Origin of the sequence: Enterobacter sp. MGH 37 (assembly GCF_000534515.1) — a bacterium.
In the GTDB taxonomy this organism is placed as follows: Bacteria; Pseudomonadota; Gammaproteobacteria; order Enterobacterales; family Enterobacteriaceae; genus Enterobacter; species Enterobacter kobei.
Map to the genome: position 1 here is coordinate 228,956 of NZ_KI973205.1, position 57,671 is coordinate 286,626.

Below are 57,671 nucleotides of genomic sequence, written 5' to 3' on the forward strand. Positions count from 1 at the left end.
GGCTGGCATACCAGCAGACCGTAGAGCAGGTGCTGGCTCATACGCAGAGCCAGGTGAGCGGTCTGGACCGCGCAGAGGCGCAGGCGCGTCTGCAAAAACATGGCCCGAATGCATTGCCGGAGAAAAAAGGCAAGCCGGGCTGGTTGCGCTTTCTCGCGCATTTTAACGATGTACTGATTTACGTCCTGCTTGCCGCCGCGGTATTAACGGCGGTCATGGGGCATTGGGTTGATACGCTGGTTATTTTAGGCGTGGCGGTTATCAATGCCTTAATTGGTCATATTCAGGAAAGCAACGCGGAAAAATCCCTGAAGAGTATTCGTAACATGCTCTCCAGCGAAGCGCGCGTCATTCGTAATGGCAATCATGAAACGCTCCCCACAACTGAAATAGTCCCGGGCGATATTATTGTATTACGCGCCGGGGATCGTATTCCGGCGGATATGCGTTTAATTGAGGCGCATAATTTACGCGTGGAAGAGGCGATTCTGACCGGTGAATCCACCGTGGTGGATAAACATACTCAGCCGCTGAACGGTGAGCTGCCGCTGGGCGATCGCACCAACCTGGTCTTCTCCGGCACTACCGTGAGCGCGGGCGGTGGCGTGGGCGTGGTTATTGCCACCGGGCAGGAGACCGAGCTTGGCCATATCAATCAGATGATGGCGGGCATTGAAAAACACCGCACGCCGCTGCTGGTGCAGATGGACAAGCTGGGTAAGGCGATCTTCGCCATTATTCTGGCGATGATGGCCGCGCTGTTTGTCTTCAGCCTGGCATTCCGCGAGATCCCAATGGGCGAGCTGCTGCTCTCCCTCATCAGCCTGGCGGTCGCCTCCGTACCGGAAGGTCTGCCTGCAATTATCTCCATTATCCTCTCCCTGGGCGTGCAGGCGATGGCGCGCAAGCGGGCGATCATCCGCAAGCTGCCGACGGTTGAAACCCTGGGCGCGATGACCGTGGTCTGCTCGGATAAAACCGGCACCCTGACCATGAACGAGATGACGGTCAAAGCCATCATCACCGCCGACACCTGCTACCGCGTGGACGGCAACAGCTATGAGCCGGTGGGCAACATTTACCTGGAAGGCAGCGATGAGCCAGTGCAGATCCAGCCGGGCACCGTGCTGGAGCAGTACCTGCGCACTATTGACCTCTGTAACGACAGCCAGCTGATTCAGGACGAGCGCGGCCTGTGGGGCATCACCGGGGGGCCAACCGAGGGCGCGCTGAAGGTGCTGGCGGCGAAAGCCAACCTCGCGCCGGTAACAACGACGCTGGTTAACAAGATCCCGTTTGACTCGCAGTACAAGTACATGAGCTCCCACTATCAGATTGGCTGCGAGGAGCAGATCCTGATCACCGGCGCGCCGGACGTCATTTTCGCCCTGTGCGCGCAGCAGCAAACCCGCCACGGTGCAGACGCCTTCAACCGCGCGTACTGGGAAAACGAGATGGAGCGCTATGCGCGTCAGGGACTGCGCATGGTTGCGGCGGCGTTTAAGCCAGCCAATGGCGAAACGGCGCTCACGCACGACGATCTGAGCCACGGGCTGATCTTCCTCGGCATTGCCGGAATGATGGATCCGCCGCGCCCGGAGGCGATTGATGCCATTAACGCCTGTCAGCAGGCGGGGATCCGCGTGAAGATGATCACCGGGGATCACCCGCAGACGGCGATGAGCATCGGCCAGATGCTGGGGATCACCAACAGCGAGCAGGCGGTGACCGGCTATCAGCTTGAGAAGATGAACGATGCCGAGCTGGCGGATGCGGCGGTGACCTATGACATCTTTGCCCGTACCAGCCCGGAGCATAAGCTGCGCCTGGTGAAAGCGCTGCAGGAGAAAGGTGAAATCGTCGGTATGACCGGCGACGGCGTGAACGATGCCCCGGCGCTGCGTCAGGCGGATGTCGGCATCGCAATGGGCATCAAAGGCACGGAAGTGACCAAAGAGGCGGCGGACATGGTCCTGACGGACGATAACTTCGCCACCATCGCCAGCGCGGTGAAAGAGGGGCGTCGCGTTTACGACAACCTGAAGAAGACCATCCTGTTCATCATGCCGACCAACCTGGCGCAGGGGCTGCTGATTGTGATTGCGCTGCTGGCGGGGAACATCATTCCGTTGACGCCGGTGCTGATTCTGTGGATGAACATGGCGACCTCCGCCACGCTCTCCTTCGGTCTGGCCTTTGAAGCCGCCGAGCGCAATATCATGCGCCGTCCACCACGTCAGACCGGGCAGCACGTGATGGACGCCTACGCGGTGTGGCGCGTGGCCTTTGTCGGCACCATGATTGCCATTGCCGCCTTTGCGCTGGAGGCCTGGCTGGCCCCGCGCGGCCACAGCGCGGAGTTCATCCGCACCGTACTGCTGCAGATGCTGGTCTGCGCCCAGTGGGTGTACATGATTAACTGCCGCAACACTGAAGGGTTCTCCCTGAACCGTGGTCTGCTGGCGAATAAGGGCATCTGGCTGGTCACGGGCGTGCTGTTCCTGCTCCAGGCCGCCATCATCTACCTGCCGTTTATGCAGATGCTGTTTGGCACCGAAGCGCTGCCGCTGCGCTACTGGTTTGTGACGCTGGCGGTTGCAATGGGAATGTTCTTCGTCGTCGAAATCGAGAAGCGACTGACCCGCAGGTTCCGTAAGGCTGCATAACCAAAACCTTACCCCTCACCCTATCCCTCTCCCCTAAGGGGAGAGGGGACCGCCCGGTTTTCTCCCTCGCCCCTTTGGGGAGAGGGCCGGGGTGAGGGGGAAATCACGCTGAGGTACTTCCATGAAATTCCCACTCCTGTTCGCACTCCTTGCCTGCACCCTGCAACCCGTCTTCGCCGCCATTCCCGTGCGCGTCGCCACCGTTGAGCAGACCGCCCACGCCGCCGAGCGTCAGATCCCGGGGCGCATTGAAGCCATCCACACCGTTGAGCTGCGCGCCCGCACGGAAGGTGTTATCACTAAAATCCACTTTCGCGACGGGCAGTATGTGAAAAAAGGGGATGTGCTGTTTGAGCTGGACGATGCCGAGCCGCGTGCCGCCGTGCGTCTGGCGCAGGCCGAAGTCAACAGCGCTGAAGCCACGCTGCGCCAGGCGCAGCAGCAGCTTTCCCGCTTTGAAAGCCTGGGCAGCAGCAAGGCCATCAGCCGTCATGACGTGGACAACGCGCGTATGCAGCGCGACGTCGCCCGCGCCGCGCTGGAGCAGGCCAAAGCCCGGCTCGACGCACGCAACGTCACCCTGAACTACACCCGCATCACCTCGCCGATTGACGGTCGCGTGGGGCACAGCAACTTCCACGCAGGTAGCCTGGTCAACCCCGCAAGCGGCGTGCTGGTGGAGGTAGTCCAGCTTGATCCGATCCGCATCGCTTTTGCGCTGGAAGAGGGCGCCTTTGCCACCAAAGCCGGACAGCATGCAGATATCGGCGCCATGAAACAGGCGTGGCAGGTATTCATTGACAGCAACGGACAGCGTATCCGCGGTGAACTGACCTCGGTGGATAACCGCATCGACCCGCGCACCGCCAGCGTGATGCTGCGCGCCGGGTTTGCCAACCCGCGCCATCAGCTGTTGCCCGGCGGCAACGTAAATGTGACGCTGCGCCCGGCCAGCGAGCAGCCGGTACTGACGCTCCCTGCCGCTGCGGTCCAGCAGAATGGCGATGGATTCTTTGCCTGGGTGGTGAGTGCCGACGGAAACGCCGAAAAACGCCCGCTAAAAATTGCCGGGCAGGTTGGGCAGCAGTTCCAGATTGCTTCCGGTGTTAAGCCTGGTGAGCGAGCGATCACTGACGGTGCACAGCGTGTACAGCCCGGTGCTGCCGTCCAGATACTGAATTAAGGAGCCATCATGCTGACGTTTTTCATCAAACGCCCGCGCTTTGCGATGGTGATAGCGCTGGTCATTACCCTGCTGGGGGCCATCGCGCTGAAGATTATCCCGGTGGAGCAGTATCCGCAGATCACGCCGCCGGTGGTGAATGTCTCTGCCAGCTGGCCGGGGGCCAGTTCGGCTGACGTGGCGGAGGCCATCGCCACGCCGCTGGAGACGCAGCTTAACGGCGTGGATCACATGCTGTACATGGAGTCCACGAGTTCGGATGAAGGCACCTACAGCCTTAACATCACCTTTGCCGCGGGGACCGATCCGGATTTAGCCGCCATCGACGTGCAAAACCGCGTGGCGCAGGCCGTGGCGCAACTGCCAGCGGAGGCGCAGCAAAACGGCGTGCAGGTGCGCAAACGCGCCACCAATCTGATGATGGGGGTAAGTCTTTACTCACCTGACAATACCCACACGCCGCTGTTCGTCAGTAACTACGCCAGCACCCAGGTGCGCGAGGCGCTGTCGCGCCTGCCGGGCGTCGGTCAGGTGCAGATGTTTGGCGCGCGCGACTACAGCATGCGCATCTGGCTGCGTCCGGACCGCATGAACGCCCTGAACGTTACCACGGACGACGTGGCGCAGGCGCTGCGCGAGCAGAACGTGCAGGGAGCGGCGGGCCAGGTCGGCACGCCGCCGGTGTTTAACGGCCAGCAGCAGACCCTGACCATTAACGGGCTGGGGCGCCTGAACCAGGCTGATGATTTTGCTGACATCATTATCCGCGCCGGCGAGATGGGCCAGCTGGTGCGCCTGAAGGACGTCGCCACCATCGAGCTTGGCTCGCGTAGCTACAGCTCCGGCGCGCAGCTGAACGGACACGACTCCGCCTACCTCGGCATCTACCCGACACCGTCCGCCAACGCCCTGCGCGTGGCCGACGCGGTGCGCGCCGAGCTGGAGCGCCTCGCGTCGCGCTTCCCGGACGACCTGGTCTACGAGGTGAAATTCGATACCACCACCTTCGTTGCGGCCACCATCAAGGAGATCGGCGTCTCGCTGGCGCTGACGATGCTGGCGGTCGTTGTTGTTGTATCCCTGTTCCTGCAAAGCTGGCGCGCGACGCTGATTGTTGCGCTCGCCATTCCGGTGTCGCTGGTGGGCACGTTTGCGGTGCTGTACACGCTGGGCTACTCCGCCAACACGCTCAGCCTGTTCGCCATCATTCTGGCGCTGACGATGGTGGTGGATGATGCCATCGTGGTGGTGGAGAGTGTCGAAACGCTGATGGCCGAAGGGCAGAGCCGCACGGCGGCGACCGCGCTGGCGCTGCGCCAGATTGCCGGGCCGGTGATAGCCACGACGCTGGTGCTGCTGGCGGTATTTGTGCCGGTGGCGCTGCTGCCGGGGATTGTCGGTGAGCTTTACCGCCAGTTCGCGGTCACGCTTTCCACGGCGGTCACGCTCTCAAGCCTGGTGGCGCTGACCCTGACGCCCGCGCTCTGTGCAATGCTGCTGCGCCCGCGTCCGGCACAGCCCGCTGCGATTTTTCGCGGATTCAACCGCGGGCTGGATGCCACGCGCAATCGCTATACCTGGATCGTAAGCGTATTCACCCTGCGCCCGTGGCTGGCGCTGCTGGCCACCGCAGGCGCGGCGGCCGTGGTGGCGTTCAGCTTTACGTCGATGCCAAAAGGCTTCCTGCCACAGGAGGACCAGGGCTACTTCTTTGCCAGCGTTCAGCTGCCGGAAGCCGCCTCGCTGGAGCGCACCGAAGCGGTAATGACCACCGCACGCGAATTAATCGCTAAAAATCCGGCGGTGGAAGACGTGATTCAGGTCTCCGGCTTTAACATTCTTAACGGCACCAGCGCCTCCAACGGCGGGTTTATCTCCATCATGCTCAAAGACTGGAGCGAGCGCCCGCCGCTGGACGAGGTGATGGCTACCCTGCAGCGTCAGCTGCTGGCCCTGCCGGAAGCGACCATCATGACCTTCGCGCCGCCGACCCTGCCGGGGCTGGGCAACGCCTCCGGCTTCGATCTGCGCATACAGGCGCAGGCGGGGCAAAGCCCGGCGGAGCTGGAGCGCGTGACGCGCGGGGTGCTGATGAAAGCCAATCAGCACCCGCAGCTAAGCCGTGTGTTCACCACCTGGAGCAGCAACGTCCCGCAGCTGACGCTGACCGTCGATCGCGAGCGTGCGGCCCGTCTCGACGTGCCGGTATCGCGCATCTTCAGTAGCCTGCAAACCGCCTTTGGCGGCACGCGCGCCGGGGATTTCAGCATCAACAACCGCGTCTACCACGTTGTCATGCAGAACGAAATGCAGTGGCGCGAGCGCGCTGAGCAAATCAGCGAGCTGTTTGTGCGCAGCAACAGCGGCGAGCGGGTGCGCCTGAGCAACCTCGTCACCATCACGCCGGGCGTTGGCGCGCCGTTCCTGCAGCAGTACAACCAGTTTCCGTCCGTGTCGGTGAGCGGCTCGGCGGCGGAAGGGGTGAGCAGCAGCACCGCGATGGCGGTGATGAGCGAAATTCTGGCAGAGATCCTGCCTGCCGGATACGACTATGCCTGGAGCGGCATGTCGTATCAGGAGCAGCAGACCGGCAATCAGGCGATATGGATTGTGCTGGCGGCGGTGGTGATGGCGTGGCTGTTTCTCGTCGCCCAGTATGAGAGCTGGACGCTCCCGGCGAGCGTGATGCTCTCGGTGCTCTTCGCCCTCGGCGGGGCGCTGGTCTGGCTGTGGATGGCGGGCTACGCCAACGATGTCTACGTGCAAATTGGTCTGGTATTGCTGATCGCGCTGGCGGCCAAAAATGCGATTCTTATCGTGGAGTTCGCCCGCGCCCGGCGCATGGACGGAATGACGATTGTCGATGCGGCGAGGGAAGGGGCATCGCGCCGCTTCCGCGCGGTGATGATGACCGCCGTGTCGTTTATTATCGGCGTCATGCCAATGATGCTGGCGACCGGGGCGGGTGCCCAGAGCCGTCGCATCATTGGCACCACGGTGTTCAGCGGTATGCTGGTGGCGACCGTCGTGGGGATCGTGTTCATCCCCGCGCTGTTCGTACTGTTCCAGCGTCTGCGTGAGTGGGGCCACGGCCTTACGGACTCGTCGCCCACAGCTCGCAGTGCTTCTGAACCAGAGAAATAAGCGAGCCGCCGTCGGCAATAAAGTCCCGCATGCGCTGCGCCTCGCTCTTGCCCTGCTTTAACAGCAGGGCAATTTCAGTGATTGCGCTTGTCGCGCCGAGCTTCTCGGCCGATGGCGCAACCTGTTCCAGCAGCCAGGCGATATCTTCCGCCACGGTTTTCTGTTCGCCGGTATGCACGTCCGTCAGAATCCCCTCCAGCCCGTAGCGACAGGCCTGAAAACGGTTAAATCGGTACAGCAGAAAATCCTTCTCCTGATGCTTATAGGGCCGCGTGGTCAGCAGCCAGTGGGAGGTTGCCTGGATCAGCCCGGCAATGTTTATCGCGTGGCCGAGCGTCAGCGGCGTATCCATCACCCGCACTTCCACGGTACCAAAGTGCGGGCTGGGACGAATGTCCCAGTGCAGGTCTTTAATGCTGTCGATCATGCTGGTGGCGCTCAGGCGGCGGAACAGCCCCTCGAACGCCTGCCAGTTGTTGACCCACGGCATCTGGCCGTTATCCGGAAATCCCGAAAAAATATTCAGACGCGATGAGGCGAACTTCGTGTCCGTGCCCTGCATGTAGGGTGACGCGGCGGCGAGGGCGATAAAGTGCGGCACAAAGCGCGACAGACCGTGCAGCAGGTAAATGGCATCGTCCCCGGTTCGACAGCCGACGTGTACGTGCTGGCCGAACACCGTGGCCTGCAAAATCAGGTAGCCAAAGCGCTCCAGCGTGACGTTATAGCGCTCGTCATCGCACACCTCCTGGCGCTGCCATTTCTGGAACGGATGCGTCCCGCCGCCGCAGATCTGGATATGCTGCTCCGCCGCCGCGCGCAGAATACTCCGTTGCATCACCGAGAACTGCGCCGCTGCCTGGTCGATGGTCTGGCATACGCCGGTGGCGATTTCGAGCATGCTTTCGGTGATGTCGTGCTTCACTTCTCCGCCTTTGATGTCGTCTTTGACGGCGGCGATCAGCGCGGAAGAGTCCTGGCTCAGATCGTACCCGGGCGGATTAACCACCTGCAGTTCGAGTTCGATGCCGAGGGTGAACGGTTCAGAGGACGTGAAATCGGGTAAAGGCATGGCGCACTCCGTTGTCAGTTGTGTGTTGAGTATAGACAACGACGTGGCGCTCACTTTTCAGGGTGGTATAACTGTTAGCAGGCTTAGCGAAAAGGGGAGTTAATCATGTCTGACAATCCAGTGATTGCGCTGATAGGTCCCGGTGCGATTGGGACCACCATTGCCGCGGTGCTGCATGACGTGGGCCGCACGCCGCTGCTGTGCGGACGTACCGCACATCCGGAATTACGCCTGCGTTATGACGAGGGCGAAACGGTGGTACCCGGTCCGGTCTTAACCGATCCTGCCGTCATTACGCGTCCCGCCGATCTGGTTTTTATCGCGGTAAAAACGACGCAAAATGCCGACAGCGCCGGATGGCTGCGCACGCTGTGCGATGAAAACACCGTGGTCTGCGCCCTGCAAAACGGCGTGGAGCAGAAAGCCCAGCTTGAGCCGTGGGTCAACGGCGCAACGGTGCTGCCGTCGGTGGTCTGGTTCCCGGCACAGCGCGAGCCGGATGCCTCCGTGTGGCTGCGTGCCAAACCGCGCCTGACGCTGCCGGAGGTGCCGCAGGCGCAGCGGGTGGTGGATGCGCTTCTCGGTACGCGCTGTGAAGTGGAACTCTCGGCAGATTTCGCCACGGTCGCCTGGCGCAAGCTGCTGCAAAACGCGGTCGCCGGGCTGATGGTGCTGGCTAACCGCCGCGCCGGGATGTTCAGGCGTGAGGACATCAGCGAACTTGCGCTGGCCTATCTGCGCGAGGGGCTTACCGTTGCCCGCGCCGAGGGGGCGAAGCTTGACGATGCGGTGGCCGGGGAGATCCTGGCGAACTTTCAGCGTGCGCCTGAAGACCTGGGCACGTCGATCCTGGCCGATCGTCAGGCCAACCGTCCAATGGAGTGGGATATCCGCAACGGCGTGATCCCGCGCTATGGCCGCAAACACGGGATTGCGGTGCCCATCAGCGACGTGGTGGTGCCGCTGCTGGCGGCGGGGAGCGAGGGGCCGGGTTAACGGCCGCTGTTTTTCCGTTCGGCAAAATAATGCGCGGGTGTGCTGCCCATCGCTTTTCTGAACATGGTGATAAACGCATTCACGGATTCATACCCAAGCGTTGCCGCCACGTTCTGGACAGGTACGCCGCTGGCCAGCTCCCGCAGGGCAATAATCAAATGCAGCTGCTGGCGCCAACGTCCGAAGCTCAACCCGGTCTCGCGCTGCATCAGGCGTGCAAACGAGCGCTCGCTGAGGGCGAGCCGTTTCGCCCAGTCTTTCAGGGTGCTTCTGTCCTCAGGGCGGATGACCAGCGCGTCGGCCATGGCGCGAATTTTCGGGTCGGTCGAGACCGGCAGGCTGAGCTTCTGCTGCGGCATGCTGTCGAGCTCATCCAGCGTGACCCGGGTCAGTCTGGCGGCGTGGCTGTCGGGAGGATAATCCACGCCTTCGCGCGTCAGGCGGTCTACCAGCTCCGTAATCAACGGCGAGATCGCCAGGGTGCAGCACCTCTCCGGCAGCGCCGCCGCGCCGGGCTCAATAAACAAATAGTTCAGATGCGCATTCCACGTCGCTTTCGCGCTGTGCGGGATCCCGCCGGGGATCCAGACTGCGCAGTCTGGCGGCACGATCCAGATGTCATTCTCCGCGTAACAGCTGACCGCGCCGTAACGGGCAATAATCAGCTGGCCCTTGCGATGGGTATGCACCGGCACTTCCGCAGCGTAGTCCACAAAGTCCAGATGACGCGCCACGGCAGGAGAGGCGGTAGAGTCAGGGTCATACAGCGTATTAGCGGATTGCGGCTTCATGATTCTGGCAACATTTAGGTATTTTTTGACAGAATAGAGTATTTAAGCGGGTCTGCAAGCCGGTAATAATCCCGGCATGAATAAAATCTTCTCTCATCACGTGCGTCTCCCCGCCACATTGCGAAACGATGCGGGCGCGCTGATCTACTCCGCGAAGAGTTTTGCCGCGGCGATGCTGGCTTACTACCTCGCGCTGTCGATAGGTCTCGAACGTCCCTCATGGGCCATTATTACGGTTTACATCGTATCGCAGACGTCGGTCGGGGCGTCGCTGAGCAGAAGCCTCTACCGGCTGGTCGGGACCGTGGCGGGGGCCAGCGCGACCGTTCTGATCGTGCCCATCTTCGCGAAATGCCGATCCTGTGCAGCGTGGTGCTGACGGGCTGGATCACGTTCTGCCTGTGGCTCTCCCTGCTGGAGCGCACGCCCCGGGCCTATGCCTTCGTGCTGGCCGGTTACACCGCGAGCCTGATTGGTTTTCCCGCGGTATCCGATCCGGGTGGCATTTTTAACGTTGCCCTCGTCCGCGTGCAGGAGATCGCAATTGGGATTTTCTGTGCGGGGCTGATTCACCGCTACGTGCTGCCCGCACGCGTATCAGGGCTATTCAACGCGAAATTATCCCAGACGCTACAGGCCGCGCGCGGTCGGGTGGCGGATACCCTGGCGGGTAAACCCGGCGCGGCTTCCGGCCCCCTGCATCTGGCCCTGGCGCTGCAGTTCCTGCAGGGGATAAGCCACCATGTTCCGTATGATTTTGCCCTGTCAGCTCCGGTGCGGCAGGCCAGAAAAGCGATTCACGATCGGCTGGCACGGCTCGCGATCGTCAACTGTGAACTACACGATCGCTTGCTGACGCCCGGAATTCTTCCCGCCGACATGCAGGCATTGCGGGAGGATGTTCAGGCCTGGCTTGCCGCTGAAGACGCGGGGGCCAGCAGCGCGGCTGAGGCGTTGCGGCTCCGCTGTACGCTTCTTATCGATCGGTATGCCGCGCATGCGCAGACGATTGACGACGCGCTGCAGGTCAGTTTTATTCGCTACCTCTCAGAGGCCATCGCGCTTCTGGAGCAGTGCGAGCGTCTTTCCGGGGCTATCCACCACGCAAAACCTGCGTTTGGGGAGATGCAAACCCGCGCGGCAAAAGGCTACGTTTTCCACCGCGATCCGCTTACCGCCGCCCGCACGGCGCTTGGGGCTTTCGTCATCATTATGAGCGGTTGTCTGGTCTGGATTTTCTCTGCGTGGCCGGATGGCGGTACGGCGGTCTCTATCCTTGGCGTCTGCTGCACGCTGTTTGGCAGTTTCGACACGCCGGCGCCCCACATCGTGAAATACATCATTGGCTCGTTCTGGGGCGTGGTGATTAGCCTGCTCTACAGCTTTGCGCTGCTGCCGCAGGTAAGCGATTTCCCGGTGCTGGTGGCGGTGCTTGCTCCGGCGTATCTGCTGGCCGGGTCGCTTCAGGCGCGCCCGCCAACCACGTTTATGGCGATGGGTATCACCCTGACGCTGCCCATTCTGTGCGAGCTGGGCGCGCACAACAGCGGCGACTTCGCCGTCGCGGCTAACACCGCCATTGCGCTCTTTGCAGCGACCGGCTTTGCCGTCATCAGCATGAGCCTGATGCAAACCGTGCAGGCGGACGCCGCCATCACGCGTCTGCTGAACCTCTGCCAGCGCGACATTCGCCGCAGCGTGAAAGGCACGCTGCGGGTCGACGAAACGCACTGGATCAACCTGATGATGGACCGAACTGCCCTGTTGCTGCCGCGTTTGCAGCGCAGCGAGCGTGCGCCAGAGCAGGCGCTTGAAAGGCTTTTGCACGCGCTGCGCCTGGGGCTTTCAGTCATGCATATACGCCGCAGTGACACACCGCCCGGCAGGGAGGTTGACGCGCTATTTCATCGGATAAACGCCGCGGACCGCCACGCCTTAGGCGAACGCATTACCGCCATCATCGAGCAAAACCTGCCTGCCGCAGATGAACCGACGCGCCAGTTTGTCTTCAGGCTGGTGGATCTTCACTGTGCATTACGGGGGCCAGACCATGGTTAACGATATTAATATCGGCGGCGTTTTTATTCCGGGGCTGCTGATGGCCGCCCTCGCGACGCTGGTCTGCACGCTGAGCCTCGTCGCGCTTTTCTCTCTCAGCAGGGTCTACCGGCGCTTGCCGTTTCGCCCGCTGATGGATGTTTCAATCTGGATTGTCATCTTTTACCTGCTGATGCAGGGCCTGATCGCGTTGGGGTTATTGTCATGAAATCACTGCTCTCTTTACTGGCTCGCTATGCGCTGACGTTAAGCGCCGTCGCAGCGGCCACGCTGCTGGCGTTTATGATGTGGAAACACTACGCGCAAACGCCGTGGACCCGCGACGGCCGCGTGCGGGCGGACGTGGTGCAGATTGCGCCGGACGTCTCCGGGCCCGTCATCAGCGTGGCCGTGCGGGACAACCAGTGGGTGAACCGGGGCGATGTGCTCTACGCCATCGATCCGCGCTGGCTCAGGCTGGCGGTGGCCAGCGCGCAGGCGGATGTGGAATCGAAACGCCATGAGATGCTGATGCGCCAGGACGCGGCCCATCGCCGCACGCTGATTAAAAACGCCATTTCGAGCGAGGATGTGCAGCAAACCGGCAGCGCGGCGAACGTCGCGGCGGCCAATTATCACGGCGCGCTGGCCGCGCTGGATCTGGCAGAGCTGAATCTGGCGCACGCCACCGTGCGTGCGCCGGTCTCGGGGTACGTTACGCACCTGCGGCTTCGACCCGGAGACTACGCGACGGCGGGGGAGACAAAGGTCGCCATCGTCGATGCCCACAGCTTCTGGGTGGTGGGGTATTTTGAGGAGACTAAACTGCGCCATATTCGCGTCGGGGATGCCGCGCAGATAGTGCTGATGGGATACGATCCGGTCATCACGGGGCACGTGGAGAGCATCGGGCGTGGGATCGGGGACAGCAACGACGAAACGGGCGGGCTGGGGCTGCCCGACGTCGAACCCACCTTTAGCTGGGTGCGGCTGGCGCAGCGCGTGCCGGTGCGTATTCATATCGACAGGTTGCCGGAGGGGGTTGAGCTGGTGGCGGGGCTGTCGGCGAGCGTGGCGGTGGGGCGAAAATCTGGGGATAGTCAGCCTTAAACACATATGCGAAACTTACCGCTTCTGAAAATATGTGGTGGGACCCGCTCAATGTCAGAACCAACTTCGCAGTGCCTTTTCAGTGAAGGTCTGATCGATTTTCCTGAAGGTTATCAGGATCGTACCGTCAACGTCTTCGCGCCGCCCGCAGCGGACGCGCCAGCGTTCAACCTCTCCCGTGATGCCCTCAACGCTGGCGAAGCGCTTGCCGCGTACATCGATCGCCAGCTCGCCCTGATGGAAAAACACATCAAGGGATGGAAGCAGGGGGAGCGTAGCGCCGCTACGCTGGGTGACGGCCTTTCACAGGGTGAAACCGTCCATGCCAGCTACCTGCGCGACGGCAAACGCATCTGGCAGCAGCAGGCCGTGTTTAACGTCGACGGCAATAAAATTCTGGTCTTCACCATGACCTGCACCCGCGCGCTGGGCGATGCTGACCGCGAGCTGTTTGGCGATCTTCTCAGGAGCTTTCGCTTCCACCATTAACATCAGGGATCGTTGTTATGTTTGAAGCTGCACGCGTAGGTGATGATATCGGCCACTCCGGTGCGCTTGCCGGGATGATTGCCGGAACGATTGTCGGCGGCCTGATTGCCGCCGCCGGGGGCATTCTGGCGGGGGCGATGTTTATTGCCGGACTTGGCGCATCCTGCCTGGGCGTGGGCGTCCTGCTCGTCGGCGCGAGCCTGGCCGTGGGGTACTACACCGGGGAGCTGGCGACCGCCGCCCGCGACAGCATCGCGGACGCCGGGGCATCCAGTATGACGAAGAAAGGCGTCATCACTTCCGGCTCGCCCAATGTGTTTATCAACGGTAAACCCGCCGCGCTTGCCACCGATAGCACCGTCGACTGTTCTGACGACGGCTCGCAGCAGATGGCCGAAGGCTCTAAGCGAGTCTTCATTAACAGCCAGCCTGCGTCCCGCATCGGGGATCGTACCACCTGCGACGCGAAGGTGATGACCGGTTCGGACAACGTCATCATCGGCGGCGACCCGCAGCAAACCCTGCCCATTCAGTCTGAAGTCCCCGAGTGGCTGTATAAAGTCTCCGATCTTACCCTGTTGTTCGCCGGCCTGCTCGGCGGGTGGGGCGGTGCCGCTGGCAAAGTTGGGGCGCTGTCTAAGCTGCTTGGGAAAATTCCCGGTATCAATAAGCTGGCCCGTATCGCCTGCCGCGCCGGCACGCTGATGACCGGCGTTGCCGCCGCGGGGATCATCGCCCGCCCGGTGGATATCGTCAGCGGACAGAAGTTTCTCAGCGGGGATGATGAGCTGGACTTCGTCCTGCCTTCCCGTCTGCCGGTGCGCTGGCAGCGCTACTGGCGCAGCGGCAACCCCGGCGACAGCGTTCTGGGCCGCGGGTGGAGCCTGTTCTGGGAAAGCCGCCTGGAGCCGTATCAGGACGGGCTGGTGTGGCGTGCGCCGTCCGGTGATTACATCGCCTTCCCGAATGTCCCGAAAGGGATGCGCACCTACTGCGAAAGCGAAAAAAACTGGCTTGAGCACCACTCTGACGACAGCTGGTCGGTCTATGACGTCAGCGGCGAGCGCTGGCACTATGCGCCGCTTAAGGATGATGCCCCGTCGCTGCTCCAGCGCATCTCTGAACCCTGCGGCAACGCTATCCTCTTCGAGTGGAATGCGAATAATACTCTGCATGCCCTTACCGACAGCGCGGGCCAGCGCGTAGTCTGCCGCTACGACAGTGACAGGCTTGCCGGTGCCTGGCTGGATGACGAGATCTGCCTGGTCAGTTACGCTTATGATGAACAGCGCCAGCTGGTCTGTGTGACCGGCCGGGGCGGTAGCGTGCGCCGACGCTTCCGCTGGCAGGACGGGCTGATGAGCGCCCATGAGGACGCCAACGGCCTGCTGAGCGAATACCGCTGGCAGGAGATTGACGGCCTGCCGCGCGTGGTCGGCTTCCGCCACAGCGGCGGCGAACAGCTGACGTTCGAATACGATTTTGATAACGGCACCCGCCGTGCGACCCGCGATGATGGCGCGCAGGCGCACTGGCTGGTGGACGACGACGACAACGTTGCGCGCTTCACGGATTACGACGGTCGTCAGACGACGTTTGTTTACCGCGACGGCGAACTCTGCGACGTCATTCTCCCCGGCGGTGCGATGCGCCGCAGCACGTGGGACAAATACGGCCGCATGACCAGCGAGACGGACCCGGCGGGCCGCCGTACGGAGTATCACTGGTATCGCCTGACCGACCGCATCACCCGGACAGTGTATCCGGACGGTACCTCATCGCAGGCCATGTACGACCTTCGCGGTCGCCTGCTGTCGGAAACGGATCCGGCCGGTAACGCCACCGCGTATGACTATCCCGACGATCAAGAAAACCTGCCGGAGAGCATCACCGACGCCATTGGCGGCGTGGTGCGTCTGGTCTGGAACCACCAGGGGCTGCTGACGCAGCGCACTGATTGCTCCGGCAGCGTGACCCGCTTTACCTACGACCGAGTCGGGCAGCTGATTGCCAGCGAGGATGCGGAAGGGAATATTACGCGCCGGGAATGGAGCCGTGCCGGGCTGCTGAGTGCCGTGATCCACCCGGACGGCAGCCGTGAGTCGCTGGTGTGGAACGAACGCGGCCAGCTCACGGGCTGGCGCGACCCGCTGGAAAGCGAAGTGAGCTGGGCCTATAACGCGCTCGGCCTCCCGGTCAGCCTTACCGACCGAATTGGCCGCGTGCGCCAGTGGCGCTATGACCCGCGTGGTAACCTGTTGCGACTCGATAACGGCAACGGGGCGGAATACCGCTTCACCTACGACGCCGTGGGCCGCCCGCTCAGCGAAACGCGCCCGGACGATACCGTGCGCCATATGGAATGGGACGCGCGAGGGTTCCTCTGCGCGCTCGAAGAGAACGGCCGGCCTGCCGCCGACGGCGGCATCGCCCGTCGCGTCCAGCAGTTCAGCTATGACGACAGCGGGCTGCTGATCGGGCGCACTCAGCGCCACGCGGAGTACCGCTACTTCCGCGACCTGAGCGGCCAGATTACCCGCATCCGCCGCACGCCAACCGCAGAAGGCGTTGCCCTGGGTATCGAAAGCGATGAGATTGTTTACCGGCACGATGCCAACGGGCGCGTGCTGAGCGAATCCGGTATTAACGGCGCGGTGGGCTACGAATGGGATGCCCTGAGCAACCTGACCGGCCTGACGCTGCCCGTCGAGCAAAAGCTGGCCTGGCTGCACTACGGCTCCGGCCACGTCAGCGCCATCCGCTTCGGGCAGCAGCTGGTGACCGAGCTCACCCGCGACCGCCTGCACCGCGAGGTGCGCCGCACCCAGGGCGCGCGCGAGCAGCTCCGTCAGTATGACAGCCTCGGCAGACGCACCCTTCAGCGCAGTGAGCTGAGTACGGACGTGACCCTGCCGGAGAAGGCGCTCCTGGAACGCCTCTATCGCTACACCGCGCGCGGCGAGCTTTCCGGCGTCAGCGACACCCTGCGCGGTGAGGTGGATTACGGCTACGACGCCGAAGGTCGTCTGCTGAAGCACTACGAGGCCCGCCAGGGGCACAGCCGCGCGCAGTTCAGCTATGACGCCGCGGATAACCTCGCCGCCAGTGGCGATGCGGCACCGGTCACGGATAACCGCCTGCAGCACTGGCAGGCGCTGTTCATGAAGTACGACCACTGGGGCAACCTGGTCAGCCGCCGCAACGGGCTGTATGAACAGCATTATGCGTATGACGCCGAGAACCGGTTGGTATCCGCCCGCGGAACCGGGCCGGAAGGGCGGTTTGAGGCGCGCTATCACTACGACGCGCTGGGCCGCCGCACGCGCAAAATCGTCACTACGACGCACGGCACCACCGAAACGCGCTTCCTGTGGCAGGGCTACCGCCTGCTGCAGGAGCAGCAGGAGAGCGGGCTGTGCAACACCTATATCTACGACCCGAATGAAGCCTGGAGCCCGCTGGCGCGGGTGGATCATCTTCGTGACCAGAACAGCGGTGAGATTTACTGGTTCAACACCGACCTGAACGGCGCGCCGCTGGAAGTGACCGACGAGCGCGGCGCGGTGCGCTGGAGCGGCCAGTACGGCAGCTTTGGCGAGGTGCGCCATCAGAGCGAAGGGTTCTCACGGCTTGTGAATCGCACGGCGATGGCGCATCAGCCGCTTCGCTATGCCGGGCAGTATGCTGATGGTGAGACGGGGCTGCATTATAACCTGTTCCGCTACTACGACCCGCAGGTCGGGCGGTTTATTGTGCAGGATCCGATTGGGTTGGCGGGTGGAAACTTAAATTTATATAACTATGCCCCTAACTCTCTGTTATGGATAGACCCTATGGGTCTGGCATTGAGCGGCGTTGACTTTAGTGGAAGCCCATCACTTTATCCTGTTACTGGGACACAACGAAATATCGTTGAAATTACCCTTCAAGGATCAAGGGGGCGGGATTTCACAGAAGCCTACAAACTTGCAGGCATAAGTGAAGCTGATGCAAGCGAATATACATGGCATCACCTTGATGATTTTGATCCAAAAACAGGTAAGTCAACTATGCAGTTAGTCACGACTGAGGCGCACAAAGCATCTTTCCCACATAAGGGGTCTGTATCTCAGTTCGAAAAACATTTTGGAGTGAAGTATGGCTCTCCTGAAGCTATAAAAATATCTCATAGTAAAGGATGGCTGAGAGGTCGTATTCCTAAACATTGTCAATAGGAGAGAAATGATGATTAAACTTATAGATTCTTCACCTGCTGTATCTGCTAATGAGCTAGGCAAGATCGAAGTTTCGCTGGGCGTAACTTTTCCTAATGCCTTAAAATCTTTATGGCTTATAAGTAATGGTGGCATACTGGACGAAGGTCGTCGTGTTTATCAAAGTGAACACTACGAGAATGATATAAAATATTTCTTACCTATATTACATACTAAAAGTTCAGGCATATTAACTGTTGATGATTACTATAAGGATTTAGTAGTTAACAAAAAAATTCTTGCAGAAAATTTTATACCATTCGCAATTGATGGAGGTGGGTTTCCCTATTGTGTTGGGATAAATGATGGTGCAGTATATTTTTGTGATTTGGAAAATCAGGAGGAGATCTATCTTGAGCCAGATTTTGACAGTTTTATCGGAAAAATAATTCCTGAAGATGAAGCATGGTGATATAGGTTCTTACCCTCGTAAGAGGGGGGCTTTGTTGATCACTACTTTTTACAGGGGGCTTCATTGATGCATTGATGGAGTGCCCAATTATTTCATTAATAACATATTTCCTTTTCTGCTGACTTGGTATAAGAGATGCTAAATCACGTTCAGACTCCAGGCTTTATTAAATCCATTAGTCGGTAAAGAAAATAAAATTTTCCGGCTTTTATTAATTTGTTTTTCAATTCTACCTAAAGAGACGTACATTGTAGTTGATCATAAATGTGACTTAAAGATGCTAAGAATTTTTACGCTGAAATTGTTATGGGAATTAGGAAAGAGAAAATGTACTTTTTATGGGGGTGAGTTGAAGAAATGATTAAAGATAACCTGATCTCTAAAATAAGTATCTTTTCTGATGGTAATGTCATTGGGCGGATAGGTGGAAATGTCCCTGAATTCTTTTTAGATAAACTAGGTGATATTCAGGGGCATAAGTTTTATTTGACAGTTCAGAATCCTGATGATGGACATGAGTATATTACGATACTTATTCCTGAAGGGCATGAGGATATGATTGATAACAATATCTACCCCAATTGTTCAGTAAAAGTTTTTACGCATCCGTTTTCTGATGAAAGCAATAATTATGTATTTACGATAAAACACATTAATAAGGCAGTTGTTGTTGGGTATGATAAGGTTGAAAGTGAAGAGTTTGACTTTATCACTAAAACCGAAGATGCAAGGTTAATACAATCGGAAGATTATTATTTTGATGCTTTGCAAAAAGATGGTTATGAATTTTTCATGCAGATAGATGAAGATTATTATCCAGATGCATTGCTTGATGGTGATTACATCTTTGGTTACGGTGCTTTGTATTTGTATAAAAATATATCTGGCGGGAATATCGTGGCTGGTTTTTGGCAGTGCTCGTAAAGATAAGTGATTAATAAAAGCTGGATTAATATTAATTATTTTCGGCTGATATTATACAGGTTGTTTTTTATTCAGATTGCATTTACTTTCTTATTTTTTAATTAGTTCTATAAAAAAAATTTTAATTTAATTAGTTATTACTGAGGGCTATATTTATGGATGCGTCTGATACTATTATTAATGAGATTGAAAAAGCATTAAAACAACTTATTTTCATTTGCAATAAATACTCGCTTTCAGGGATTTTCAGCACCGTCAATGATCTGGACAATGCCTTCCCGTCCAACTTACCTCGTTCGACAGAGGTGGAATTTTTATATGAAAATTATAATCCTGAAAAATTAAAGATTGAAACAGGCTTCACGCCAATTAAACTTCACTCAGTCAGTGAGCTCTTAAAGGCTCAAAGTGGTTATGAATACTTACCAGAGAATTACCTTGTTATTGGCGATGATTTAGGTGGAGGTAAACCTATAATTGCGGTTATCGATGAAGGGAATACCTCTGCTTATGCAAGTTATAATGTAGTTGAACCGTTTCAGATAGCTGGTAGTCTCTCTGGTTTCATATTTTCTTTAGCAGAGCTTATTGATGTGGTATATGGTCAATACGATATCTTTGATATAGCAGATGATAATGATGAAGTAAAAGATGATTTTATTGATGAGTTGCGGAAAAGAATTATGCCTCTTATCGGTAATGAAAACTTCGATGCATTCTATGATTATTTTTATCGCTAGGATACATGTTTTTTGATTTAGATAAATGAATGGAATATGCCGGAAACCATTAAGTTCCGGCTTTAATTACTACAATCAATTTTTCCATAACAGAGGTTGCGTATCTAAGATCAAGAAGTCATGACCTTAACAAGGAGAGCTTATGCCTATTTCATGCGGTAAACCTGCAAATAAAGATGAAATTAAACTTATGGAGGGTATATTCAAATTCAGTTTACCTGAAGATTATAAAGAATTCCTCAAGTTGAAAAATGGCTTTGTTGTAAAATCTCCGGATTTTTGTGAGTTAGAGTATGAAGGTGTCGATGAAGGGGTAATCGCCTTTTATGCCCTTTTTGGAATAAATATGAAAAATCCAAACCACGACATTTTTCGTCAAAATGAAAATTTTTTAAGTGAACTTGATTTTATTGATGATAAGTTAATTATTGGTGATGATCCTGGAGGTAATTTTTACCTTATATTAAATGGCAGTGAAAGCCAAGGTGTGTATTATTGGGACAGAACACATCTACATGCTGAGGATGATATCCAAGAGTTTGAGATCGCTGAGCAAAATGAGTGCGGCAATATCTATAAAATTACTAATAGCTTTACGGAATTTTACAAGAAAATTTGTGAAACATCTCTTGATGCAGGAATGAATGTAACTGTTGATTTATGATATTTCAAAATAAAGCCATAATCAGAATATGATCATGGCTTATTTTTTTACATTTAGATGTTAGTAAATAGATAAACAGTAATAAAAAGAATGTCAGGTATGCTTGTATTTTACCATTGGTAATAATGCCATTGCATAGGAAAAAGGCATTACACAGAAAGGGGCTCAGAATTTGTTAAGGGAAAAGATGCACACTCCACAATCATCTGATTGCGAATAACATAATTCTTCTGCCGAGAGATCTTCATGCCAATGTGCCCCTGTTGGCTACGAATCAGATATATGGAGGAAAGAACATTGTTGAATAAATTAGAGCGCTTTGGAGCGAAATCGACACAATTACCATTAGATGAACTGAAAAAGACTTTAAATACATTAGAAGCATCCACAGGGCCAATTCCTGAAACTTATCGTGCCTATTTACTTCATTTTGGCGTTTCTGTTCTTTTTGATGTAAATGTTGTTTTCAAAGCGTTACAACCATCTCCATGGTCTGATGAGCAAGGAACTGATACGCTTGAGTCTTTATACGGTCTTGCAGAATCGGGTAAAGAATATACTGTCTTTGAAATGGCTGATACATACTGGAATGATTTTCGCGATCAATGGTTACCGATAGGAGCCTCGTCTGGTGATAATCAAATTTGTCTTTGTCTCAAGGGAGGTATGTCGGGAGAGATTTGGTTTTGGGATCACGAGTCTGATCCAATATTCAATGATTCAGCCGTGATTTCCGGTCTGACAAAAATAGCAAACTCCTTCGATGAGTTTGTTGATATGCTTACTGTTCAGGATGATAAAATAGAAACATCAGGTGTGATTAACGTCGATCTTGATTTTTAATAAAGGAGTACTTGCGGTGATCCTGACGAAGCCCATCCATTGACGTAAGGTGGGCGTAGCTGGTGTAGTAAATATTACAGCAGCAACAGCCGCTTCGCTATGCTGGAAATATATAATTTGCCTTTTAAAAGAGCAATATTAAAAATATTTGTGCGGATGCAATTTTCGGTTGCAACTATATTAATGAATTTCAGGTTTTCGGTAAAAATCTGCCAGGAGTAAAACGATTCATGATAAGGATAAATGATGAGTATAATTAAAAATCTTGTTGCAACGTGTATTAACTGCGCTGAAGAAAATGATGTTCTCACCATCGGAATAGGGGATGACAGCCATGATCCAAAAAAATTTATCATTATCGGACGATTCGATGAAGATGAATTATCCGTTAACGAATGCATTGGATTCCAGAGTGAGTCAACGGAATATGAGTTAACAGACTCTATTCGTTCCGTACAACTCACAGATGACAAACTTGTGATCGTGCTTAATGATGATGCTGCAAAAAAAATTGGCATCAGCGAATATCACGTGGTCATTCCTGCTGCAAAAGATTCTAAATCGCTTGGAAAGTGTTTGAAGGAAGTGTTTGAAGGCAGTGATGTGCCGCTACAATTACCGTAAGGTTTTAGCCTCGATATCGCTAGCTTGGCTGCTTCACTTTTTTCTTAATATAGAAAAATATCACCCTCATCAATTCCCATAAACGCATTCACCGGCACGCAAAAACGCTTCGCCAGCTCGCGCATATGCTCCAGCGTTAATGTCGGGGTCGTGCTCGACAGTGGGCATTACCTCGACGGAATTCTTTTTAATAAGCGCCGATTAAATAGCGCGCTTCATCATCACGTAATCGCCAAAGATAACATCTGGCTCCCAGCCATCGTTTTTATAAAACGCAAGGGCAGGCACATTTTTTTTGATAAACACCCAGCTTCAGCGTTTTAATATTTAACGCATTGGCTGCCTGATAAAGTTGCGCCATTATACGTTTAGCCAGGTGTTGTCGGCGATATGACGGAGCAATAGCAATCGTTAACTCAGGACCCGAAATCCCAGGTTTGTCCCCTTCGGGGAAATTCCTGAGCCAGGCAGCCCCTGCTGGAGTTCCGTCTGTGGATTCCGCAATAATACCCACCTCGCCCGCCTCAGGGAAATTTTCTATATATGCATATGAATGGGGAAAATTTCAATATTATCTATGTCAAATGTTTGTTCAGAGGCTATCGTTGCCTCATAAAGCATCTGCACCATAAAAGGGCGATCTTCTGCTGTAATTAATCTAAATCTAAAATCCATTATCAGTATCTTCCATAACGTATTGTACACAATTGGCTTAAGGCGCAAACGATACATGCCATCTGTGATGAGCTCAACGTATAAGAAGGTTATTTACAATCAGCTGGCGGTTTGAGACCAAATGGCATTAGCGTTGCTGATTAACGCTGTAACGTTTTCGTTAGCATCTCACTCCAGCCCTTCAATATTCGACTTAACTGCCTTCAGCGTTCTTTTACGGATCCAGCCGCTGCCTGCCCGAATGACCAGCCAGTAAGCTGTCATTTTTAGCTGAGTGCTTCTGTCGGGACAATAAACAAAGGTTTCCGTGGAGAGCTCATGTTGGCCTGGTGCGCGTTCCGTTACCTGATAGCGCAGCAGCAGCTTTGCTTTACCCGCAGCGACTGGCGTCTGAAAAGCGCTGGCATCTGGCATGTTTTCAAGGTTGAAATCTGTACGCCAGAATTGTCCTCTTAACCCGTAACAGATCTCTGACGCTGATTGGGTCAAAAGGGTAAAACTGTGCAACCCAAAGTTGCTCATCGACCCGGCCTGTTTATTCCGTAATAATTTTTTCGGTATTTGCCGCAAGGACATTAACCGCCGAATCACGGCATCCTGACGGATGTCAAAGTTTGCAATCAACGGCAGAATATTTTCAGGGTGACAAGTGTGGATGACCGTTTGGTGTTTTTCATAAAACTGGAAGTGGGGGAGAAAAGCGGGAACATCCTGCCAGTTAGCAAGCGCTTTGCGGGTAACGAATCCTGGGTTCAGCATCGCTTATCCTTGTCACTCCTTGAGTTCAGGCAGAGTAACAGATGGTGTGCCGCAGGCAATTACCAGGAAAAGGGAGTGGGAAGCGTTACGATGTCATCATTAATTCCCTGTCACCTTAACCTGCTTTCGCTCAATTCCCCACAAACGCGCTCACTGGCAATCCAAAATGCTTCGCCAGCGCGCGCATATGATCCAGCGTTAACGTGCGCTGCCCGTTGAGGATCCGACTCACCAGAGACTTCTTGCCAATCTCATTCTCAAAGTCGCCCTGAGTAAGTTGGTACTGATCCATCAGCGTTCTCAGCTGTGCAACTCCAGATGGAATGCTGGCAAAGCGCGCGTTAAATTCTGCAAACTCCGCAGACTCGTTTTTGTATTTATCGATTTTGGCGGTGAGCAATTCTACCAGCGGGCTATCGGGGTCATGCTCAATTAGATACTCCACAAGTGTCAGCGCATCCTCATAATCTTGTCGCGACGGGCTTGATCCCAGGAAAGGGAGCTCGTTTGTCAGATCATTTGCCGCTTTGATGGCTGCTGCATAATTCATTCTTTCGTTCTGCGGTAGAGGTCCGTGAGCTTGTCACACTCTGCGTGTGTGCTGATGTGTTTGATGACGATCTTTCCCCGCTCAAAATCAGCAAAAACATTATCCGTAAAGGCCAGCCACCTATATCGATGACCTGCCCGTTTTCCCGATACTTCATCCTGTCCAGGTTGGAGAAGCGCTTTCGCATATAGTCTGGTGTCGGTAGTGCTCCATTTTTAGTACCCGATAAAGATCGTTTGCGGCGACTGCTTGATTTGGAAATTGTCTGGTGGCGTGAGTACAAACACAGTATGAGGTGACTGTGAAAGATATGCCCGCTTTGTGCCAGAAGCGGACAAGTCCATATCTGTATGTTAAATCCTCTAATGCATCAGAAAGTGAATGTTAAACGGATGCGTTCACTTCTGAGTGTCTTAACCACTCATTCACTGATATCGAATACAGAAGGCTTGGAGGTGCATCTTTAACATCATGAATCTCTTTGACATATTTTAACCCCGACTTCTGGAGCACTTTCTGTGACGCCATATGACTCTCTCGAACAACAGCTGAAATCTCGGTTAATTTAATACTATCAAATCCAAATTTTATCGCGTATAGGGCAAATTCTGTGGCCAGGCCTTTACCCCAAGCCTCTGTAGATAAGCGATATCCAAGATTATTGATAACAATATCGTCATAATTACGAATCCCCAGCCCGCCAAAACCGATAATTTGATCAGGATTAGTAAGAAGTGAAATTGCCCAGTTTCCAAACCCATGAGCTTGCCAATGGTCGAGCCAGCGATTCATAACCATTTGTGCATGACCAATGTCCGGATATGGTCCCGCAGGATTAAACGTGTTAGTAGCGGGATCACCGTAAATTTTGAATAGATCGTTTACATCTGATGAGATTACAGGCCGAAGGTACAATCGATTTGTTTGAATTATCAACTTTATCTCCTAACGAATCATGCCATCAATATGCTTTATTAGATGGATCCTTTTGATTTAAGCACACTTTACGTGGGAGTAACTGGCGAATACATTGACAGTTATATCCGCTCCTCGCTCTTATCAGACATTCAACAAACAAAATTGCATTTTGCGTAAGGACGACATCCTGTTTTTCATCAAGCAGAACCCGGCCCTTCATCACCTGCCTCAGTGCGCCGTAATATAAGGCTCTTTCACAAACTCCGCCAGCAGCCAGACCATATCATGCAGTAGCCCTGTGAGTTCTTTCGCCACGTTCGCAGGCAACGTCCCACCCATAACCGCCAGCGTTAACGCCACGGCATAGTCCACCTGTAGCGTCGTCTCCTGCCAGCAGTCCGGCACGCAGGAGTTAATCTTTTCTCCCGCAATCAACTGTTCAACGAGATACGTTGGAAGTTCAGCTTCACAGCATTCCCGTAGTTGCTTAAGCGCAGCCAGCAATCGCTTACAGAGCGTGGCAAACGTTACCGAGTCGTCAGTTTCAACAAGCACGCTCACATAGGCGGCACAAGCATCTGCCAGTGCGAAAAGATCCACAGAATCGGGAATTGGGTTATTGATGAGATGATGAACAACACTTTCTTCAGAAAGCGCATAAGAAAATCCAGGGGTAGTCGCCATTTAGCATCCTCTATGTGCAAAAAAACGTCATGTTATGCTAACGGGTTCCTACGCCCGGTTACGGATGTGCCGCAACGCAGGCACTTTACGACCGTGAAGAAGGGATGAAAAGGGGATGCCCATGAATTACATAAGGTTGCTTGCAGGTTTGCGAGGCGGCTTCCAGAAGGGCATTGCCGGGTGGCGGCTACGCCTTACCCGGCCTACAAAACCAAAAACCAAAATACCCCACCCCGACACGAACCGTAGGCCCGTGCAAGCGCAGCGCCGCCGGGCACAGCCGCGCTGCCGCTACCCCTCACTCATCATCGTCAAAAACCGCTTCACCGTCCGCGAACGCTCAAACCGACGCCAGCAGAGCGCGATATCGGTATAAAGTTCCGGTGAGTTCAACGCATGATAGGTGACATTCGGTGGAGAAATGGCCGCCATCGATTTTGGCACCAGCGCGAATCCGCCGCCCGCGGAAACCATGCTCAGCGAAGATGAAAGCTGTGACGCCTGCAGCGCGTGCTGCACGTCGATTCCGGCCCGCTCGCAGTAGCTGTAAACCCTGTCATACAATCCCGGCGCGACCTCCTGCGGGAACAGCACCACCGGTGTATCCCGCAGCTGCTCTAAGGCCAGCGAATCGCTCTCCGCCAGCGGATGGTCGCGATGCAGCGCCACCACCATCGGCTCGCGGTCGAGAATTTTGATTTCAAACATCTTGCTGCTTTCGCACGGCAGGCGCACGAAGGCGATATCCAGTTCACCGTCCGCCAGCATCGTCGTCAGCGACGACATATTCGCTTCTACCTGATGAACCTGCACCGCCATGTTCTGCACCTGAAACTGACGGATTAGCGCGAAAATCTGAGGATGAAAAGCGTCGGAGCTGGTGATGCCTATCGACAGGCTGCCGTTCAGTCCGCGCGCGATGCCGCGCGCTTTCTCCAGCGCGGCGTCGCTCAGCGCCAGGATCTTACAGGCGTCCTCATAGAAGGCTTCTCCCGCCTCGGTCAGCTCTACGCCTCGCGTCAGACGCCTGAACAGCGGGGTGCCCACTTCCTCTTCGAGCCGTTTGATCTGCTGACTCAGAGGTGGCTGTGAAATGCCCAGCGCTTTGGCTGCTTTGGTGAAGTGTCGCTCGCGTGCAACCGCGACAAAATACCGCAGATAACGAAGTTCCATATCTAAAACGTCTCAAACCAGCATGGTTTCTATATTGGAACTCTCTGCTGAATCGGGTCAACATTTATTTAACCTTTCTAAATAAAGTTGAAGAGGACGAGCATGATGATGCATTCATCTGCCTGCGACTGTGAGGCCAGCTTGTGCGAGACCCTGCGTGGGTTCTCCGCCCAGCATCCTGACAGCGTGATCTATCAAACATCGCTAATGAGCGCCCTGCTAAGCGGCGTATACGAAGGTGAGACCACCATCGCCGATCTGCTGGCACACGGTGATTTTGGCCTGGGTACGTTCAACGAACTGGATGGCGAAATGATTGCCTTCAGCAGCCAGGTATACCAGCTGCGTGCCGACGGCAGCGCCCGGGCCGCGAAGCCGGAGCAGAAAACGCCGTTCGCGGTGATGACCTGGTTTCAACCGCAGTACCGTAAAACCTTTGATACGCCGGTCAGCCGTCAGCAGATCCACGATGTGATCGACCAGCAAATCCCGTCCGATAACCTGTTCTGTGCGTTGCGTATCGACGGTAATTTCCGCCACGCCCACACCCGCACCGTACCGCGCCAGACGCCGCCGTACCGGGCGATGACCGACGTGCTGGATGACCAGCCGGTGTTCCGCTTCAACCAGCGCGAGGGCGTGCTGGTCGGGTTCCGCACCCCGCAGCATATGCAGGGCATTAACGTGGCCGGTTATCACGAGCATTTTATTACTGACGACCGTCAGGGCGGGGGACACCTGCTCGACTATCAGCTTGAGAGCGGTGTGCTCACCTTCGGCGAAATTCACAAGCTCATGATTGACCTGCCCGCCGACAGCGCATTTTTACAGGCCAACCTTCACCCCAGCAATCTGGATGCAGCGATCCGTTCCGTCGAAAACTAACAGGAGAACTACCGTGAACAGTGAGAAACAGTCACGTCAGTGGGCGCATGGCGCCGATATGGTTGTCGGCCAGCTGGAAGCGCAGGGCGTGAAGCAGGTGTTCGGGATCCCGGGGGCGAAAATCGACAAAGTGTTTGACTCCCTGCTGGACTCCTCCATCGAGATCATTCCCGTGCGTCACGAAGCGAATGCGGCGTTTATGGCGGCAGCGGTAGGGCGGTTGACCGGTAAAGCCGGGGTGGCGCTGGTGACCTCCGGTCCCGGCTGTTCCAATCTGATCACCGGCATTGCCACCGCCAACAGCGAGGGCGACCCGGTGGTCGCCCTGGGCGGGGCGGTCAAACGCGCGGATAAAGCGAAGCTGGTGCACCAGAGCATGGACACCGTCGCCATGTTCAGCCCGGTGACCAAATATGCCGTCGAAGTCAGCTCGCCGGACGCGATTGCCGAGGTGGTATCGAACGCGTTTCGCGCTGCCGAGCACGGCAGGCCGGGGGGCGCGTTCGTCAGCCTGCCGCAGGATATCGTCGACCAGCCTGCGACGGGGGCGATTTTACCCGCCAGCGGTGCGGCGCTGATGGGTCCGGCACCGGAGTCTGTGATTAACGACGTTGCGAAGCTTATCGAAAACGCTAAAAACCCGGTCATTTTACTTGGCCTGATGGCCAGCCAGCCCGCGAACAGCGATGCCCTGCGTAAGCTGCTGGAGAAAAGCCGTATCCCTGTCACCAGCACCTATCAGGCCGCCGGGGCGGTGAACCAGGAGAACTTTACCCGCTTTGCCGGACGCGTCGGCCTGTTCAATAACCAGGCGGGCGACCGACTACTGCATCTGGCGGATCTGATTATCTGCATCGGCTACAGCCCGGTGGAGTACGAGCCGTCTATGTGGAACAGCGGCGACGCCACGCTGGTGCATATTGACGTGCTGCCTGCCTATGAAGAGCGTAACTACGTGCCGGATCTTGAGCTGGTGGGGGATATCGCCGGAACGCTGAACCTGCTTGCCAGCCGGATCGAGCATAAGCTGGAGCTGAGCCAGCGCGCCTCTGAAATCCTGGTCGATCGTCAGCATCAGCGGGATCTGCTCGATCGTCGCGGCGCCTCGCTCAACCAGTTTGCTCTGCACCCGCTGCGCATCGTGCGCGCCATGCAGGACATCGTCAATAACGACGTGACCCTGACCGTGGATATGGGCAGCTTCCACATCTGGATCGCCCGCTACCTCTACAGCTTCCGCGCGCGTCAGGTGATGATCTCCAACGGCCAGCAAACCATGGGCGTTGCCCTGCCGTGGGCGATTGGTGCCTGGCTGGTGAACCCGGGCCGCAAGGTGGTATCGGTCTCCGGTGACGGTGGCTTCCTGCAGTCGAGCATGGAGCTGGAAACCGCGGTGCGCCTCAACGCCAACGTGCTGCACATCATCTGGGTGGATAACGCCTACAACATGGTGGCGATCCAGGAAGAGAAAAAATACCAGCGCCTTTCCGGCGTCGAGTTCGGCCCGGTCGATTTCAAAGTCTATGCCGATGCCTTCGGCGCGAAAGGCTTTGCCGTGGAGAGTGCTGAAGCGCTCGAACCGACGCTGCGCGCGGCGATGGATGTCGATGGCCCGGCCGTGGTGGCCATTCCCGTCGACTACAGCGATAACCCGCTGCTGATGGGCCAGCTCCATCTCAGCCAGATTTTGTGACTCAATATAAGGACAGAGAAATGCAAAAAGTTGCTCTCGTAACCGGCTCAGGCCAGGGGATTGGTAAAGCGATTGCGCTGCGCCTGGTGAAGGATGGCTTTGCCGTTGCCATTGCCGACTATAACGATGAGACGGCAAGAGCCGTCGCCGATGAAATCATCCGCAACGGCGGCAAGGCTGTCGCCGTGAAGGTGGATGTCTCTGACCGCGAGCAGGTGTTTGCGGCGGTGGAAAAAGCGCGCACCGCGCTGGGCGGATTTAACGTCATCGTTAATAACGCCGGGATTGCGCCGTCCACGCCTATCGAATCCATCACTCCAGAGATTGTCGACAAGGTCTACAACATCAACGTGAAAGGGGTGATCTGGGGTATTCAGGCTTCCATCGACGCGTTCCGCAAAGAGGGGCACGGCGGGAAGATCATCAACGCCTGCTCCCAGGCAGGCCACACCGGCAACCCGGAACTGGCCGTGTACAGCTCCAGCAAGTTCGCGGTTCGCGGCTTAACCCAGACCGCAGCGCGAGACCTTGCTCCGCTGGGCATCACCGTTAACGCCTATTGCCCGGGCATCGTCAAAACGCCGATGTGGGCAGAAATCGACCGTCAGGTCTCCGAGGCGGCGGGCAAACCGCTTGGCTACGGGACGGAAACTTTTGCCAAACGCATCACGCTGGGTCGTTTGTCCGAGCCGGAAGATGTCGCCGCCTGCGTTTCATACCTCGCCGGGCCGGATTCTGATTACATGACCGGGCAATCCTTATTGATTGATGGTGGGATGGTGTTCAACTAAATACTAATATACCCGTCATACTTCAAGTTGCCTGTGCGTTGGCTTTCCTCGCTCACCCCAGTCACGTACTGATGTACGCTCCTGGGGATTCGCTGCGTCGCCGCCTTCATGCAACTCGAATTATTTAGGGTAAAAGCTCTGACATGAGTTTTCCCCTGCCCCCGTGCAGGGGCTTTTTTTTGTCTCCTTAGCCATTGTGCATTACACTGCGCGCTGCAAAACTTTAGTCATTACGATCTGACAGGCGGTAACAGCGATGAACGGAACAATCACAACGTGGTTTAAAGATAAAGGCTTTGGATTTATCAAAGATGAAAACGGCGATAACCGCTATTTTCATGTGATTAAGGTCGCCAACCCTGATCTGATTAAGAAAGATGCGGCGGTGACGTTCGAACCGACGACGAATAATAAAGGCCTTTCCGCCTATGCGGTGAAGGTGATCCCCGAGAGTAAACACCTCTATATTGCGGGCGAGCGCGTGAAGCTCACCTCGATCAAATCCTTCGTGGTGTTCAGCGAAGAAGAGCCGGTTGAAACCAAAATCGACAAAGAAAACGCAGTGCTGTCGGTGGGTCTGCTGATGAACAGCATTAAGCCAAAATCCGAGGTAAAATCGGGTGAAATGCGCACCGTGAAGAAGCTGGCGATCACGACCTTCCAGAACACGACGCTGATCTTTACCGAAGATGAAATTGACATTGACGCTACGGTCAAGCTGCTGAAGTGATTTGTTGCCGGGTGGCGGCGATGCCTTACCCGGCCTACGAAAAACCCTCAACGCGGCACGAAACGTAGGCCCGGTAAGCATCGCGCCACCGGGCACAGCCGCACCCGTTTACCCCATCCTGTGCTCGCCCCGTAACATCGCCTCCCGATCAAACACCTTCTGGATCTCCCCGTGTGCCATAAATGCCGCCCGGTCGGACATATGGGCAATCACGTCCGCATCGTGGCTCACCAGCAGATAGGTCATGTCGTGGGCGGCTTTCAGGCGGTTGAGCAGGTTCAGAATTTCCGCCTGCACGGACATATCCAGTGCCGAGGTCGGTTCATCCAGCAGCAGAAGCTGCGGGCGCAACAGCAGCGCACGGGCAATCGCCACGCGCTGACGCTGGCCGCCGGAAAGCTGGTGCGGATAACGTTTCCCCGCATCGGCAGACAGGCCCACCTGTTTAAGCGCATCCGCCACCTTTTCCGCAATCTGCGTTTCGCCATGGATGTTCAACGGCTCCGACAGCGTGCGTGCAATGGTGTGGTTCGGGTGCAATGACGCCCACGGATCCTGAAACACCATCTGCACGTTGCGACGCAGCGTGCCTTGAAAACGTCGCCCGGGCGTTAACGTCTCTCCCAGTAGCGTAATGTTCCCGCGCCACTCGCGCTGCAGCCCCGCCAGCACGCGCAGAAGGGTCGATTTCCCGCAGCCAGATTCCCCGATCAGGCTGAAGGTTTCGCCTTTCGCGATGGTAAAGCTGGCGGCAGAGACCGCCGTCTTTTCCCCGAAGGTGACCTGAACCTGGTTAACCTCAACGAGCGCCATCGTTCGCCTCCTTCCACGGCTGCGAACGGTCGAGCGTCGGCAGCATCTGCCCAAAGGTATTGGCATTTGGCCTGCAGGTCCACAGGGTGCGCGTATACGGATGCGTTGCCTGAGGGAGTTGGCTTGCCGCCATCTCATCAACCTTTTCGCCCTGATACATCACCAGCACGCGGTCGCAGTGTTCCGCCACCAGCGGCAGGTCATGGCTGATTAACAGCATCGCCATCTGGCGCGCTTCACACTGCTGCACCAGCAGTTCGAGGATCTGGTTGCGCAGGCGAGCGTCCAGCGCTGAGGTCGGTTCGTCGGCAATCAGCACCTGCGGGTTGTTGATGAGCGCAATCGCAATCATCACCCGCTGGCCCATGCCGCCGGAAAGTTCGCCGGGATAACGCTGAAGCACATGTTCGCTCAGTCCGACAGCGCGAATGATGTCGTGAATGCGCGCCACGCGTTCTGAACGGGGCAGGCGCTGATGCAGCGTGAGCGCCTCGTCAAGCTGGGCGGCAACGCTTTTCACCGGATTGAGCGCGTAGCGCGGGTCCTGCAAAACCATCGCAATCCCGTTGCCGCGCAGCGCTTGCCAGCGGCGGGCGTTCAGGGTCAGCAGATCGTTGCCCAGCACGTTAAGTTGCCGGGCGCTCACCATGCCGGGCTTACGTACCAGCCCCATCAGGGCGCGGGCAGACATCGATTTACCCGAGCCGGATTCACCCACCAGCGCCAGACGCTCGTTGCCAAGCGTAAAGCTCAGGTTGTTGACCACGCGTGCGGCGGGGTAGTCGATATTCAGCGCATCGACGATAACGCGGTGTTCAGTCATGTTGCGGCTCCAGTACGTCACGCAGGCCATCGCCTAGCAGGTTAAAGGCCAGGCTGGCAAACAGAATGGCTCCGCCGGGAATGGCGGCGATCCACCACTGGTCGAAAATCACCTGCATGCCGTCAGCAATCATTGCCCCCCATTCAGCCATTGGCGGACGGGCGCCAAGGCCGAGGAAACCGAGCCCGGCGGCGGCCAGAATAATGCCGGCCAGATCCAGCGCCAGCCGCACAATTGCAGACGGCAGACACAGCGGCAGAATATGGCCGACCAGCAGGCGCGGGCCGCGAATTCCCATCATCTCGGCAGCAGCCAGATAATCGCTGTGGCGCAGACGCTGAATTTCACTTCGCGCCTGACGTGCATAAGCAGGCCAGGTGGTTAAGGCCAGCGCCAGCGCGCCGTTGACCAGCCCTGGGCCCAGCATCGCCACAAACGCGAACGCAAGGATGAGGCGCGGCATCGACATCACCACGTCGGTAAAGCGCATCAGGAGGCGCTCCATCCAGCCGCCGTAGTAGCCGGACAGGATCCCCACCAGCAGCCCGGTGGGCAGGGTAATGACCGTCACTAAGGCCACCAGCCCGAGCGCCGGACGGGTACCGTAAATCAGGCGCGAGAGCAGGTCGCGCCCGTAGCTGTCGGTGCCGAGCCAGTGCTGGCTATTCGGTGCCTGCAGGCGCGAGGCGGCATCCTGCCAGTTCGGGTCAACCGGTGCAAGCCAGGGGGCGAACAGGGCGATCACCATCAGCAGCACGATGGCAATCAACCCGCAAAAGGCGGCAGGCGAACGGCGCAGGCGACGTATAAAGAGATAAAACGGCATCAGCGCACCCTGGGATCGGTTGCCTGCACAAGCAGGTCGGTAAGGTTATTGATCAGCACAAAACAGATGCCAATCAGCAGCGTGCCGCCCATGACGGCGGTAGTGTCTCCGGCGAACAGGGCGGTGGTGAGGTAGCGTCCGATGCCTGGCCAGGAGAAGACGGTTTCCGTTAATACCGCACCTTCCAGCATGCTGGTGTAGGCCAGCAGCAGCACCGGCAGCACAAGGTGGCTGAGGGCGTTGCGAAACGCCTCGCGATCGCCAGAAAGCCAGGTATCCACCAGCGCAAAGCCGGTGCGTGGTTCTACGGTGAACTGCCAGATGTCATCCAGCCTGCCGGGACCCGCGCTCCACTGCAGCTTCGCGTAGAACAGGGCCAGCATCAGCAGGCCAAGCCAGAAAATCGGCACCGAGTTGCCGAGCAGGGTGAGCGTTCTGAGCGTTAAATCAAGCGGCGAACCGGCATAGCGGGCGCACAGCACCCCGGCAATCACGCCGAGCACGGCGCCGATGATTAAGGCCAGCGTAGCCAGTTCGAGCGTGGCGGGAAAAGCGTGCAGCAAGTCCTGCAACACCGGCTGGCCGGTGGCGCTGGCAGTGCCCAGATCACCGTGGGCAAGGTCTTGCAGGTAGTGCCAGAACTGCACGGGCAGGGGGCGATCTAACCCGAGCTGGTGGCGAACCTGATCGTAGGTGGACTGGCTGGCGTGATCGCCGACGATCTGCAGCACGCGATCGACCGGAGAAAATGCCGAGAGCGCAAACGTGACGAGCAGCAGCCCGAAAAGCGTGAGCAGCAGAGTCAGCAGAGCCTGAAGCACGCGGGTGGAAAGATGTGGCATGGGAAATCTCTTCATGCCGGGTGGCGGCTTCGCCTTACCCGGCCTACAAAACCGAGAACACAGGCCGGGTAAGCGCAGCGCCACCCGGCAACAAAGGCTACTTCGTGACGCGATCGTACCAGACCATGTCCGCGTTCAAGCCCTGCTGATATCCCTTCACGTTATCGCGCACCACGATCTGGGTTTTGCCCTGATCGACGAACACATACGGCGAGCTATGTTGCAGCTGTTCCTGCATTTTCTTGTACAGATCCAGACGTTTCGCCGGATCCGGCTCGGCAACCGCCGCCAGCGTGGCTTTGTTAAGCTCGGAAATTTTCCAGCTGTTCAGACCGGCTACGGTACTGGATTTGCCATCGTTCCACGCAAAGGCGCTGGCGTTAGAGTGCGCATCAAAGTAGTCCGGGATCCACAGACGAATCGCCGCCTGATGCTGCTTTGCGCGCACGCGGGCATAGACCTGGCTCCCGGCAGCGGGCAGCAGATCGACCTTCACGCCCCCCTGAGCAAAGCTCGCCTGCATGGACTGGGCGATGGTGATAAACGGCGGCTTGTTCTCCACGTCCAGCGTGAAGTGCGCGTCTTTAATGCCCGCTTTGGCGAGAATTTCTTTCGCCTTAGCCGGGTCAAACGTGAATGGATTCGCTTCCAGCGCGCCCGGCAGACCGACCGGCAGGAAGCTCTGATGCACAAAATACTGGCCTTTCAGCAGGTTTTTGGTAATGCCTTCATAATCAACCAGCCAGCGTGAAGCCTCCCAGAACGCCGGGTTGTTGAGCAGTGGGTTAGCGCTGTTGCCGGTGTTAAACACCAGATAATTTTGCTCGGCGGACGGAATGCTCAGCACCTTCACGCCCGGCTTGCCCTCCAGGGCGCTAATCTGGTCTGCACCCAAATCGCGCGCCACGTCGGCATCACCCTGCTGGATCAGCAGGCGACGGGAAGCCGGATCGGGAACGTTTTTAATGATGATGCTTTTAAGCTTCGGCGCGCCGCCGGGAGCCGATTCGTTGGCTTCCAGCACGATAGCCTGATGCGGCTGATAAACGCGCATTTTGAACGCGCCGCTGCCTGCCGAGTGCATTTTCAGCCAGGCGTTGCCGAAGTCGTTGTCCTTCACGTTCGCCACCACCTGCTTTTCATCGACGATGGAGGCAATCGGCGTGGAGAGAATATTCAGCGCCACCGACGGGCTAACGTCCGCCGTCCAGTGAAGCTGGAGGGTATGGTCATCCACTTTTTTCAGCTGGCTGGCGATGTTGCTCGCGTCCCAGCCCAGCACGTTGAGGATAAACGCCGGGGATTTGTTCAGCGTCACGGCGCGGGTATACGAGAAGATCACGTCTTCCGGGCGCAGTGGGTTTCCGGAAGCGAATTTCGCATCGGGCTTAAGCTTGATGGTCAAGTTTTTTGCTGCCGCGTCGGCTTCCCAGCTTTCCGCCAGAATCGGCGTGATTTTTTCCGGGTTATCGCGGTCCGGTTGCACCAGACGCTGATACAGGCTCGGTACGGTCTGGATGCTGGAGAGCTCGTTGGCTTCGGCCGGGTCGAGGCTTACGATGTCATCAAGCCCCTGGGCAACCACCAGCGTATTCGGCGGAGTAGCGGCGTGGACTGCGTTTGAGAGCGCGGCCAGCACCAGTAACGGCAACAGTTTTTTTGTCATAGCGATCCCTGAAATAACTCTATTGTGATTGTTTTATGCTCCGCTACGTTAGGTCGACTAAGACATTCCGCAAAGTCGAAATTCAGCTTTGCTTATGCCTTCCGGGAATAACGCATACGCTAAGGCTATTAGAATGCGCTGCTTTTCGTCCGCTTTTTAACCTGCTATAACAAACTCCTTACCTTTCAGGGAGTCACCGCCGTGCCCGAAATCAATCAACATGGTCAAACCGTTAACGATATCGTTCCAGACTGGAAATGCGCCCGGGTCTTAACCCGCACCCCGCTTACCGGTCAGTATTGCCGACTAGAGCCGCTGGATACCGATCGCCATTCGGCTGATTTATACGAGGCCTACGCGCTGGGTGATGACAGTGACTGGACGTGGCTTGCCAGCACTCAGCCGGAAAGCGTTGAGGCCACTGCGCACTGGGTGCTGGGAAAGGTGATGGATGACGATCTGGTGCCCTTTGCCGTAATCGATTTACGCACTGAACAGGCGGTAGGACTGGTGAGCTACATGGCGATTGAGCGGTTTCTCGGCTCGGTGGAAATCGGGCATGTCACCTGGTCGCGCAAAATGAAGGGCACGCGTTTGGGTACCGAGGCGGTGTGGCTGCTGCTGAAAAATGCCTTTGAGCATAAGTACCGTCGACTGGAATGGAAATGCGATTCAATGAACATTGCCTCGCGCAATGCGGCGGAGCGGCTGGGTTTTGTCTGGGAAGGTCGCCTGCGTCAGAAACTTGTGCGCAAAGGGCGTAACCGCGACAGCGATATGCTCTCCATTATTGATGGCGAATGGCCGCAAAGAAACGCGGAGCTGTGCGCCTGGCTGGCTGCGGAGAATTTTGACGCAGAAGGGCGGCAGATTCAGCGGCTTGAGGCATTTCGGTTATAAGTCTTGTATGTAGGGTACAGCTGGAACGGATAATTACTCTGAGGAAATGGCAATTTCAATCAGGTTGGTTTCTCCGGACTGGACACCCATGGCGTGACCAGGACCGCTGGCGGTATACAAATTGATAAAGCCCGTTTTGCCGGAGGCTTTGGCATAGCCGTCGGCAATGGCAACCACGCTGCTCTTCTGGAGTGCCAAATATATTTTCTACGTCTTCTCTTTCCAGAAGTTCAAGGAGAATATCGGCACCCGTCCGCATATTTCAATCTGATATAGACGTTAATGATTTAATCATGATGACACCTCATTTAGCGTTATTTAAGGCATGCTAAAATTCTTCCTGCGTCGGACGAACCACAATTTCATTAATATCAACGTCGCCAGGCTGTTCAATGGCAAATAAAACGGCTCGGGCAATGGCGTCAGCCGGAATAGCCTGCTTATAGAATTCGTGCAAAAACGCCAGGCTGTCTTTATCAGAACTGCCGAACTGCAGTTCGCTTTCGACGGCGCCGGGGGAAATAAGCGTCGTGCGGATGGTTTTCCCCGCCTCCTGACGTAACCCTTCGCTCAGGGCGCGAACGGCAAATTTAGTGGCGCTGTAAACGACGCCGCCGGGGGCAAGCACTTTGATACCCGCAACGGAAGCCACGTTAATAAAGTGTCCGCTACCCTGACGCTGGAACACCGGTAACGCCGCGGCAATGCCGTACAGCACGCCCTTCAGGTTAGTATCAATCATCTTGTCCCACTCGTCGGTTTTGCGCTCGCTGATGGGGGCTATCGCCATGTAACCGGCGTTATTGATCAGTACGTCCACGCGCTGGTAGGCCGTCACAGCGGCATCGATGGCGGCCTGAACCTCTTCCTGACGGGTGACATCGGCCTTCACGGCAATCGCCTTGCCGCCCTGCTGGATAATCTGATCCACCAGGGCATTAATTCTGTCGAGGCGGCGCGCCACCAGCACCAGCGAAAAGGCCTTATTCGCTAAATACAGGGCAATGGCCTGACCGATGCCGCTGCTGGCGCCGGTGATAACGACAACGTTGTTTGCACTGTTATTCATGATCTTATCTCGCTGTTGAGTAATGCAAAAAATAAAAGGCAGGGAGGTGTTAATGAATAATGATAAATTCATTAACGCGGATTTTTGATATATTGTGTATCGGAAATAAAATGATGGCTGTTTAAAACTTAATGGAGTGTGGAAGATTCTGTCAATATCATATTTTTAATATTTAAACGGATTGTATGCCTAATGTTTATTTCTTATATGTAAGCGAGAATAGTATAAAAAGAAATGGGGTGACGCTGGAGGCCCTGCGAACAAGGCCTAAGGATTAGATTTTGCCACTATAAAGCACCGGGCCTGTTGGCAAGCCTGTGGGTGATCCGCCCTCTGGTTCAAGGCTTATCGCTATCGTGGCGCCAGGAGGAAGCGTTGTATTCCTGAGGGTCACCTTCGTCGGTATGTTGCTATGCAGTAATCCCAGCGAGACAGGGTTCTGTCCGGTCGGAATCAGCCAAAGCTGCAGGCTGTGCTGCGCCGGGACGGCGGCAGGTCCGAGAGGAGCAATACTCAGCTGCTGACGGCGGCTGTCCGCACTCACGACCCACTGCCCGTACTGTTGGGCATCGTTGAGCACCATCAGCGGTGCGAGCGTCGGCGCGCGGGTGGAATACCACGTCACGACGCTAAAGGCGGCAAGACCGGCTGCCACCATCCAGCCGAGGTAAGGTCGATGGTTGCGCAACGGCTGTTTAGACGGCAGTTCGAGGGCAATTTTTTTCCACACCGACTCAGGAGGAGGAATGGGGACAAGATGGCTATCGAGCGTGCTGAGCATTTCCTGCCAGTACGCTACGCGGGCGGCCAGAGCGGGCTCATTGGCAAGCCTTTTCTGGAACTGAAGCCGCGCGCCTCCCCGCAGGGTGCCGAGGGCATATTCTGCTGCCAGCATGTCGTCGCGTTTTTCTGCGTTATTCATAGCCCCACACACTCCCGGAGATGATCCATTGCGCGACGTATCCAGCTTTTCACTGAGCCCACAGGCTGCTGGAGCCAGTCGGCAATATCGCTGTGAGACATCCCCTGATAGTAGGCGAGCGTAATGCTCTGGCGCTGCTCGCTACTCAAATGTTCGAGACAATGCCTGAGCCGTTCTGCCTGCACATCGTCGTGCCAGTTGTTCTGCTCGTCATTCTCGCTCGGCAGAAGCGCGTCGGTATACGGCGTCTCGCGGTCGGCTGCCCGGGTTTGCCCGCAACGCAGCCAGTCAATACAGCGGTTGCGAACAATATGCGTAAGCCAGGTCATCGGGGAACTGAGGGCGGCGTTATAGGTTTCGGCTTTACTCCAGACCGTGAGAAAACAGTCGTGAAGGATCTCTTCTGCCCATGCCCGGTCACGCAACATGCGCAGCGCGACGGCAAACAGATGCGGCGAGGTGAGTCGGTAGAGTTGTTCAAATGCACGGCGATCGCCTTTCGCGACCGCCTGCATTAATTTTTGCTGCTGTTCAGCCAGCGCGTTATCCATGTTTTTCCCGAAAGGCAACGGCACACTTCCGAAGTATAGACAACTACTTAGGCATCAGAACGGTATCAATGACATCGATTACGCCATTTTTTTGATGAACGTCGTAGGTGCTGATGTTTGCCACATTGCCCTGACCATCCTTAAGCTGAATATTGTGCAGGCCGTTGCTCATGATCCACAGCGGCTGACCGTTAACGGTCTTCAGCTCCGCGCGACCACCACCCTGTTTAATTTTCTGCTCCAGCGCTTTCATATCGTAATTACCGGCAACCACGTGATAGGTCAGGATGCTGGTTAGCAGGGCTTTGTTTTCGGGTTTGACCAGGTTATCGACCGTGCCGGCGGGCAATTTTGCAAACGCCGCATTGGTCGGCGCAAACACGGTGAACGGTCCTTTGCTCTGCAGCGTATCCACCAGTCCGGCAGCTTTGACAGCGGCCACCAGAGTTGTGTGATCTTTCGAGTTCACGGCGTTTTCAACAATATTTTTGCTCGGGAACATTGCCGCTCCGCCTACCATCACGGTCTCAGACGTCATGGCTGCTGATGCGCCTGCACAGAAGAGTAAAGCGCTGGTTACGAATGCAACACGGGTTAGCTTTTTCATCATCATTCCTCGGATTGGGGAGCAAAGGAGTTGCTCACATACCCATATACGAAGGCAGGGTGGAAACTGGATGCAGGGAAATGAAAATAAATTTAGGAGACGTTTATTCCCTCTCCCCTGTGGGGAGAGGGTAAGGGGGAGGGGGCACCCTCAGCGGCGAACCGGCGCCCCGTTCGCGACATAATACGCGGCCGTGCTCTTCGCCAGCGGTTCGCGCCCGCGAATGGCGTCTGCAATCTTCTCGCCAATCATGATGGTGGTGGCGTTCAGGTTACCGGTGATGATCTGCGGCATGATCGACGCATCCACCACGCGCAGCCCTTCCAGCCCGTGAACGCGGCCTTCGCCGTCGACAACCGCCATCTCGTCATAGCCCATCTTACAGGTACCGCACGGGTGGAAGGCGGTTTCGGCGTGGTTGCGCACGAACTCGTCCAGCTGTTCGTCGGTCTGGCACTCGACGCCCGGGCTGATCTCGCGACCGCGGTACTTGTCCAGCGCAGGCTGGTGCATGATCTCACGGGTGATACGGATCGCGTCGCGGAACTCCTGCCAGTCCTGCTCGTGGGACATATAATTGAACAGGATCGCCGGATGCTGATGCGGATCGCGCGACTTGATGCGCACGTGGCCGCGGCTCGGCGAGCGCATGGAGCCGACGTGGCACTGAAAGCCGTGCTCTTTTACCGCATTCGAACCGTTGTAGTTAATCGCCACCGGCAGGAAGTGGTACTGAATGTTCGGCCACGCGAACTCCTCGCGGCTGCGGATAAACCCGCCCGCTTCGAAGTGGTTGCTCGCCCCCACGCCGGTGCCGCCAAACAGCCATTCAGCGCCAATCTTCGGCTGGTTCCACCACTGCAGGGCAGGGTAGAGGGAGACCGGCTCTTTGCATTCGTACTGGAGGTACATCTCCAGGTGATCCTGCAGGTTTTCGCCCACGCCGGGCAGGTCGTGCACCAGCGGGATATCGAACTGCTTCAGCAGCTCCGCGCTGCCCACGCCGGAACGCTGGAGGATCTGCGGGGAGGCAATGGCGCCTGCGCTCAGCAGCACCTCTTTGTTCGCCGTCGCTTTCGACGGAATCGTGCTTTCGCCTTCCAGCCACTCGACGCCCACCGCGCGCTTGCCTTCAAAGAGGATGCGGTCGGTCATGGCGTGGGTACGGATGGTCAGGTTCGGGCGTTGCTTTGCCTGGTCCAGATAGCCGCGCGCGGTGCTGGCGCGTCGGCCCTTCGGCGTGACCGTGCGGTCCATCGGGCCGAAGCCTTCCTGCTGATAGCCGTTGAGATCGTCCGTGCGCGGGTAGCCCGCCTGCACGCCCGCTTCCACCATCGCCTCAAACAGCGGGTTCACGCCCGGTTTGGAGGTGGTAACGCTCACCGGACCGTCGCCGCCGTGGTAGTCGTTCGGGCCCACGTCGCGCGTCTCTGCCTTGCGGTAGTACGGCAGGCAGTTAAGATAGCTCCAGTGCTCCAGACCCGGCTCTTTCGCCCAGTGGTCGAGATCCATCGCGTTACCGCGGATGTAGCACATGCCGTTGATCAGCGACGAACCGCCCAGCCCTTTACCGCGCCCGCACTCCATGCGGCGGTTGTTCATAAACGGCTCTGGCTCGGTTTCATACGCCCAGTTGTAGCGCTTGCCCTGCAGCGGGAACGCCAGCGCGGCAGGCATCTGGGTGCGGAAGTCAAAGCGGTAATCCGGTCCGCCCGCCTCAAGCAGCAGCACGGTGGTATTCGGATCTTCAGTCAGTCGTGTTGCCAGTACGTTGCCGGCAGAGCCGGCGCCGATAATGATGTAGTCAAATTGCAAATAAACCTCCCGGTTAAAATATGGACTGGAATTTACCCATCTCAACCTGGATGGACTTCACCTGGGTGTAGCTCTGCAGCGTCATAACGCCGTTCTCGCGGCCAATGCCGGAGTGTTTGTAACCGCCCACCGGCATCTCTGCGGCGGATTCACCCCAGGTGTTGATCCAGCAGATGCCCGCTTCGAGCTGATGAATCGCGCCGTGGGCGCGGTTCAGATCGGCAGTGACGATACCCGCCGCCAGTCCGTAGTCGGTATCGTTGGCGCGGCGAATCGCTTCTTCATCGGTTTCATAGGTGAGGATGGACATCACCGGGCCGAAGATCTCTTCGCGCACGATGGTCATCTCGTCGGTGCAGTCGGTGAACACGGTCGGGGCCACCCACGCGCCGTTATCAAACCCTTCGCCCTTCAGCACGTCGCCGCCGCACAGCACGCGCGCGCCTTCTTCTTTACCTTTGGCGATGTAGCGCAGCACGCTGTCGCGGTGCGGGAAGCTGACCATCGGGCCAAAGTTGGTGTTTTCGGCAAACAGATCCCCCGCGCGGATGCGGCCCACGCGCTCAACGATTTTCTGCTCAAACGTGGCCTTAAATTTCGCGGGCACGAACACGCGGGTGCCGTTGGTGCAGACCTGACCGGAGCTGAAGAAGTTGGCCATCATGGCGATGTCTGCCGCCAGATCCAGATCCGCATCGTCGAAAACAATCAGCGGCGATTTGCCGCCCAGCTCCATCGTCACCTCTTTCAGGGACGAGGCCGCCGAGTTGGCCATCACCTTTTTGCCGCTGGCAACGCCGCCGGTAAAGGAGACCTTCGCGATGCCCGGATGCTCGGTCAGGTACTGGCCGGTCTCCGCGCCTACGCCTGGCAGGACGTTAAACACGCCGTCCGGCAGACCCGCTTCGGTATAGATTTCGGCAAGCTTGAGGGCGGTGAGCGGCGTCACTTCGCTCGGCTTGAAGATCATCGCGTTGCCCGCCGCCAGCGCCGGGGCCGATTTCCACAGGGCGATCTGGATCGGGTAGTTCCACGCGCCGATGCCCGCCACCACGCCCAGTGGCTCGCGGCGGGTGTAGACGAATGAGGTGTCGCGCAGCGGGATCTGGCTGCCTTCCAGCGCCGGGATCAGCCCTGCGTAATACTCCAGCACGTCCGCGCCGGTGACGATGTCCACTGTCGAGGTTTCGGAATACGCTTTACCGGTATCGAGGGTTTCCAGCTTCGCCAGCGCGTCGTTACGCTCGCGCAGGATATCCACGGCGCGACGCAGGATGCGTGAGCGCTCCATGGCGGTCATTGCCGCCCAGATTTTTTGCCCGCGTGTTGCGCTTTCCACGGCGCGGTCGACGTCTTCACGCCCGGCGGCCTGTACGCTCGCCAGGACTTCACCGTTGGCCGGGTTGATGGTCTCGAAGGTGCGACCGCTGGTGGCGGGTGTAAAACCACCATTGATATAAAGCTGCTGTTCTGCCATTCGGGACATACTTTCTCCTCGGTTATTCGGTCGGTAAATGCTGGCTGATAAAGTGGCTGGTGAGCGACTGGGCCAGCGTTTTATCCAGCGGTTTGCCGCTCAGTGCGGCACGCAGCCAAAGCCCGTCGATCAGTGCCGCCAGCCCGTAGCCCGCTTCCTGCGCCTGCTCGCGCGGCAGTTCGCGGCGGAACTCGTACACCAGGTTCGACAGCAGGCGGCGGCTGCTGACCTGCTGCAGACGGTAGAGCATCGGCTGGTGCATGCTGCTCGCCCAGAAGGCCAGCCAGGCTTTCATTGCCGCGCTGCTGATCTGGGTTTCATCAAAATTGCCGCCGACAATCGCCTGTAATCGCTGCTCCGCGCTGCCGTCCGGAAGGGCGTGCAAGCGGCTTAATACCGCATCGCGCAACTGCCCGGTGATGTCGCGCATGGTCGCTTCCAGCAGACCGTTTTTGTCTTTGAAATAGTGACTGATGATCCCCGTGGAAACGCCCGCCCGACGGGCGATCTGCGCGATGGTTGCGTCGTGCATTCCCACTTCATTTATTGCTTCCAGCGTGGCGTTAATAAGCTGCCTGCGCCGGATCGGCTGCATCCCCACTTTGGGCATTGTTGCCACTCCATTCATCAGCGTTGGTAATACATTAAAGCGTTTTTTGATTGGACGTTCAATATAAAATGTGTCTTAATTGTTGCGGATTTGGATTTTAATAGTTACAAAAACAGTGGGGATACTGGATGACAGACCTTTCACAAGACAGAGAAAAAGACAAAATCAACCCGGTCGTTTTTTATACTTCCGCCGGGCTGATTTTGTTGTTTTCCCTGACGACGATCTTCTTTCGTGATTTTTCCGCCGAGTGGATTGGGCACACGCTGAACTGGGTGTCGAAGACCTTTGGCTGGTACTATCTTCTGGCGGCGACGCTCTATATTGTCTTCGTGGTTTGCATCGCCTGCTCGCGCTTCGGTTCGGTGAAGCTTGGGCCAGAGCAGTCCAAGCCCGAGTTCAGCCTGCTGAGCTGGGCCGCAATGCTGTTTGCTGCGGGTATCGGCATCGACCTGATGTTCTTCTCCGTAGCTGAACCGGTCACGCAGTATATGCAGCCGCCGGAAGGGGCAGGGCAGACGATGGAAGCCGCGCGCCAGGCGATGGTCTGGACGCTGTTCCACTACGGCCTGACAGGCTGGTCGATGTATGCCCTGATGGGGATGGCGCTCGGATACTTTAGCTATCGTTATAATTTGCCCCTCACTATCCGCTCTGCGCTGTACCCGATTTTTGGCAAAAAAATTAACGGGCCGATTGGTCACACCGTTGATATCGCAGCGGTGATTGGCACCATCTTCGGCATCGCGACCACGCTCGGTATCGGCGTGGTGCAGCTCAACTACGGGCTAAGCGTGCTGTTTGATATTCCGGATTCAATGGCGGCGAAAGCGGCGCTGATTGCGCTCTCCGTGATTATCGCCACCATCTCGGTGACCTCCGGCGTGGACAAGGGCATCCGCGTGCTCTCCGAGCTGAACGTCGCGCTGGCGCTGGGCCTGATCCTGTTCGTGCTGTTTATGGGGGACACCTCGTTCCTGCTCAACGCGCTGGTGCTCAACGTGGGCGACTACGTGAACCGCTTTATGGGGATGACGCTCAATAGCTTCGCCTTCGACCGTCCGGTAGAGTGGATGAATAACTGGACGCTGTTCTTCTGGGCGTGGTGGGTTGCGTGGTCGCCGTTTGTCGGCCTGTTCCTGGCGCGAATTTCGCGCGGGCGCACCATTCGCCAGTTCGTGATGGGCACGCTGATTATCCCGTTCACCTTTACCCTGCTGTGGCTGTCGATTTTCGGCAATAGCGCGCTGCACGAGATCATCCACGGCAATGCCGGTTTTGCTCAGGAAGCGATGGCGCACCCGGAGCGCGGCTTCTACAGCCTGCTGGCGCAGTACCCGGCGTTCACCTTTAGCGCCTCCGTGGCGACCATCACCGGGCTGCTGTTCTACGTCACCTCGGCGGATTCCGGCGCGCTGGTGCTGGGGAACTTCACCTCGAAGCTGAAGGACATCAACAGCGACGCGCCGAACTGGCTGCGCATCTTCTGGTCGGTCGCCATCGGTCTTCTGACGCTCGGCATGCTGATGACCAACGGTATTTCGGCGCTGCAGAACACGACGGTGATCATGGGCCTGCCGTTTAGCTTCGTCATCTTCTTCGTGATGGCCGGGCTGTATAAATCGCTCAAAGTGGAAGACTATCGCCGCGTCAGCGCCAGCCGTGATACCGCGCCGCGTCCAATGGGCGCGCAGGACAGGCTGAGCTGGAAGAAACGTCTGTCGCGCCTGATGAACTACCCGGGCACGCGCTACACCAAACAGATGATGGAGACGGTCTGCTTCCCGGCGATGGAGGAAGTCGCACAGGAGTTGCGCCTGCGGGGTGCCTACGTGGAGCTGAAAAATCTGCCGCCGGATGAAGGCGAAAACCTGGGGCATCTGGATCTGCTGGTGCACATGGGCGACGAGCAAAACTTCGTCTACCAGATCTGGCCGCAGCAGTATTCCGTGCCCGGGTTTACCTACCGGGCGCGCAGCGGGAAATCGACCTACTATCGGCTGGAAACCTTCCTGCTGGAAGGTAGCCAGGGGAACGACCTGATGGACTACAGCAAGGAGCAGGTGATTACGGACATTCTGGACCAGTACGAACGCCACCTGAACTTTATCCATCTGCACAGGGAAGCGCCGGGGAATAGCGTGATGTTCCCGGATACCTGATTTCCTTCAAACGTCTTCCGATGATCTACGGGCAAGGTTGTTAGCAAACCTTGCCCTTTTTTTTGCCTGCATGAAGCCGCGACCATTATTGTTAATTTGCGACGAGAAAATTGATCTGGGAACGGTTAATAACTCAAGTTATTGATTTTATTTATTTAAATGCGAGTTTTGGAACTGCCTGGACTGTTTTTAATGTAAAGAATGTTCAGTGTTTGTCAGTTTTCACTTGGGGAAATCGTAAAAGATGTCACGAAAAATCCTAATTTAACCCTATTAAGACTAGGTTTAACAGGGGTGGGATATCCTTGTAACTTATTGATTATAAATAAATGTTTATTTTTTGTGGGTTTTATTGCTAATTGTTCGTTAATTTTAGATAAATATATTGATGTGAAATTTTTGTTTCTGTGTGCGGCAATGAAAAACATAAATGAAACATTTGTGTTTTTAAACTTAAAAAATCAAATTAAGTGGTTTTTTATATCGCATTTAATATTTTTTACAGTGTTTTGCTTTGATAAATTAGTCTCATTGTCACATTTTCTTCATTTTAATAACATTTCAGTGCATCAGATGAACACCGAAAACCTTTCGAATGGAGAAGACGCCGACATGGAAATGAGAATGATAAACTTCTAAGGAGTCTTTGTGCCTTTTGTCTCTGACGAGCTTCTGTATGGATACACGATTTTTCATCATCTTGAGTACCGGCTTTCAACCAGAACGCTTATCAATATCAAGAATGGACGTATTAAAAGATTCGGCATGACGAAAGCAAGACTGTTCGAGTATCTCCTGGCGGGGATGGATAACGAAATTGTCTACGATAATGACATCATCATACACGTGTTTGATGATTATGGACTACGGTGCTCGAAATCCTATTTGTTGTCCATGATGAAGAAAATCCAGAACGCATTTAATACCGTGGGCTTTGAACGATATCCTTTTACCAGAATCTATGGGAAAGCGTACAAAATCGACTGCGGTTCGTTAGAACGGATATATGTTGTAAAACCTTCTTCACATTGACGATGATAAATTTCATAAGGAATGAGTTTTGACGGTGCTATTAGTTTTTTCAAGAAACTTTGCCATGAGGCAGGCAATTAAAACATTGAACTCCGCCAATAGAGAAATATTTTATTTTGACAATAGGCTGGAGTTCTTAGTAAGCGCGACCATTCTGGATAAATCTTACATTCTCATCGATACAATAGGAGAAAGTAGCGAGAATATCCGATGGCTCTATTATCGCCTTGCGGCGAGGGGATTAATGCGCCTTACCTATTTTATTGCGCCAGAGAACAATGCGGAGAACGGCTTTTTAAAATTCTTCCGCCTTGTTACTACGCTTAAGGATCTCAAGCAGCTGTGCGAGCGCGCCTCTAAACATCGGGCGAATGAAAACCCCTGCGTATTAAAAGACGTGCTGTATCAGAGGCTGTCGACGCGACTGTCGGACGACCATTTGAACTTTCTCCTGAAAATTTATGATAAATCGACGAGCCAGTGCCGAATTAAAAATAAATACGAAATTAACAAAAATTACTATGTTAGAAGTCGACTGGCGTTAGGCAATGGTCTGGAGATGAAACAACTTATTTTACTTTTATCATCGCAAAGCCTGAGATGCTCATAACGATATAACGTCTATTTATTGGCTTAAACGAACATAAATTTAGCGGTCCAGTTCCGCTCTTCCTGCGCAACAGTGAACGTTGCGCAGATACCTTCAATCCTAAGGATATATAGCTATGCAAATGAAGTTAAACAGTGTCATTCGAAATATGGTTATGGCAGCAGCCGTTTCTGGAATAACCTTTGCCGCCAGTGCAGCCGATGGACAGATCAACTTTACAGGCACCATTCTGGATTCTGCCTGTACGATTGATACCAATACGGCGAACCAGACCGTTAACCTTGGTAAAATTCCAAAGAGCTCGTTCAACGCGGCCGGGGCCGTTGCTGCCGCAACCCGCTTTAGCATTGTGTTGAATAACTGCCCTGCGGCCGTCACCTCTGCCTCCGTTAAGTTTGACGGCACGGCGGACAGCAGCGACACCAATATTCTTGCGCTGAACAGCGGTCAAACGGCTAAAGGCGTCGGTGTGGCGTTCTATGAAGAAGATGGCATCACCGCAATCCCGCTGGCGACCCAGTCTAAGAGCATCACGCTTGACACCAGCACAGGCGAAGATCCTGCTAACAGCAACAAAATGAACTTCGTGGCGAAATATAAGGCAACGCAGGCTGCCGTAGTTGCGGGTACGGCAAACGCAACGTCAGATTTTACCATTACCTATCAGTAATAAGCCGGGCGTACCCAGGGTACGCCCCATTTTTTCCTGCTGGAATATCGGGGAAGTATGATGAGTCAACTTATTCGAACGATTGTATTATTAGGCACTTGCCTACTCTCCCTGCCGGGCCAGGCCAGCATAACCGTTGGCGGAACGCGCTTAATTTATAATGGAGCTGAAAACGAAGCCTCACTCCCTGTGAGTAACAGTAAGGATGCTGTCCCCTATTTAATTCAGTCATGGATTGAATTAAGCGAAAACTCGAAGGAGCAGGTTCCTTTTATCGTCACGCCACCGCTGTTCCGCCTCGACGGTGGTCATGAAAATACGCTGCGGGTCATTTATACCGGCGAGACGTCGCTGCCTGAAAACCGAGAGTCTGTATTTTGGCTTAACGTAAAATCAATTCCCTCAATGACCCGGTCAGATGAGAACAGGCTGCTTATTGCCGTTAAGACGCGCATGAAGCTTTTCTACCGGCCTGCGGCTCTGGCGTCGGAAAATGCGGGTGAGGCATGGACGCGATTGACGTTTGAACCGCGCGGCGAACGCCTGGTGATTAATAATCCGACGCCGTTCTACGTTTCTCTTTATTCATTAACGGTTGGCAATAAAACGATTGCGCCGCCGCCAATGATTTCCCCCTTGAGTTCCGTAACGGTCGCCGGCAGTGGAAAGCAGGTGGCGTGGAAAGCCATAAATGATTTTGGTGGCGTAACGACAGAAAAGCGCCAGATGCTGAAATAAAAAATATTAACAACACGCTATGTCACTCGCGCAGGTAAGCAAAGTGAATATTGTTTCTTATTCCCGATATGGTTTTTTCTCTGGCTCGTGGCCTCACCGCGTAAGTCGACTCTCGACGATAGCGCTTTTTATTTCGGGCGTTTTTCCCGCGGGCGCGGGCGTACTCTATTTTATGGCTGATGCGCTTGAAAAAATACACTCGACTTCCCAGGGCATCGATCTGGGCCGCTTCGAGCGCGGAGAGCAGTTACCCGGCACCTACAGGGTAGAAATTTGGCTTAATGAAAATTATATCCGAACGGAAAATATCTCTTTTGTTCCTGTAAACGGCATCGGGCTGGCGCCGGAACTTAACCGCAGAGAGCTTGAGTCGCTCGGCGTCAGGGTTAAAGCATTTCCTGAATTAGCCATGCTTCCGGTCGAGACGATTATTACCGACCCCGGCGCATTCATACCGGACGCTACCGCCCGGCTGGATTTTGACAGGCAGAGGCTGGACATCTCTATCCCGCAATCGGCGCTCAACGCGCGCGCGCGCGGCACCGTTGATCCGTCGCTCTGGAACCAGGGCATTTCTGCGCTGCTGGTCAATTATAGCATCAACGGGTCGCGCAACTGGAGCCGGGACGGTGAGACGCAGGATCAGCTTTATACCAACCTGCAAAGCGGTATTAACGCGGGGCCGTGGCGCCTGCGCAACTACAGCACCGTGACCAAGAACAACGGGAAACAGTCGTTTTCGTCGCTGAATACGACCCTGAGCCGCGACGTCCAGTTTTTGAGGGGGCAGTTCCAGGTGGGGGAAACCAGTACCCCGGGCGACGTGTTTGACAGCGTGATGTTTCGCGGTGCGCAGATTTTTTCTGATGACACCATGCTGCCGGAGAGCATGCGCGGCTTCGCTCCTGTCATTCGAGGGATCGCCCGCACCAACGCCACGGTCACCGTGAAGCAAAACGGCTACACGGTTTATCAAACCTACGTGGCGCCCGGCAGCTTTGAAATTCGCGATCTCTATCCTACCTCGGCGAGCGGCGATCTGGACATTGTCGTCACCGAAGCCGACGGCAGCGTCCAGCATTTCGTGCAGCCATTCTCTGCGGTTCCCGTCATGCTGCGGGAAGGCCGCGTGAAGTATGCGCTGAGCGCAGGGGAGTATCGAACAACGAAGCATGGCGCGGAAACCCCCTCATTTGGGCTGGGCACGCTGGCCTATGGCCTCTCCAATCATCTCACGCTGTACGGTGGCGTTTTGGGGGCGAGCAACTATGCGTCTGGCGTGCTCGGTACGGGTCTCAGCTTTGGCGACATTGGCTCGCTGTCGGCTGACGTTACTGTTGCCGACAGCCAGCTTGATGATGAGAAAAAACGCCGCAGCCGCGGGCAGTCCTATCGCGTGCAGTATTCGAAAACGGTGGCCACGACCGCTACCACCGTGACGCTCGCCAGCTATCGCTACTCTACGGAAGGGTTTTATACCTTCCAGGAAGTGAATGAATTTAGCAGCCAGCGCTACAACAAGCGAAGCCGACTGCAGCTCAACCTCAGCCAGTCGCTGCAGAGCTGGGGAAACTTTTATATTTCGGCCTATCAGCAGGACTACTGGAGCAAGCGAGGCTATGAGCGCAACGTCAGCACCGGCTTTAACACCAGTATCAGCGACATCAACTACTCGCTCGGCTACACCTACAGTGAAACGCCGGGCAAAAACCGTAAGGACCAGATTCTGGCCTTTAGCCTGCAGGTGCCGCTGAGCAAATGGCTACCGCAAAGCTGGGCCAGCTACAGCGTGAATATGCAAAAGAACGGTCCTGAAACGCATCAGGTGGGGCTGAGCGGCACCGCGCTTGCCGATAACAACCTGAGCTATCTGGTCCAGCAGGGCTATACCTCGTCGGGCGGGGAGTCGAGAAGCGCCGTGAGTGGAACCTATAAGGGCGGCTACGGCACCGTGAGCGCGGGTTACAACCATAGCCGACAGAATAGCCAGCTGAACTTCGGCCTGCAGGGGGGGATCGTGGGTCATGAACACGGCGTGACCTTCTCGCAGCCGCTGGGAGATACCGTTGTGCTGCTGGAGGCGCAGGGCGCGCCCGGCGTAAGGGTACGCAACAACCCCGGCGTTAGAACGGACTGGCGCGGCTACGCGGTGGTGCCCTATGCCAGCGCCTACCAGGAAAACCGGATTGCGATAGACACCGGCTCGCTGGGACCGGACGTGGATGTGGCCGAATCCGTGGTCAACGTTGTGCCGACGCGCGGTGCCGTGGTGCGCGCCACATTCAACGCGCGAACGGGGTACAGGGCCTTGATAACGCTCCTGTATCAAAACTCACCGGTGCCCTTTGGCGCAATGGTAAAGCTTAACGAAAGCGACACGATGAGCATTGTGGGAAGCGATGGCGAGGTTTATATGAGCGGCCTGAATGATGGGGACACTATCACTGTAAGGTGGGGGGCGAAAACCTGCCGCGCCAAAATAACCTTGAACGCCTTACCGGGGAAAATTCAGCGTACCACCGCGGCATGCCGTTAAATTTCTCATGGCCTCGATGCGCATGATGACTTTGGCGAGAGAAGGCCTAAGCCTCACCTAAATGAAGGAACATATGATGTCTACCGTAATGAAAATCGCGACGGCTGCAGTGGGAAGCGCTATATCTCTGAATGCTTTTGCGCTGTGTTCTGCAAACGACGTCGCGGTGAACGTAGATCGGAATATTGTCGTTCAGCGGGATGCGCCCGTTGGAACGGTTTTAGCGACGATAACCACCGTTAACCCCATGACGTGCGATCCTGAGGGCCAGCAAATTGGATATGATGGCTCGTGGTTTATTCAGCTCTCGGGGACGAATGCGGATTATGGCGCCTCGCCGCTGGCCAACGTGCGGGCGACGGAGGTTCCGGGCATCGGCATCCGCTGGAAGAACTTTTCCAGCACCACGCAAAGCAGCGAGTTTGTCACCCGGATGAATCTCAATAATGCGAGCTGGAGGCGAGGGATCCTCCAGAATGGCGTATCAACGTTCACGGATACCTTCGAGCTGATTAAAACCAGCACTACCCCCGCGACGGGCTCAATACCGGCGCTGACGCTAAATATGGAATACAGCACGCCGGTCAGTAATAATATTAAACGCCTGCCGCTTTATAAATATATCTTTTCGCCGATGAACATCAGCACTGCATCCTGTCAGATTCAGGATAAAAATTTGAATATCAATATGGGGATTGCGCTGTTGCCGAAGTTTAACGGCGTGGGCAGCACCCAGAATCCGGTAACGTTTTCCATCCCGCTTATTTGTGGTGAACAGACCGCGGTGAATGTAACGCTGGATAACGTCAGCCCGCTTGCCGATGCTGCCAACGGCGTCCTGGGGTTAAACAGTAGCTCGACGGCAAAAGGCCTGGGCATTCAGTTGAAATATAATGATGCGCCGGTACAGTTCGGCAAGTTAATTAAATACGGCACGACCACCTCGCCGGGGGAGGTGGTGAATATTCCCTTCAAGGCCGCGTATTACATGACTTCAGCGAATGCGCGGTCAGGCTCGGTGAGCGCCACGGCGTCCTTCACCCTGACCTACCGCTAGCACATTATTCGCGGCGATAAGCGAAAGGGGGCCATCTGGCCCCCTTTACCCCTGTCTGAACGTTGTGCTTATTTCCCCAGCAGCTCCCTGCGCACAATTTCTGCCCCCGCGCTCAGCGTGGCCAGCTTGCCGCGCGTTCCAGTCGCTCACCTCGTCAAAGAAGACGTTAAACGCGGTTCGTCGAACTGGATAATGTCCACGCCCGCCGCCTCAAGCTCTTTCGCCTCCTGGTTAAGGATGCGGGCAAACTCCCAGGCCAGCCTTTCGCATCTTCAACGAAGACCAGCTTCAGGCGCGACAGCGCACCTACCACCGCCGGCACGCTCGCGTCATAGCGATTGCGGATTTTCACCACTTCGCGCTTCTCAAAATCCACGCCGTTCAGGTGTTCAATAAAGGGGGTGTCGAAGTGCTGGCGCGTCCTGCTGGTATTCAGCGCCTAACGCAGGTTTTGCTGACGGCTTTCTCCGCGCGCTAAATTCGCAAAGTTGGTGGTAATACGCGTTTTTTGAAGGGGTTATAGTATCATCGAAACGAATGCTTTTTAAGGTGAAGACAAAAGGTTTTGTCATCGTAAAGGGCGGGGCGGCGGCACCAGTTTCGCGCAGCGTCACCCGTCGCGCCAAAATCAATAATGATAACTATTTTCATTTGATTATAGCCTGTGCTATACAATATAGCTAAGGCTAATTTCGGTATATTTTTAACCACTTCAGGAGAGTTCTGCGATGCACCTACTGCAAGGATTGAAGCGTCTGTTGTTCAGCTCGCTGCTACTGACCGCGGCCACCGCGGGCGCACAGGCGGCTGAAAAATTCCAGGTCATCACCACGTTTACCGTCATAGCGGATATGGCGAAAAACGTGGCGGGGGACGCCGCAGAAGTCACTTCCATCACCAAACCGGGCGCTGAAATCCATGAGTATCAGCCGACGCCCGGCGACATCAAGCGCGCCCAGAAGGCGCAGCTGATCCTGGCCAACGGCATGAACCTTGAGCTGTGGTTCCAGCGGTTTTATCAGCATCTGAACGGCGTGCCGGAAGTGATTGTCACCAAAGGCATTACGCCGATGGGGATCGGGGAAGGGCCGTATAACGGCAAACCCAACCCGCACGCGTGGATGTCTCCGGATAACGCCCTGATTTACGTCGATAACATTCGTGACGCGCTGGTGAAGTACGACCCGGCGAATGCGCAGACCTATCAGCGCAACGCTGAAGCCTATAAGCAGAAGATCACCGCCACCCTCGAACCGCTGCGTAAGCAGGTTGCGGAGATCCCGGAAGATAAACGCTGGATGGTCACCAGTGAAGGGGCGTTCTCCTATCTGGCGCGGGATCTGGGCCTGAAAGAGCTTTACCTGTGGCCGATCAACGCCGATCAGCAGGGCACGCCTCAGCAGGTGCGCAAGGTTATCGATCTGGTGAAAAAACATCGCATTCCGGCGGTGTTCAGCGAAAGTACCGTCTCCGATAAACCCGCGCGCCAGGTGGCACGGGAAACCGATACCCATTACGGCGGCGTGCTGTATGTCGACTCCCTGAGCGCAGAAAACGGCCCGGTGCCGACCTATATCGATCTGTTGAACGTCACGACCCGCACGCTGGTGCAGGGCATCCGTGACGGCATGAAGGAGTAACCATGCAGAAGGGGATTGTCGTAACCGATTTGACCGTGACCTACCGTAACGGTCATACCGCATTGCGTGATGCCTCGTTCAGCGTGCCGGGCGGTTCGATTGCCGCACTGGTCGGCGTGAACGGTTCCGGCAAATCTACGCTGTTTAAGGCGGTGATGGGCTTTGTACGGGCGGCAAGCGGCACGATCACTATTCTGGGATTACCGTCTCACCGGGCGCTCCGTCAGAACCTGGTCGCCTACGTGCCGCAGTCGGAAGAGGTTGACTGGTCGTTCCCGGTGCTGGTGGAAGACGTGGTGATGATGGGCCGCTACGGACATATGGGTTTTTTGCGTCGGCCAAAAGCGCTGGATCGGCAGATCGTCACCGACGCTCTGAAACGGGTGGATATGCTTGAGCTGCGCCATCGGCAGATTGGTGAGCTCTCCGGCGGGCAAAAGAAACGCGTGTTTCTGGCGCGGGCGATTGCCCAGCAGGGCGAGGTGATCCTGCTCGACGAGCCGTTTACCGGCGTGGACGTTAAAACTGAAGCCAGAATTATCACCCTGCTGCGGGAACTGCGCGATGAGGGCAAAACCATGCTGGTATCGACCCACAATTTAGGCTCCGTCTCCGGGTTTTGCGATTACACGGTCATGGTCAAAGGTACCGTGCTGGCAAGCGGCCCGACGGAAACCACCTTTACCGCCGAAAATCTGGAGCGCGCCTTCAGCGGCGTGCTGCGCCACGTGGTGCTCAGCGGCTCTGAAGATCGCATTATTACCGACGATGAACGCCCCTTCGTGACGCACCGTCAGGAGGTAAAATGAGCGTATTTCTGGAACCCTTCGGCTACGAGTACATGCTGAACGCGATGTGGGTTTCGGCGATGGTGGGCGGGCTGTGCGCGTTTCTCTCGTGCTATCTGATGCTAAAAGGCTGGTCGCTGATTGGCGATGCGCTCTCGCACTCCATCGTACCGGGCGTGGCGGGAGCCTACATGCTCGGGCTGCCGTTTTCGCTGGGGGCGTTCCTGTCGGGCGGGCTGGCGGCGGGCAGCATGCTGTTTCTCAACCAGCGCAGCCGCCTGAAAGAGGACGCCATCATCGGGCTGATCTTCTCCTCCTTTTTCGGTCTGGGGCTGTTTATGGTCTCACTCAACCCGACCTCGGTGAATATTCAGACTATCGTCCTCGGGAATATCCTCGCCATTGCCCCGGAAGACATCGTCCAGCTGGCGATTATCGGCGTGGTGTCGATGCTTGTTCTGCTGTTCAAATGGAAAGATTTGATGGTGACCTTTTTTGATGAGAACCACGCCCGCGCCATCGGTCTGCGTCCTGAACGTCTGAAGATCCTTTTCTTTACCCTGCTGGCGGTTTCCACCGTGGCTGCGCTGCAAACCGTCGGCGCATTTCTGGTGATCTGTCTGGTGGTCACGCCCGGCGCGACCGCGTGGCTGCTGACCGATCGCTTCCCGCGACTGCTGATGATTGCCGTTGCCATGGGTAGCATTACCAGCTTCCTCGGCGCGTGGGCGAGCTATTATCTCGACGGCGCGACCGGCGGCATTATCGTGGTCGCCCAGACGCTGCTGTTCCTGCTGGCGTTCGTCTTTGCGCCGAAGCACGGGCTGCTCGCCAGCCGCCGTCGGGCGCGCCGGGCGCAGGAGGTCCACCCATGATCGCGCTGCTCCTTGAACCCTTCCAGTTTGCGTTTATGAACAACGCGCTGCTGATTTCACTGCTGGTCGCCGTGCCCTGCGCGCTGCTGTCGGTTTTTCTGGTGCTCAAGGGCTGGGCGCTGATGGGCGACGCCATGAGCCATGCGGTGTTTCCCGGCGTCGTGCTGGCCTGGATGATGGGGCTGCCGCTGGCGCTGGGCGCATTCGTTGCCGGTCTGTTCTGCGCGGTCGCCACCGGATACCTGAAAGACAACAGCCGCATCAAGCAGGATACGGTTATGGGGATCGTCTTTTCCGGCATGTTCGGTGCCGGGTTGATCCTCTACATCGCCGTCAAACCCGAGGTGCATCTCGACCATATTCTGTTCGGCGATATGCTGGGTATTAACGGAATGGACATTCTGCAAAGCGGGATTGTGGCGGGGCTGATTGCGCTGGTGATTGGCCTGAAGTGGCGGGACTTTTTGCTGTTCTGCTTTGATTATCAGCAGGCGCAGGCGAGCGGGTTGCGCACTCGCTGGCTGCACTATGGATTACTGTGCATGGTTTCGCTGACTATCGTGGCGACGCTGAAAGCGGTGGGGATTATTCTGTCGATTTCGTTGCTCATTGCGCCCGGCGCGGTGGCGGTGCTGATCACCCGGCGCTTCCACATGGCGCTGCTGGTGGCGGTAGCCGTTTCCGCGCTCGTGTCCGTAAGCGGCGTCTATGCGTCATTTTATCTCGACAGCGCGCCTGCCCCGACTATCGTCGTGCTGTTCGCGGTCGTGTTTATCGTGACGTTTGTGGTCACCAGCGTGAAGGCCCGTCGGCAGGAGAGTGTGACAGCAGGGTGATCGCCTGTTCGCCGTGCTGTTGCCAGTGAACGGTAAAGGCGGTGCCTTCGGGATAGCCCGCGCGCTGGCAGGTCAATGCCAGCGTAAGCGTCTTATCGACGAGCTGCATGACGCGGGCGCTGTCAAATCCCATCCAGGCCTGCACCTGCGGAAAGAGGGCTTTGAACAGGCTCTCTTTGGCGCTAAACACCAGCGTCAGGGCGAGGGCGAACGGGTAACCCGAGCGGGAAAGGACGCTCTCTTCCTGCGCATCAATAATGCCGTCTTTGATTTCCCGGGCTTCGTTTTCGGGGAGGATCGTTTCGCAATCAATGCCGATAAGCGCAGGGTGGTCGTGCGTAACGACAGCCATCGCCAGCGTGCCGCTGTGGGTGATGCTGCCGGAAAACCCCTGTGGCCAGCGCGGTTCCCCGCTGGGGCCGATGCCGGGTACGGTGTGGTCCGGTAAGGCGTGCGCCGCGGCGATGCGCCCGGCAAGATGCTCGGCTTTGCGTTTGCGTCCGGCGTTTGAAAGCTCTGCGTGATGGGGAAGCCAGAGGAGATCGGCGTCGGTAAAAGTGGTGGGGTCGAAGGTGACGCGGTGAACGGTGCGATAGGCGAGAATGAACGTGCTGTGGGTTGTGTGCATGGTTTCCCTCACCCTGACCCTCTCCCCGGAGGGGAGAGGGAAGGTTTACTTCAGTGCCTTAAAAATGCGTATTCACACTCATATACCACGTGCGACCCGGCTCATTATACGTATACGCTCCCGCACCGTACATATACGCGCCGGTGGTGGCATTCCCCGTGGTCTGGGCATTACCCGCACGCCACTGGCGCTTGTCGAAGACGTTATCCACGCCGCCGGTCAGGCTGACGTTTTTGGTCACGTCCCAGGTCGCGCTCAGGCCAACGATGCTGTACGGGCTAACTTCGTCTTTCTCAGACCCGCTCACCGGTTCTCCCTTGTAGTTGTATTTCTTCGGCTGCTGCTTGCCGTACCAGGTGAAGGTTGACTGCA

Annotated in this window: 52 protein-coding genes and 4 pseudogenes (2 of these 56 running past the window's edge); 30 read left to right on the plus strand and 26 right to left on the minus strand. The window is 56.1% G+C overall.

The window, feature by feature from the left end; translation table 11 throughout:
* The 3 genes from L383_RS22540 to L383_RS22530 all read left to right on the plus strand — a co-directional run.
* Positions 1-2,666 carry the 3' portion of a cation-transporting P-type ATPase gene (locus L383_RS22540; RefSeq protein WP_023332303.1) on the plus strand. It extends 43 nt beyond the left edge of the window, so the window shows 2,666 of its 2,709 coding nt (coding positions 44-2,709); its start codon lies beyond the left edge, outside the window; the stop codon is at positions 2,664-2,666.
* A 121-nt stretch (positions 2,667-2,787) separates the two neighbouring features.
* Positions 2,788-3,849 carry an efflux RND transporter periplasmic adaptor subunit gene (locus L383_RS22535; RefSeq protein ID WP_023332304.1) on the plus strand — a complete coding sequence of 354 codons (1,062 nt, stop codon included), beginning with the start codon at positions 2,788-2,790 and terminating at the stop codon, positions 3,847-3,849.
* Between the two features lie 9 nt (positions 3,850-3,858).
* On the plus strand, positions 3,859-6,993 hold the full coding sequence (locus L383_RS22530) for an efflux RND transporter permease subunit (RefSeq protein WP_023332305.1): 3,135 nt from the start codon (positions 3,859-3,861) through the stop codon (positions 6,991-6,993).
* On the opposite strand, the gene L383_RS22525 is transcribed toward L383_RS22530, so the two are convergent.
* Entirely contained in the window at positions 6,944-8,065 is a 1,122-nt protein-coding gene (locus L383_RS22525; RefSeq protein WP_023332306.1) for a YbdK family carboxylate-amine ligase, read from the minus strand. The two genes, L383_RS22530 and L383_RS22525, sit on opposite strands and share 50 nt — an antisense overlap.
* 105 nt (positions 8,066-8,170) lie before the next feature.
* Between L383_RS22525 and L383_RS22520 the strand changes: the two genes are divergently transcribed.
* On the plus strand, positions 8,171-9,061 hold the full coding sequence (locus tag L383_RS22520; protein WP_023332307.1) for an oxidoreductase: 891 nt from the start codon (positions 8,171-8,173) through the stop codon (positions 9,059-9,061).
* On the opposite strand, the gene L383_RS22515 is transcribed toward L383_RS22520, so the two are convergent.
* On the minus strand, positions 9,058-9,852 hold the full coding sequence (locus L383_RS22515; RefSeq protein ID WP_023332308.1) for an AraC family transcriptional regulator: 795 nt from the start codon (positions 9,850-9,852) through the stop codon (positions 9,058-9,060). The two genes, L383_RS22520 and L383_RS22515, sit on opposite strands and share 4 nt — an antisense overlap.
* Before the next feature lie 76 nt (positions 9,853-9,928).
* Here L383_RS22515 and L383_RS22510 point away from each other — a divergent pair.
* The 11 genes and pseudogenes from L383_RS22510 (at position 9,929) to L383_RS22460 (ending at position 21,948) form a co-directional block, all read left to right on the plus strand.
* Positions 9,929-11,910 (plus strand): annotated as a pseudogene (locus L383_RS22510) (FUSC family protein).
* Positions 11,903-12,118, plus strand: a complete 216-nt coding sequence (locus tag L383_RS22505; RefSeq protein WP_014882886.1) for a DUF1656 domain-containing protein — start codon at positions 11,903-11,905, stop codon at positions 12,116-12,118. Before L383_RS22510 ends, L383_RS22505 begins: the two are co-directional and overlap by 8 nt.
* Positions 12,115-12,999 carry an efflux RND transporter periplasmic adaptor subunit gene (locus L383_RS22500; protein ID WP_023332311.1) on the plus strand — a complete coding sequence of 295 codons (885 nt, stop codon included), beginning with the start codon at positions 12,115-12,117 and terminating at the stop codon, positions 12,997-12,999. The genes L383_RS22505 and L383_RS22500 overlap by 4 nt, the downstream gene beginning before the upstream one ends.
* Before the next feature lie 51 nt (positions 13,000-13,050).
* Entirely contained in the window at positions 13,051-13,488 is a 438-nt protein-coding gene (locus L383_RS22495; RefSeq protein WP_014882888.1) for a DcrB-related protein, read from the plus strand.
* A gap of 17 nt (positions 13,489-13,505) precedes the next feature.
* Positions 13,506-17,702 (plus strand): RHS repeat-associated core domain-containing protein, encoded by a 4,197-nt coding sequence (locus tag L383_RS22490; protein WP_023332312.1) that lies wholly within the window; start codon positions 13,506-13,508, stop codon positions 17,700-17,702.
* Between the two features lie 7 nt (positions 17,703-17,709).
* Complete coding sequence (locus L383_RS22485; RefSeq protein ID WP_032628744.1) at positions 17,710-18,153, plus strand: SMI1/KNR4 family protein; 444 nt, start codon at positions 17,710-17,712, stop codon at positions 18,151-18,153.
* Between the two features lie 357 nt (positions 18,154-18,510).
* Positions 18,511-19,077 (plus strand): hypothetical protein, encoded by a 567-nt coding sequence (locus tag L383_RS22480; RefSeq protein WP_023332314.1) that lies wholly within the window; start codon positions 18,511-18,513, stop codon positions 19,075-19,077.
* 155 nt (positions 19,078-19,232) lie between these two features.
* A complete protein-coding gene (locus L383_RS22475) occupies positions 19,233-19,817 on the plus strand; it encodes a hypothetical protein (RefSeq protein WP_023332315.1) in 585 nt (194 codons plus the stop codon).
* A gap of 142 nt (positions 19,818-19,959) precedes the next feature.
* Positions 19,960-20,481, plus strand: coding sequence for an SMI1/KNR4 family protein (locus L383_RS22470; RefSeq protein WP_023332316.1), 522 nt, complete (start codon positions 19,960-19,962; stop codon positions 20,479-20,481).
* Between the two features lie 297 nt (positions 20,482-20,778).
* Positions 20,779-21,324, plus strand: coding sequence for an SMI1/KNR4 family protein (locus L383_RS22465; RefSeq protein ID WP_032628746.1), 546 nt, complete (start codon positions 20,779-20,781; stop codon positions 21,322-21,324).
* 243 nt (positions 21,325-21,567) lie between these two features.
* Positions 21,568-21,948: an Imm10 family immunity protein gene (locus L383_RS22460; protein WP_239519865.1), complete on the plus strand. Its 381-nt coding sequence runs from the start codon at positions 21,568-21,570 to the stop codon at positions 21,946-21,948.
* Positions 21,949-22,213: 265 nt separating this feature from the next.
* Here the strand turns inward: L383_RS22460 and L383_RS24645 are convergent, their stop codons facing one another.
* The 7 genes and pseudogenes from L383_RS24645 to L383_RS22440 form a co-directional block, all read right to left on the minus strand.
* Positions 22,214-22,462, minus strand: coding sequence for a GNAT family N-acetyltransferase (locus L383_RS24645; RefSeq protein WP_071852621.1), 249 nt, complete (start codon positions 22,460-22,462; stop codon positions 22,214-22,216).
* Between the two features lie 329 nt (positions 22,463-22,791).
* Complete coding sequence (locus L383_RS22455; RefSeq protein WP_023332319.1) at positions 22,792-23,382, minus strand: hypothetical protein; 591 nt, start codon at positions 23,380-23,382, stop codon at positions 22,792-22,794.
* 130 nt (positions 23,383-23,512) lie between these two features.
* Positions 23,513-23,932, minus strand: a complete 420-nt coding sequence (locus L383_RS22450; protein ID WP_023332320.1) for a helix-turn-helix domain-containing protein — start codon at positions 23,930-23,932, stop codon at positions 23,513-23,515.
* A pseudogene (locus L383_RS26240) lies at positions 23,929-24,244 on the minus strand (type II toxin-antitoxin system HigB family toxin). Before L383_RS26240 ends, L383_RS22450 begins: the two are co-directional and overlap by 4 nt.
* Before the next feature lie 72 nt (positions 24,245-24,316).
* A complete protein-coding gene (locus tag L383_RS0123600; protein WP_023332321.1) occupies positions 24,317-24,868 on the minus strand; it encodes a GNAT family N-acetyltransferase in 552 nt (183 codons plus the stop codon).
* Between the two features lie 210 nt (positions 24,869-25,078).
* On the minus strand, positions 25,079-25,534 hold the full coding sequence (locus tag L383_RS22445) for a hypothetical protein (protein ID WP_023332323.1): 456 nt from the start codon (positions 25,532-25,534) through the stop codon (positions 25,079-25,081).
* A gap of 291 nt (positions 25,535-25,825) precedes the next feature.
* On the minus strand, positions 25,826-26,707 hold the full coding sequence (locus L383_RS22440; protein ID WP_014882916.1) for a LysR family transcriptional regulator: 882 nt from the start codon (positions 26,705-26,707) through the stop codon (positions 25,826-25,828).
* A gap of 105 nt (positions 26,708-26,812) precedes the next feature.
* Between L383_RS22440 and budA the strand changes: the two genes are divergently transcribed.
* From budA to L383_RS22420, 4 genes are all read left to right on the plus strand, one after another.
* Positions 26,813-27,592, plus strand: coding sequence for an acetolactate decarboxylase (gene budA / locus L383_RS22435; protein ID WP_014882917.1), 780 nt, complete (start codon positions 26,813-26,815; stop codon positions 27,590-27,592).
* Positions 27,564-29,285, plus strand: coding sequence for an acetolactate synthase AlsS (gene alsS, locus L383_RS22430; RefSeq protein ID WP_226882680.1), 1,722 nt, complete (start codon positions 27,564-27,566; stop codon positions 29,283-29,285). The genes budA and alsS overlap by 29 nt, the downstream gene beginning before the upstream one ends.
* A 20-nt stretch (positions 29,286-29,305) precedes the next feature.
* On the plus strand, positions 29,306-30,076 hold the full coding sequence (locus L383_RS22425) for a (S)-acetoin forming diacetyl reductase (protein WP_023332326.1): 771 nt from the start codon (positions 29,306-29,308) through the stop codon (positions 30,074-30,076).
* Positions 30,077-30,332: 256 nt separating this feature from the next.
* Complete coding sequence (locus L383_RS22420) at positions 30,333-30,806, plus strand: cold-shock protein (protein ID WP_014882920.1); 474 nt, start codon at positions 30,333-30,335, stop codon at positions 30,804-30,806.
* Between the two features lie 108 nt (positions 30,807-30,914).
* Here the strand turns inward: L383_RS22420 and L383_RS22415 are convergent, their stop codons facing one another.
* From L383_RS22415 to L383_RS22395, 5 genes are all read right to left on the minus strand, one after another.
* A complete protein-coding gene (locus L383_RS22415; protein WP_014882921.1) occupies positions 30,915-31,619 on the minus strand; it encodes an ABC transporter ATP-binding protein in 705 nt (234 codons plus the stop codon).
* Positions 31,606-32,442 carry an ABC transporter ATP-binding protein gene (locus L383_RS22410; protein WP_014882922.1) on the minus strand — a complete coding sequence of 279 codons (837 nt, stop codon included), beginning with the start codon at positions 32,440-32,442 and terminating at the stop codon, positions 31,606-31,608. Before L383_RS22410 ends, L383_RS22415 begins: the two co-directional genes overlap by 14 nt.
* Positions 32,435-33,268, minus strand: a complete 834-nt coding sequence (locus tag L383_RS22405; protein ID WP_023332327.1) for an ABC transporter permease — start codon at positions 33,266-33,268, stop codon at positions 32,435-32,437. The genes L383_RS22410 and L383_RS22405 overlap by 8 nt, the downstream gene beginning before the upstream one ends.
* Positions 33,268-34,110 (minus strand): ABC transporter permease, encoded by an 843-nt coding sequence (locus L383_RS22400; protein WP_023332328.1) that lies wholly within the window; start codon positions 34,108-34,110, stop codon positions 33,268-33,270. The genes L383_RS22405 and L383_RS22400 overlap by 1 nt, the downstream gene beginning before the upstream one ends.
* Before the next feature lie 97 nt (positions 34,111-34,207).
* A complete protein-coding gene (locus L383_RS22395) occupies positions 34,208-35,776 on the minus strand; it encodes an ABC transporter substrate-binding protein (RefSeq protein ID WP_023332329.1) in 1,569 nt (522 codons plus the stop codon).
* Between the two features lie 201 nt (positions 35,777-35,977).
* Between L383_RS22395 and L383_RS22390 the strand changes: the two genes are divergently transcribed.
* Positions 35,978-36,676, plus strand: coding sequence for a GNAT family N-acetyltransferase (locus tag L383_RS22390; RefSeq protein ID WP_023332330.1), 699 nt, complete (start codon positions 35,978-35,980; stop codon positions 36,674-36,676).
* Positions 36,677-36,709: 33 nt separating this feature from the next.
* Here the strand turns inward: L383_RS22390 and L383_RS26245 are convergent, their stop codons facing one another.
* The 8 genes from L383_RS26245 to betI form a co-directional block, all read right to left on the minus strand.
* Entirely contained in the window at positions 36,710-36,874 is a 165-nt protein-coding gene (locus L383_RS26245) for a hypothetical protein (RefSeq protein ID WP_226882681.1), read from the minus strand.
* Positions 36,875-37,004: 130 nt separating this feature from the next.
* Positions 37,005-37,745 carry an SDR family oxidoreductase gene (locus L383_RS22385; RefSeq protein ID WP_023332331.1) on the minus strand — a complete coding sequence of 247 codons (741 nt, stop codon included), beginning with the start codon at positions 37,743-37,745 and terminating at the stop codon, positions 37,005-37,007.
* 274 nt (positions 37,746-38,019) lie between these two features.
* On the minus strand, positions 38,020-38,667 hold the full coding sequence (locus L383_RS22380; RefSeq protein ID WP_023332332.1) for an anti-sigma factor: 648 nt from the start codon (positions 38,665-38,667) through the stop codon (positions 38,020-38,022).
* The gene (locus L383_RS22375) at positions 38,664-39,218 is read right to left on the minus strand and encodes an RNA polymerase sigma factor (RefSeq protein ID WP_023332333.1); all 555 of its coding nucleotides are present in this window, start codon (positions 39,216-39,218) and stop codon (positions 38,664-38,666) included. The genes L383_RS22380 and L383_RS22375 overlap by 4 nt, the downstream gene beginning before the upstream one ends.
* Before the next feature lie 43 nt (positions 39,219-39,261).
* The gene (locus L383_RS22370; protein ID WP_023332334.1) at positions 39,262-39,825 is read right to left on the minus strand and encodes a fasciclin domain-containing protein; all 564 of its coding nucleotides are present in this window, start codon (positions 39,823-39,825) and stop codon (positions 39,262-39,264) included.
* 150 nt (positions 39,826-39,975) lie between these two features.
* Complete coding sequence (betA, locus tag L383_RS22365; RefSeq protein WP_023332335.1) at positions 39,976-41,640, minus strand: choline dehydrogenase; 1,665 nt, start codon at positions 41,638-41,640, stop codon at positions 39,976-39,978.
* 13 nt (positions 41,641-41,653) lie between these two features.
* A complete protein-coding gene (betB, locus tag L383_RS22360) occupies positions 41,654-43,126 on the minus strand; it encodes a betaine-aldehyde dehydrogenase (RefSeq protein ID WP_023332336.1) in 1,473 nt (490 codons plus the stop codon).
* A 13-nt stretch (positions 43,127-43,139) separates the two neighbouring features.
* Positions 43,140-43,727, minus strand: coding sequence for a transcriptional regulator BetI (gene betI / locus L383_RS22355; protein WP_014882933.1), 588 nt, complete (start codon positions 43,725-43,727; stop codon positions 43,140-43,142).
* Between the two features lie 128 nt (positions 43,728-43,855).
* Between betI and betT the strand changes: the two genes are divergently transcribed.
* From betT to L383_RS22315, 6 genes are all read left to right on the plus strand, one after another.
* The gene (betT, locus tag L383_RS22350) at positions 43,856-45,889 is read left to right on the plus strand and encodes a choline BCCT transporter BetT (protein ID WP_023332337.1); all 2,034 of its coding nucleotides are present in this window, start codon (positions 43,856-43,858) and stop codon (positions 45,887-45,889) included.
* 1,066 nt (positions 45,890-46,955) lie between these two features.
* A complete protein-coding gene (locus tag L383_RS22335; RefSeq protein WP_230278590.1) occupies positions 46,956-47,531 on the plus strand; it encodes a hypothetical protein in 576 nt (191 codons plus the stop codon).
* A 115-nt stretch (positions 47,532-47,646) separates the two neighbouring features.
* Entirely contained in the window at positions 47,647-48,201 is a 555-nt protein-coding gene (locus L383_RS22330; protein ID WP_023332341.1) for a fimbrial protein, read from the plus strand.
* A gap of 57 nt (positions 48,202-48,258) precedes the next feature.
* The gene (locus L383_RS22325) at positions 48,259-48,939 is read left to right on the plus strand and encodes a fimbrial biogenesis chaperone (protein ID WP_032628755.1); all 681 of its coding nucleotides are present in this window, start codon (positions 48,259-48,261) and stop codon (positions 48,937-48,939) included.
* 172 nt (positions 48,940-49,111) lie between these two features.
* The gene (locus L383_RS22320) at positions 49,112-51,475 is read left to right on the plus strand and encodes a fimbria/pilus outer membrane usher protein (protein WP_032628756.1); all 2,364 of its coding nucleotides are present in this window, start codon (positions 49,112-49,114) and stop codon (positions 51,473-51,475) included.
* A gap of 73 nt (positions 51,476-51,548) precedes the next feature.
* Positions 51,549-52,532, plus strand: coding sequence for a fimbrial protein (locus L383_RS22315; protein ID WP_228484879.1), 984 nt, complete (start codon positions 51,549-51,551; stop codon positions 52,530-52,532).
* Between the two features lie 105 nt (positions 52,533-52,637).
* Here the strand turns inward: L383_RS22315 and L383_RS25600 are convergent.
* Both L383_RS25600 and L383_RS25785 read right to left on the minus strand, forming a co-directional pair.
* A pseudogene (locus L383_RS25600) lies at positions 52,638-52,956 on the minus strand (methionine synthase); the annotation flags it as partial.
* Between the two features lie 18 nt (positions 52,957-52,974).
* Positions 52,975-53,104, minus strand: a pseudogene (locus L383_RS25785) (putative oxygenase MesX); the annotation flags it as partial.
* A gap of 156 nt (positions 53,105-53,260) precedes the next feature.
* Here L383_RS25785 and L383_RS22310 point away from each other — a divergent pair.
* Genes L383_RS22310 through L383_RS22295 form a run of 4 tightly spaced genes read left to right on the plus strand, consistent with a single transcriptional unit; the run spans position 53,261 to position 56,671 of the window.
* A complete protein-coding gene (locus L383_RS22310) occupies positions 53,261-54,172 on the plus strand; it encodes a metal ABC transporter substrate-binding protein (RefSeq protein WP_023332345.1) in 912 nt (303 codons plus the stop codon).
* A 2-nt stretch (positions 54,173-54,174) separates the two neighbouring features.
* On the plus strand, positions 54,175-54,981 hold the full coding sequence (gene sitB / locus L383_RS22305; RefSeq protein ID WP_023332346.1) for an iron/manganese ABC transporter ATP-binding protein SitB: 807 nt from the start codon (positions 54,175-54,177) through the stop codon (positions 54,979-54,981).
* A complete protein-coding gene (sitC, locus tag L383_RS22300) occupies positions 54,978-55,835 on the plus strand; it encodes an iron/manganese ABC transporter permease subunit SitC (protein ID WP_023332347.1) in 858 nt (285 codons plus the stop codon). The genes sitB and sitC overlap by 4 nt, the downstream gene beginning before the upstream one ends.
* A complete protein-coding gene (locus tag L383_RS22295; protein ID WP_014882940.1) occupies positions 55,832-56,671 on the plus strand; it encodes a metal ABC transporter permease in 840 nt (279 codons plus the stop codon). The genes sitC and L383_RS22295 overlap by 4 nt, the downstream gene beginning before the upstream one ends.
* Here L383_RS22295 and entD read toward each other — a convergent pair.
* The gene (gene entD / locus L383_RS22290; RefSeq protein ID WP_023332348.1) at positions 56,625-57,299 is read right to left on the minus strand and encodes an enterobactin synthase subunit EntD; all 675 of its coding nucleotides are present in this window, start codon (positions 57,297-57,299) and stop codon (positions 56,625-56,627) included. The two genes, L383_RS22295 and entD, sit on opposite strands and share 47 nt — an antisense overlap.
* A gap of 58 nt (positions 57,300-57,357) precedes the next feature.
* Positions 57,358-57,671, minus strand: the final stretch of a protein-coding gene (locus tag L383_RS22285) for a TonB-dependent siderophore receptor (RefSeq protein WP_023332349.1). The gene runs 1,927 nt beyond the window's last position; the window shows 314 of its 2,241 coding nt (coding positions 1,928-2,241); the start codon falls outside the window, past its right edge — the gene reads right to left on this strand; its stop codon occupies positions 57,358-57,360.

Coding starts and splice junctions, on each gene's coding strand:
- L383_RS22320 (WP_032628756.1), top strand. CDS start 49,112: ATGGCTGATGCGCTTGAAAAAATACACTCGACTTCCCAGGGCATCGAT.
- L383_RS22525 (WP_023332306.1), bottom strand. CDS start 8,065: ATGCCTTTACCCGATTTCACGTCCTCTGAACCGTTCACCCTCGGCATC.
- L383_RS22530 (WP_023332305.1), top strand. CDS start 3,859: ATGCTGACGTTTTTCATCAAACGCCCGCGCTTTGCGATGGTGATAGCG.
- L383_RS22380 (WP_023332332.1), bottom strand. CDS start 38,667: ATGAATAACGCAGAAAAACGCGACGACATGCTGGCAGCAGAATATGCC.
- L383_RS22500 (WP_023332311.1), top strand. CDS start 12,115: ATGAAATCACTGCTCTCTTTACTGGCTCGCTATGCGCTGACGTTAAGC.
- L383_RS22310 (WP_023332345.1), top strand. CDS start 53,261: ATGCACCTACTGCAAGGATTGAAGCGTCTGTTGTTCAGCTCGCTGCTA.
- L383_RS22520 (WP_023332307.1), top strand. CDS start 8,171: ATGTCTGACAATCCAGTGATTGCGCTGATAGGTCCCGGTGCGATTGGG.
- L383_RS22375 (WP_023332333.1), bottom strand. CDS start 39,218: ATGGATAACGCGCTGGCTGAACAGCAGCAAAAATTAATGCAGGCGGTC.
- L383_RS22385 (WP_023332331.1), bottom strand. CDS start 37,745: ATGAATAACAGTGCAAACAACGTTGTCGTTATCACCGGCGCCAGCAGC.
- L383_RS22330 (WP_023332341.1), top strand. CDS start 47,647: ATGCAAATGAAGTTAAACAGTGTCATTCGAAATATGGTTATGGCAGCA.
- L383_RS22470 (WP_023332316.1), top strand. CDS start 19,960: ATGCCTATTTCATGCGGTAAACCTGCAAATAAAGATGAAATTAAACTT.
- L383_RS22325 (WP_032628755.1), top strand. CDS start 48,259: ATGATGAGTCAACTTATTCGAACGATTGTATTATTAGGCACTTGCCTA.
- L383_RS22425 (WP_023332326.1), top strand. CDS start 29,306: ATGCAAAAAGTTGCTCTCGTAACCGGCTCAGGCCAGGGGATTGGTAAA.
- L383_RS22315 (WP_228484879.1), top strand. CDS start 51,549: ATGATGTCTACCGTAATGAAAATCGCGACGGCTGCAGTGGGAAGCGCT.
- L383_RS22295 (WP_014882940.1), top strand. CDS start 55,832: ATGATCGCGCTGCTCCTTGAACCCTTCCAGTTTGCGTTTATGAACAAC.
- betT (WP_023332337.1), top strand. CDS start 43,856: ATGACAGACCTTTCACAAGACAGAGAAAAAGACAAAATCAACCCGGTC.
- L383_RS22420 (WP_014882920.1), top strand. CDS start 30,333: ATGAACGGAACAATCACAACGTGGTTTAAAGATAAAGGCTTTGGATTT.
- betI (WP_014882933.1), bottom strand. CDS start 43,727: ATGCCCAAAGTGGGGATGCAGCCGATCCGGCGCAGGCAGCTTATTAAC.
- L383_RS22415 (WP_014882921.1), bottom strand. CDS start 31,619: ATGGCGCTCGTTGAGGTTAACCAGGTTCAGGTCACCTTCGGGGAAAAG.
- L383_RS22460 (WP_239519865.1), top strand. CDS start 21,568: ATGATGAGTATAATTAAAAATCTTGTTGCAACGTGTATTAACTGCGCT.
- L383_RS22515 (WP_023332308.1), bottom strand. CDS start 9,852: ATGAAGCCGCAATCCGCTAATACGCTGTATGACCCTGACTCTACCGCC.
- L383_RS22410 (WP_014882922.1), bottom strand. CDS start 32,442: ATGACTGAACACCGCGTTATCGTCGATGCGCTGAATATCGACTACCCC.
- L383_RS22445 (WP_023332323.1), bottom strand. CDS start 25,534: ATGGCGACTACCCCTGGATTTTCTTATGCGCTTTCTGAAGAAAGTGTT.
- L383_RS22395 (WP_023332329.1), bottom strand. CDS start 35,776: ATGACAAAAAAACTGTTGCCGTTACTGGTGCTGGCCGCGCTCTCAAAC.
- betB (WP_023332336.1), bottom strand. CDS start 43,126: ATGTCCCGAATGGCAGAACAGCAGCTTTATATCAATGGTGGTTTTACA.
- L383_RS22490 (WP_023332312.1), top strand. CDS start 13,506: ATGTTTGAAGCTGCACGCGTAGGTGATGATATCGGCCACTCCGGTGCG.
- L383_RS22505 (WP_014882886.1), top strand. CDS start 11,903: ATGGTTAACGATATTAATATCGGCGGCGTTTTTATTCCGGGGCTGCTG.
- budA (WP_014882917.1), top strand. CDS start 26,813: ATGATGCATTCATCTGCCTGCGACTGTGAGGCCAGCTTGTGCGAGACC.
- L383_RS22480 (WP_023332314.1), top strand. CDS start 18,511: ATGATTAAAGATAACCTGATCTCTAAAATAAGTATCTTTTCTGATGGT.
- L383_RS22400 (WP_023332328.1), bottom strand. CDS start 34,110: ATGCCACATCTTTCCACCCGCGTGCTTCAGGCTCTGCTGACTCTGCTG.
- L383_RS22495 (WP_014882888.1), top strand. CDS start 13,051: ATGTCAGAACCAACTTCGCAGTGCCTTTTCAGTGAAGGTCTGATCGAT.
- L383_RS22405 (WP_023332327.1), bottom strand. CDS start 33,268: ATGCCGTTTTATCTCTTTATACGTCGCCTGCGCCGTTCGCCTGCCGCC.
- L383_RS22370 (WP_023332334.1), bottom strand. CDS start 39,825: ATGAAAAAGCTAACCCGTGTTGCATTCGTAACCAGCGCTTTACTCTTC.
- L383_RS22535 (WP_023332304.1), top strand. CDS start 2,788: ATGAAATTCCCACTCCTGTTCGCACTCCTTGCCTGCACCCTGCAACCC.
- L383_RS22440 (WP_014882916.1), bottom strand. CDS start 26,707: ATGGAACTTCGTTATCTGCGGTATTTTGTCGCGGTTGCACGCGAGCGA.
- sitC (WP_023332347.1), top strand. CDS start 54,978: ATGAGCGTATTTCTGGAACCCTTCGGCTACGAGTACATGCTGAACGCG.
- sitB (WP_023332346.1), top strand. CDS start 54,175: ATGCAGAAGGGGATTGTCGTAACCGATTTGACCGTGACCTACCGTAAC.
- L383_RS22485 (WP_032628744.1), top strand. CDS start 17,710: ATGATGATTAAACTTATAGATTCTTCACCTGCTGTATCTGCTAATGAG.
- entD (WP_023332348.1), bottom strand. CDS start 57,299: ATGCACACAACCCACAGCACGTTCATTCTCGCCTATCGCACCGTTCAC.
- L383_RS22455 (WP_023332319.1), bottom strand. CDS start 23,382: ATGCTGAACCCAGGATTCGTTACCCGCAAAGCGCTTGCTAACTGGCAG.
- L383_RS22450 (WP_023332320.1), bottom strand. CDS start 23,932: ATGAATTATGCAGCAGCCATCAAAGCGGCAAATGATCTGACAAACGAG.
- alsS (WP_226882680.1), top strand. CDS start 27,564: ATGCAGCGATCCGTTCCGTCGAAAACTAACAGGAGAACTACCGTGAAC.
- L383_RS22475 (WP_023332315.1), top strand. CDS start 19,233: ATGGATGCGTCTGATACTATTATTAATGAGATTGAAAAAGCATTAAAA.